Origin of the sequence: Sphingomonas sp. (assembly GCF_017745215.1) — a bacterium.
Lineage (GTDB): Bacteria > Pseudomonadota > Alphaproteobacteria > Sphingomonadales > Sphingomonadaceae > Sphingomonas.
In genome coordinates, this window is the sequence record NZ_JAGHZV010000024.1 from 1 (window position 1) to 40,934 (window position 40,934).

At 69.4% G+C, this 40,934-nt stretch carries 38 protein-coding genes and 1 pseudogene; 19 read left to right on the forward strand and 20 right to left on the reverse strand.

What is annotated here, in order from left to right; genetic code table 11:
• A pseudogene (locus J7495_RS18420) lies at nt 1-97 on the forward strand (IS5/IS1182 family transposase); the annotation flags it as partial.
• An 18-nt stretch (nt 98-115) separates the two neighbouring features.
• Here the strand turns inward: J7495_RS18420 and J7495_RS18425 are convergent.
• From J7495_RS18425 to J7495_RS18435, 3 genes are read right to left on the reverse strand one after another with little or no spacing between them, the layout of a single operon-like run.
• Nucleotides 116-997 (reverse strand): type II secretion system protein GspK, encoded by an 882-nt coding sequence (locus J7495_RS18425; protein ID WP_294058385.1) that lies wholly within the window; start codon nt 995-997, stop codon nt 116-118.
• Nucleotides 994-1,626: a type II secretion system protein GspJ gene (locus J7495_RS18430; RefSeq protein ID WP_294058386.1), complete on the reverse strand. Its 633-nt coding sequence runs from the start codon at nt 1,624-1,626 to the stop codon at nt 994-996. The genes J7495_RS18425 and J7495_RS18430 overlap by 4 nt, the downstream gene beginning before the upstream one ends.
• Nucleotides 1,623-2,660: a penicillin-binding protein activator gene (locus J7495_RS18435; protein WP_294058387.1), complete on the reverse strand. Its 1,038-nt coding sequence runs from the start codon at nt 2,658-2,660 to the stop codon at nt 1,623-1,625. Before J7495_RS18435 ends, J7495_RS18430 begins: the two co-directional genes overlap by 4 nt.
• A gap of 50 nt (nt 2,661-2,710) precedes the next feature.
• Between J7495_RS18435 and gspN the strand changes: the two genes are divergently transcribed.
• Together gspN and J7495_RS18445 are read left to right on the forward strand one after the other, a co-directional pair.
• The gene (gene gspN, locus J7495_RS18440; protein WP_294058388.1) at nt 2,711-3,376 is read left to right on the forward strand and encodes a type II secretion system protein N; all 666 of its coding nucleotides are present in this window, start codon (nt 2,711-2,713) and stop codon (nt 3,374-3,376) included.
• The gene (locus J7495_RS18445) at nt 3,376-3,627 is read left to right on the forward strand and encodes a hypothetical protein (RefSeq protein ID WP_294058390.1); all 252 of its coding nucleotides are present in this window, start codon (nt 3,376-3,378) and stop codon (nt 3,625-3,627) included. Before gspN ends, J7495_RS18445 begins: the two co-directional genes overlap by 1 nt.
• Before the next feature lie 5 nt (nt 3,628-3,632).
• Here the strand turns inward: J7495_RS18445 and J7495_RS18450 are convergent, their stop codons facing one another.
• The 4 genes from J7495_RS18450 to gspL all read right to left on the reverse strand — a co-directional run bounded on the left by J7495_RS18450 (nt 3,633) and on the right by gspL (nt 8,172).
• Nucleotides 3,633-4,859 (reverse strand): type II secretion system F family protein, encoded by a 1,227-nt coding sequence (locus tag J7495_RS18450; RefSeq protein WP_294058392.1) that lies wholly within the window; start codon nt 4,857-4,859, stop codon nt 3,633-3,635.
• Nucleotides 4,860-5,036: 177 nt separating this feature from the next.
• Nucleotides 5,037-6,530: a type II secretion system ATPase GspE gene (gspE, locus tag J7495_RS18455; protein WP_294058394.1), complete on the reverse strand. Its 1,494-nt coding sequence runs from the start codon at nt 6,528-6,530 to the stop codon at nt 5,037-5,039.
• A complete protein-coding gene (locus tag J7495_RS18460) occupies nt 6,527-7,036 on the reverse strand; it encodes a type II secretion system protein M (protein ID WP_294058395.1) in 510 nt (169 codons plus the stop codon). The genes gspE and J7495_RS18460 overlap by 4 nt, the downstream gene beginning before the upstream one ends.
• Complete coding sequence (gene gspL, locus J7495_RS18465; RefSeq protein ID WP_294058396.1) at nt 7,033-8,172, reverse strand: type II secretion system protein GspL; 1,140 nt, start codon at nt 8,170-8,172, stop codon at nt 7,033-7,035. The genes J7495_RS18460 and gspL overlap by 4 nt, the downstream gene beginning before the upstream one ends.
• 4 nt (nt 8,173-8,176) lie before the next feature.
• On the opposite strand from gspL, the gene gspG reads away from it, so the two are divergent.
• The 5 genes from gspG to gspD all read left to right on the forward strand — a co-directional run bounded on the left by gspG (nt 8,177) and on the right by gspD (nt 12,525).
• A complete protein-coding gene (gspG, locus tag J7495_RS18470) occupies nt 8,177-8,638 on the forward strand; it encodes a type II secretion system major pseudopilin GspG (protein ID WP_294058397.1) in 462 nt (153 codons plus the stop codon).
• Nucleotides 8,639-8,641: 3 nt separating this feature from the next.
• Nucleotides 8,642-9,145 (forward strand): prepilin-type N-terminal cleavage/methylation domain-containing protein, encoded by a 504-nt coding sequence (locus J7495_RS18475; RefSeq protein WP_294058398.1) that lies wholly within the window; start codon nt 8,642-8,644, stop codon nt 9,143-9,145.
• 134 nt (nt 9,146-9,279) lie between these two features.
• Nucleotides 9,280-9,639, forward strand: coding sequence for a type II secretion system minor pseudopilin GspI (gspI, locus tag J7495_RS18480; RefSeq protein ID WP_294058427.1), 360 nt, complete (start codon nt 9,280-9,282; stop codon nt 9,637-9,639).
• Nucleotides 9,636-10,430, forward strand: coding sequence for a type II secretion system protein N (locus tag J7495_RS18485; protein WP_294058399.1), 795 nt, complete (start codon nt 9,636-9,638; stop codon nt 10,428-10,430). The genes gspI and J7495_RS18485 overlap by 4 nt, the downstream gene beginning before the upstream one ends.
• Nucleotides 10,431-10,449: 19 nt before the next feature.
• Nucleotides 10,450-12,525 carry a type II secretion system secretin GspD gene (gspD, locus tag J7495_RS18490; protein ID WP_294058400.1) on the forward strand — a complete coding sequence of 692 codons (2,076 nt, stop codon included), beginning with the start codon at nt 10,450-10,452 and terminating at the stop codon, nt 12,523-12,525.
• Between the two features lie 130 nt (nt 12,526-12,655).
• Here the strand turns inward: gspD and J7495_RS18495 are convergent, their stop codons facing one another.
• Genes J7495_RS18495 through J7495_RS18505 form a run of 3 tightly spaced genes read right to left on the reverse strand, consistent with a single transcriptional unit; the run spans nt 12,656 to nt 14,108 of the window.
• A complete protein-coding gene (locus tag J7495_RS18495) occupies nt 12,656-13,078 on the reverse strand; it encodes a hypothetical protein (RefSeq protein ID WP_294058401.1) in 423 nt (140 codons plus the stop codon).
• Nucleotides 13,075-13,521 (reverse strand): hypothetical protein, encoded by a 447-nt coding sequence (locus tag J7495_RS18500; protein WP_294058402.1) that lies wholly within the window; start codon nt 13,519-13,521, stop codon nt 13,075-13,077. The genes J7495_RS18495 and J7495_RS18500 overlap by 4 nt, the downstream gene beginning before the upstream one ends.
• Nucleotides 13,518-14,108, reverse strand: coding sequence for a hypothetical protein (locus J7495_RS18505; protein ID WP_294058403.1), 591 nt, complete (start codon nt 14,106-14,108; stop codon nt 13,518-13,520). Before J7495_RS18505 ends, J7495_RS18500 begins: the two co-directional genes overlap by 4 nt.
• Nucleotides 14,109-14,281: 173 nt before the next feature.
• Between J7495_RS18505 and J7495_RS18510 the strand changes: the two genes are divergently transcribed.
• Nucleotides 14,282-16,768, forward strand: a complete 2,487-nt coding sequence (locus J7495_RS18510; protein WP_294058404.1) for an alkaline phosphatase PhoX — start codon at nt 14,282-14,284, stop codon at nt 16,766-16,768.
• Between the two features lie 223 nt (nt 16,769-16,991).
• On the opposite strand, the gene J7495_RS18515 is transcribed toward J7495_RS18510, so the two are convergent.
• Genes J7495_RS18515 through J7495_RS18525 form a run of 3 tightly spaced genes read right to left on the reverse strand, consistent with a single transcriptional unit; the run spans nt 16,992 to nt 20,097 of the window.
• Nucleotides 16,992-17,336, reverse strand: a complete 345-nt coding sequence (locus J7495_RS18515; RefSeq protein WP_294058405.1) for a hypothetical protein — start codon at nt 17,334-17,336, stop codon at nt 16,992-16,994.
• Nucleotides 17,337-17,386: 50 nt separating this feature from the next.
• Nucleotides 17,387-18,694, reverse strand: a complete 1,308-nt coding sequence (locus J7495_RS18520) for an amidohydrolase family protein (RefSeq protein WP_294058406.1) — start codon at nt 18,692-18,694, stop codon at nt 17,387-17,389.
• Nucleotides 18,694-20,097 (reverse strand): amidohydrolase, encoded by a 1,404-nt coding sequence (locus J7495_RS18525; RefSeq protein ID WP_294058428.1) that lies wholly within the window; start codon nt 20,095-20,097, stop codon nt 18,694-18,696. The genes J7495_RS18520 and J7495_RS18525 overlap by 1 nt, the downstream gene beginning before the upstream one ends.
• Before the next feature lie 272 nt (nt 20,098-20,369).
• Here J7495_RS18525 and J7495_RS18530 point away from each other — a divergent pair, with 272 nt between their 5' ends.
• The gene (locus J7495_RS18530) at nt 20,370-23,024 is read left to right on the forward strand and encodes a PAS domain S-box protein (RefSeq protein ID WP_294058407.1); all 2,655 of its coding nucleotides are present in this window, start codon (nt 20,370-20,372) and stop codon (nt 23,022-23,024) included.
• Nucleotides 23,021-23,638: a response regulator gene (locus J7495_RS18535; protein ID WP_294058408.1), complete on the forward strand. Its 618-nt coding sequence runs from the start codon at nt 23,021-23,023 to the stop codon at nt 23,636-23,638. The genes J7495_RS18530 and J7495_RS18535 overlap by 4 nt, the downstream gene beginning before the upstream one ends.
• Before the next feature lie 4 nt (nt 23,639-23,642).
• Here the strand turns inward: J7495_RS18535 and J7495_RS18540 are convergent, their stop codons facing one another.
• The gene (locus J7495_RS18540; RefSeq protein ID WP_294058409.1) at nt 23,643-24,011 is read right to left on the reverse strand and encodes a hypothetical protein; all 369 of its coding nucleotides are present in this window, start codon (nt 24,009-24,011) and stop codon (nt 23,643-23,645) included.
• A gap of 206 nt (nt 24,012-24,217) precedes the next feature.
• On the opposite strand from J7495_RS18540, the gene J7495_RS18545 reads away from it, so the two are divergent.
• From J7495_RS18545 to J7495_RS18560, 4 genes are all read left to right on the forward strand, one after another.
• Nucleotides 24,218-24,892, forward strand: a complete 675-nt coding sequence (locus J7495_RS18545) for a dTMP kinase (RefSeq protein ID WP_294058410.1) — start codon at nt 24,218-24,220, stop codon at nt 24,890-24,892.
• Nucleotides 24,893-24,997: 105 nt separating this feature from the next.
• Nucleotides 24,998-26,119: a fumarylacetoacetate hydrolase family protein gene (locus tag J7495_RS18550; protein ID WP_294058430.1), complete on the forward strand. Its 1,122-nt coding sequence runs from the start codon at nt 24,998-25,000 to the stop codon at nt 26,117-26,119.
• 13 nt (nt 26,120-26,132) lie between these two features.
• Nucleotides 26,133-26,930 carry an SDR family oxidoreductase gene (locus tag J7495_RS18555; RefSeq protein WP_294058411.1) on the forward strand — a complete coding sequence of 266 codons (798 nt, stop codon included), beginning with the start codon at nt 26,133-26,135 and terminating at the stop codon, nt 26,928-26,930.
• Nucleotides 26,931-26,940: 10 nt separating this feature from the next.
• On the forward strand, nt 26,941-27,822 hold the full coding sequence (locus J7495_RS18560) for an SMP-30/gluconolactonase/LRE family protein (protein WP_294058412.1): 882 nt from the start codon (nt 26,941-26,943) through the stop codon (nt 27,820-27,822).
• Between the two features lie 144 nt (nt 27,823-27,966).
• Here the strand turns inward: J7495_RS18560 and J7495_RS18565 are convergent, their stop codons facing one another.
• Nucleotides 27,967-29,631 (reverse strand): hypothetical protein, encoded by a 1,665-nt coding sequence (locus J7495_RS18565; protein ID WP_294058413.1) that lies wholly within the window; start codon nt 29,629-29,631, stop codon nt 27,967-27,969.
• A 233-nt stretch (nt 29,632-29,864) separates the two neighbouring features.
• On the opposite strand from J7495_RS18565, the gene J7495_RS18570 reads away from it, so the two are divergent.
• From J7495_RS18570 to J7495_RS18580, 3 genes are all read left to right on the forward strand, one after another.
• Nucleotides 29,865-30,329 carry a MarR family transcriptional regulator gene (locus J7495_RS18570; RefSeq protein WP_294058414.1) on the forward strand — a complete coding sequence of 155 codons (465 nt, stop codon included), beginning with the start codon at nt 29,865-29,867 and terminating at the stop codon, nt 30,327-30,329.
• 31 nt (nt 30,330-30,360) lie between these two features.
• A complete protein-coding gene (locus tag J7495_RS18575) occupies nt 30,361-31,536 on the forward strand; it encodes an NAD(P)/FAD-dependent oxidoreductase (protein WP_294058415.1) in 1,176 nt (391 codons plus the stop codon).
• 100 nt (nt 31,537-31,636) lie between these two features.
• On the forward strand, nt 31,637-32,071 hold the full coding sequence (locus tag J7495_RS18580; RefSeq protein WP_294058416.1) for a DUF3833 family protein: 435 nt from the start codon (nt 31,637-31,639) through the stop codon (nt 32,069-32,071).
• A gap of 177 nt (nt 32,072-32,248) precedes the next feature.
• Here J7495_RS18580 and J7495_RS18585 read toward each other — a convergent pair whose 3' ends face one another.
• From J7495_RS18585 to J7495_RS18605, 5 genes are all read right to left on the reverse strand, one after another.
• On the reverse strand, nt 32,249-32,653 hold the full coding sequence (locus J7495_RS18585; protein ID WP_294058418.1) for a MerR family DNA-binding protein: 405 nt from the start codon (nt 32,651-32,653) through the stop codon (nt 32,249-32,251).
• Nucleotides 32,654-32,863: 210 nt separating this feature from the next.
• Nucleotides 32,864-33,226, reverse strand: a complete 363-nt coding sequence (locus tag J7495_RS18590) for a hypothetical protein (protein WP_294058420.1) — start codon at nt 33,224-33,226, stop codon at nt 32,864-32,866.
• Between the two features lie 186 nt (nt 33,227-33,412).
• Nucleotides 33,413-35,188 carry an IlvD/Edd family dehydratase gene (locus J7495_RS18595; RefSeq protein ID WP_294058422.1) on the reverse strand — a complete coding sequence of 592 codons (1,776 nt, stop codon included), beginning with the start codon at nt 35,186-35,188 and terminating at the stop codon, nt 33,413-33,415.
• Between the two features lie 68 nt (nt 35,189-35,256).
• Nucleotides 35,257-36,681 carry a sugar porter family MFS transporter gene (locus J7495_RS18600; protein WP_294058423.1) on the reverse strand — a complete coding sequence of 475 codons (1,425 nt, stop codon included), beginning with the start codon at nt 36,679-36,681 and terminating at the stop codon, nt 35,257-35,259.
• Nucleotides 36,682-37,071: 390 nt separating this feature from the next.
• Nucleotides 37,072-38,193, reverse strand: coding sequence for a LacI family DNA-binding transcriptional regulator (locus J7495_RS18605; protein WP_294058424.1), 1,122 nt, complete (start codon nt 38,191-38,193; stop codon nt 37,072-37,074).
• Nucleotides 38,194-38,348: 155 nt separating this feature from the next.
• On the opposite strand from J7495_RS18605, the gene J7495_RS18610 reads away from it, so the two are divergent.
• Nucleotides 38,349-40,796, forward strand: a complete 2,448-nt coding sequence (locus J7495_RS18610; protein WP_294058426.1) for a glycoside hydrolase family 3 N-terminal domain-containing protein — start codon at nt 38,349-38,351, stop codon at nt 40,794-40,796.
• Nucleotides 40,797-40,934 lie beyond the last annotated feature (138 nt).

The window sequence follows — 40,934 nt, forward strand, 5'->3', positions numbered from 1 at the left end:
CAAGCAATGGCGACGCATCGCCACCAGATACGATAAACTCGCTGCCAACTTCCTCGGCTTCATCAAGCTCGCCAGCATCATGCTATGGCTCAAATGATTAAATCGTCACTACAGCCTAGCGCTTCTCCCCGAACGCCGGCGCCTCCGCCGGGATCGCGGCATTGCGCCAGCGCGCGACCGGCACCGCTTCGACGTCGCCCTTTTCGCTCTTGCGGCGGAGGATCAGCACCGCTTCCTGCTGCGACGTCCCCCCGATCGTGGCGCGGGCGCGGACCCAGTAGCTGTTCGAGCGGAACGACGTGCCCCAGGGCAGCGAGATGTTCGCGTCGAGCAGGTCCTTGGGCGACAGATGCCCCTGGCGCTTGCGCACCTCGACCAGCCGGTGCGCGACGTCGGCGTCGTTGAACAGGATCGCGAGCAGCGGCTCGCTCGCCGCGTTGAGGTTGACCGTGGTATCGGTCGGCAGCGCGGTCACCATCGCGTTGAAGCGCGCGAGCGCCTCGGCATCGAGCCCCGCGAGCGACACGGGGCGCAAGTCGCTGATCGGCCCCGCGAGCCGGACATAGGCCACCGCCTGCTGGATCTGCGCATCCTCGAGCCCCAGCGAGCGGGCGATCGCGGTGAACTGGAGCAGCGCCGAGACGTCGCCCGAGCGGACGTTGTTGATGTTGTAGCGCCCTTCGGCGTCCGAAATGGCGAGGTCGAAGGTGCCGCCGTCGATCGGCGCACCGGTCTCGGTGATCGCCCCCCAGCCCTCGGCGGGATAATCCTCCTGCGGCGCCTGCACCGCATCGCGGCGCAGCGCGACGATCGCGGAGAGCTCGCCGCCGCGCATCGCCGAGACCGCGCGCGTCGCCTCGCGGACGCGCAGGCCCCGGTCGAGCGACAGCTCCTCGCGGTTGATCATCAGCAGCACCAGCCCCGCCGCGATCGCGACGAACATCAGCACGTTGACGAGGATCATCCCCTCCTCGCCCGGCTTCGGCGCGCGGCTCATCGGATCGGCCCGATCGGTCCGGGGCCATTGCCCTCGCCCGGCGCAGGCGAAGCGGTGGGGGTCGGCTCGGGCGGCGGCACGGCCTGGACCGGCAGCTCGACGAGGCGGCGCAAGGTGCCGCCCGGCGAACCGGCGAGCGCCACCTGGACTTCGATCGCGCGCGGCCACAGCCCCGGCCGCCTGGCGTCGCGCGGCCAGCCGTTCGCCCATTCGCTTTGGTCGTAGAAGCGCCAGCGCGCCGCCTGCACGCCGGGCAGCAGCACCTGGCTGCGCGCGCCGATCAGCCGCACCAGCGCGCCGCCGACCACGGCATAGCGCACCTCGACCGGCGCCGAGCCCGCCGCGGGGCCGACACGGGTGAAGGCGATGTCGGTGCCGCCGCTCACGATCTTGCCGTTGGTCACCTGGTCGAGGTCGTTCTCGAGCACGAGCATCGCGCGCTGGAGCTGGCCGAGCCGGTCGAGCCGCACTTCGGTATGCTCGCGGACGTTGAGGATGCCCGAGACGAGCGCGAGCCCGGCGACCGCGATCAACCCGAACAGCGCGAGCGAGATCATCACTTCGATCAGCGTGAAGCCCGCTTCGTCGCCCCCATTGCCGGGCATCCGCCCGGGCGGCACCGAGGTCATGACCCGGAGCTCACCGCCACGGTCTCGTATCCGGTCTGGCGCGCCGCGACGATCGCGAAGTCGCGCGCGACGCTGCCGTCGGTGCGGAAGCGCACGGGGCCGGTGACGCAGTGGAAGCCCGCGCTGGCGAGCAGCCCCTCGCCGCTCAGCTGGTTGTCGGCGCGCAGCTTGTTGACGATGCCGGCGGCGTCATAGGCGAGCGCCGCGATCGCGCCCGGCGCGCCGCCGTTTCGCGCGGCATATTCGCTCGCGAAGGTGCCGAAGGCGTTCGGATCCGGGCTTGCAAGCCAGGCGCCGTCGAGCACGGCGAGTGCGTCGGGGCGATTGTCGAGCGCCTGGAGCGTGCCGAGCAGCTGGGTGCCCTCGGCCTTGAGCGTGCTCGCGGCGGCGAGCACCGCGGTGCTGCTGTCGGGTAGGAGCAATGCGTCGGGCGCGGCATCCTCGGCGGGAAGCGGTGCGCCGACCGCAAGCGTCTTGACGCGCAGTCCGATCTCGCTCTCGAGCCGGCCGGCGGCGAGCGCGGTGGCGGCCGACCAGGGAGAGCCGTCGTCGAGCACGATCACGCTGCGCACGCCGCGGCTCTGGGCGTAGCGCAGCACCGCGCTCGCCATCTGGCCGGCGGTGATGCCGAAGATCCAGGTGCCCGGCGCCTTGAGCACCGAATCGTTGCTGAAGGAAATGACCGGCACACGCCCCGCGACGGTGCTGGCGACCGCGGGCACTTCCTCGGAGAGCAAGGGCCCCAGGATCAGCGCCGGCCCCTTCTTGAGCGCGAGCGCGGCCGCCGCCGCCGCTCCGTTGGCGGTGCCGCCGGTGTCATAGCACTGGACGAACGCGCTGTTTTCGGCGAGCAGGGCGGCCTGCCGCATGCTCTCCCCCAGCCGCGCGCGGGGGCCGGCGAGCGGCACGAGCAGGGCGATCGGGCGTTTGTCCTGCTTCGCGCCACCAGCGAACGCAAGCGAAGGGAATGCTGCCGATGCGGCTGATGCCACGAAGCCCGACTGCACGAGCTTCAGAAGATCCCGCCGTTTCATTGCCGACTCCAGATGCGCGATCGCAGGCACGGCGGCGTCTTATCGCCTTCGTGGCACTCGGGATAGCGGCTTATGCCGTCGCGCTGGTCGCGACGATTCCGGCGAGCGTGGTGTTCCGCAACACGACGATGCGATCGGGCGTGGCGGGCACGGTGTGGAACGGCGAGGTCGGCATCGCGGGCGGATCGGCGCTGCGCTGGAACTGGGCGCCGCTGCGCTCGCTGCTCGGGCTGGGCTTCGCGGCGGACTGGAAGGCGGCGGGACCGGATACCGATCTCGGCGGCCAGGCGCTCGCGGGGTTCTCGACGACGCGCTTCGACCATGTCAGCGGCAGCGCACCGGCACGGCTGCTCGAGGCGATCCAGCCCACCCTGCCCTTCACCTGCGATCTGAACGGCCAGGTCGAGATGGAGAAAGTGGTGCTGCGCGGCTCGGGCAAGATGATGCAGGGCCGGATGGTGAGCGATCCGGGCAGCTGCCAGCCCAAGTCGGGCGGCGTTGCGACTGCGGTGCCCTCGCTGCTGCTCACCGCCGAGAAGACGGGCAACTCGACGCGTATCCGCGTGGCGCCGTCGGCGCAGCGGCTCAAGACGCTGATCGACGTGACGATGGCCGAGGACGGCGCGATGACGATCACGGTGACGCCCGAAGGCGCCTCGATGCTGCCGTTCCTGGGGGCACCGCCCGCGGGGGCGAAGGTTCAGGCGGCGCTTTGATGGCCGGGCGGAGCTTTCTCCTGGGGCTTGGCATCGCCGCGTCGGGGCTCGCGATAGCGCTTTCGGCGGAGCGCTCCGTTCGCCGGATCGAACGGCGAAAGGCGGAAGGCGACGACGCCTACTTCGAGGAACAACGCGCGCTCACCACCTATCCCTGGCTCGGCAACGCGAAGGTGATCCGGCGTTGGGGCTGGTTCATCGCCGTGGGCGGCGTGGCGCTGACGGTCGCAGCACTCTTCGTTCCCGACTGACGAGGCTACATCGCCACCAAATTGTTCAGATTGATGATCGGCAGCAGGATCGCGAGGACCATCGTGAGCACCAGCCCGCCCATCACCAGCAGCACCAGCGGCTCGACCAGCGCGACCAGCGCGGCGACGAGCGCGTCCAGCTCGCGCTGGAGCTCGTTGGCGGCGCGGTCGAGCGCGGGCGCGAGCTTGCCCGAGCTCTCGCCCGAAGCCACCAGCGCGACGAGCATCGACGGGAAGACCTCCGCCTCGGCCATTGCCGCGCGCAGGCTCACGCCCTCGCGGACGCGCTGCTCGACGTGGAGCGCGCGCTCGCGCACCCACACGTTGGGGGTCACTGCGGCGGCGGCGCGCAGCGCCTCGACCAGCGGCACGGCGCTCCCGACCAGCGTCGCGAGGCTGCTCGCGAAGCGCGCGGCGTTGTACTGACGGCTGAAGCGGCGGATCGGGCGGCGCTCGGTGAAGGCGCGGTGGAGGCGGAGCTGGTTCGCCGGCACGCGCCGCCAGCGCTCGAAGCCGAAGAACAGCACCCCGATCGCGAGCAGCAGGTAGAGGCCGAAATTCTGGAGGAACCAGCTCATCGCGATCAGCGCGCGGGTGAGGAACGGCAGGTCGGCGCCGCGCGAGACGAACACCTTCACGATGTCGGGCACGACATAGACCATCAGCAGCACCATCATGCCGAGCGACACCAGCGCGAGCAGTCCGGGATAGAGCAGGGCGAGCTGGAGCTTCTGGCCATTGGCCTGGCGCGTCTCGACATAGTCGGCGAGATGCTCGAGCACGTCGGGCAGCTTGCCCGAGGCTTCGCCGGCGGCGACCGAAGCGCGGTAGAATTCGGGGAAGGCCCTGGGATGCTGGCCGAGCGCCGCGGCGAAGCTGCGCCCGTCGAGGATCGCGCCGCGCACGTCGAGCAGCAGCGCGCTCACCGGCGCCTGCTCGGACTGAGTCGCGACGAGGCGGAGCGATTCCTCGATCGAAATGTCCGAGCCGACGAGCGTGGCGATCTGACGCGTGACGGTGGCGAGGTGGCGCGAGGAGATGCCCTGGCGCCTGAGGCTGGGCAGCGTGAGCCCCGCGAGCGAAACGCCGCCCTCGCGCGCCGCCTCGACCGAGAGCGGCAGCAGCGCCTGCTCGCGCAGCAACGCCCGCGCCGCGGCGGGCGACGACGCCTCGATCACGCCCTTGCGCTGGGTACCGGCGCGATCGGCGGCCTTGTAGGCGTAGGCGGGCATTAGCGTCCCCTGCCCTCGAATAATGCGTCATCCCGGCGAAAGCCGGGAGCCAGGGCAACAAGGGTCATCGCTCGCGGCCCTGGGTCCCGGCTTTCGCCGGGATGACGGTTGCGGGATGGCCAGACCGGCCCCACGATCGATGAAGCGCCCAAGGTCGGCGCGACAGGAGCGAGGGTTTCAAGCCTCATCCCGCACCACGCGCGCCACTTCGTCTACCGTGGTCAGCCCCGACTTCACCTTGGCCAGCCCGTCGTCGAGCAGGCTGGGCCCCGCCTTGCGCGCCGCGGCCTCGAGCTCGGCTTCCGAGGCACCGTCGTGGACCAGCTTCTGGAAGCCCTCGTCGACCGCGACGACTTCGTAGAGTCCCGCGCGCCCACGATAGCCTTCGCCGTTGCAGCTCGGGCAGCCCACGGCACGCCAGAGCTTCTTGCCCGGCTTGAGCGCGCCGCCGAGCAGCACCGAATCGGCTTCGTTCGCCGTGTCCTCGCGGCGGCACTCCGGGCAGAGCTTGCGCACCAGCCGCTGCGCGCAGAGCCCCACCACCATCGGCGCGAGGAGATAGCGCTCCACCCCCATGTCGATCAGCCGCGTCACCGAGCCCACCGCGCTGTTGGTATGCAGCGTCGAGAGCACGAAATGCCCCGTCATCGACGAGCGCACCGCCACCTGCGCGGTCTCCTGATCGCGGATCTCGCCGACCATGATGACATCGGGGTCCTGACGCAGGATCGCGCGCAGGCCGCGGGCGAAGGTCAGGTCGGTGCGCGGGTTGACCTGGGTCTGGCCGATGCCGGGCAGCTCATATTCGATCGGATCCTCGACGGTCATGATGTTGCGCTTGCGGTCGTTCAGCCGGTTGAGCGCGGCATAGAGCGTCGTCGTCTTGCCCGAGCCGGTGGGGCCGGTGACGAGCAGCATGCCGTGCGGGCGCTCGAGCAGCCGGGTGAACACCTCGCGGTCGCGCGCGCTCATGCCCAGCACTTCCATGTCGAGCCGCATCGAGCCCTTCTCGAGCAGGCGCATCACCACGCGCTCGCCGTGCTGGGTCGGGATGGTTGAGACGCGCGCGTCGACGATATGGCCGCCGATGCGCAAGGTCACGCGGCCGTCCTGCGGAATGCGCTTCTCGGCGATGTCGAGCTTGGCCATCACCTTGATGCGGCTGACGAGCAGCGGCGCGAGCTCGCGGCGCGGCTCGAGCACGTCGCGCAGCACCCCGTCGATGCGGAAGCGGACGACGAGGCGCTTCTCCTGCGTCTCGACATGGACGTCCGAGGCGCCTTCGCGGATGGCCTCGAGCAGCAGCGCGTTGATCAGGCGGATCACCGGCGAATCGTCGCGGCTGTCGAGCAGATCGTCGACCGAGGCGACGCTGTCGGCGAGCGCGGCGAGGTCCATGTCGCCAAGGTCGAGGTCGGCGGCGGCGCCGGCGCTGCCCGAATAGGCGGCGCTGAGCGCGGCGTCGAAGTCGGTGTCGCTCACCCGCACCAGCCGCGCGCCGGGAGCGACGCGCTGGACCTCCATCAGCGCATCGAGCGGCGCGTCGGTGCGGTGGACGCACTCGATCGCGCCGTCGGCGGCGCGCAGCAGCACCCCCTGGCGGCGCGCGAAGGCATAGGGCAGCGCGGGGAGCGCGCTTTCCTCAGGGTGGACGGCAGTGCTCTCGTTCACGATGCGAATTCCACGGTGGCGCTCACGCGGCCCGGCGCGGCGAGGCGCTGGATCGAGACGCGCTGGATGCGCAGGCTGCTCGTCCGGCCGAGGTCGGAAAGCCAGTTGATCACCGCATCGTAATTGGCTTCGGCGATCATCGCCTTGACCCCCGCGCCGACGGCCTCGACCTTGGGGATGAAGCCATAGGCCGCGGCCGAATCGCTGACGACCTGCTGCGGCGTCCCGGTGCGCGGCGTCGCGGGCTGCGCCGCAGCGGCGGGCTCGATCCTGCCGGCGGCACGCAGGCGGGCGCTGTAGGTCTCATAGGTGCGGATGTCGGCGAAGGCCTGCGCGCGCGCGGCTTGGAGGGGCATGATCACGCCATAGACGAGCACGACGCCGAAGATCAGCGCGGCCATGGCGGCGAACAGGATCTGCTCGCGGCGGCTGCGCCCGCGCCACCAGCCGTCGAACCCGGCGATCGCCGCCTCGACGCGCGAGGTGCTGAGGAAGCCGCCGCTCATGCCACGCTCGCGGTGATGCGCAGGCCGCCGGTCGGGCCCGGGTTGACGCTCGCCTTGAGCCGCGCGCCCTGCAATGCTGCAAGGATGCGCGGGGCGAGCGCGGGGTCGGCCGAATCGAGGTCCATGGTGATGCTGTTCGCCTGATAGTCGACGGTGCGCACGGTGAACGCATTGCCGAAGGGTCGGATCGCCGCGGCGACGCGCGAGACGAGCGGCACGAAGCTGCCGGGGGTGAGGTCGGCACCGCCGCCACCGCCGCTCGGCTGGATCGCGCCGACCACGCTGGCGGGATCGGCATCGGCGGGGCCGCCGAGGGTGGCGATGAGCTCCTTGGTCTCGCGGGCGCGATGGTCGGCGATCATCCCGAGCGCGACGGTGTCGGCGGCGGCGATCAGCACGTGCGCGGCCACGCCCGCCGCGACGATCCAGCCGAGCCGGCGCCAAACGTTGTTCACCGGTGCGGCGCGGCGCGCATAGCGGCCCTGGCGCAGGTCGAGGTCGTAGGAGGCGAGGATCAGGTGGAGCTGGTCCTGCTCGGTCCGGCTCGCGCTCGACTGGATGTCGGGCGAGAGCGGCTCGCCATAGCTGTGGACCGGCGGGCGGCCCGCGGCTTCCCAGGCGGGGCGGAGCAGCGATTCGGAGCAGGCGAAGCCGGTGCCGTCGCCGCTGCGGACCAGCGCGCGGCCGCGCGCGAGGTCGACGTTCCACCCGCCCTCGGCGGCGCACATCACGGTGAGCGCATCGGGCACCATCGCCGCGCGGCCCAGCCCTTCGGCCTCGGCTTCCTCGACCCAGCGCGCCATCACGTCGTGGCGGACGACGCCGACAAGATAGCGATCATCGCCCAGCGGCGCGCCCAAGGCGAGGTGGACCGCCTCGACCGGATCGGCGATTCGGTCCTCGACCGCATAGGGCAGCGCGGCGAGCCGCCTGGCGTGGCTCTTCAGCGGCAGCTCGACCGCGAGCAGCAACACCTGCTCGGTGGGGACCAGCAAGGTTGCGGGTCCCTCCGGGTCCGCTAAGATCACGCCGCTGCCTGAGAAGGACCAGACACCGCCGGCGCGCGAGTCCGATTCGCGACGCATGGTTGTCACATTGCTTTCATGGGGAGCACGCATGGGCTGCCGGATGCGCATAGTTATGAAACAATCCTGTGACAGTCACGCTCCGCGGACGCAAGGCCGGATCGGCCATGGGGAGGCGGGGCTGACGCTCATCGAGATGATGATCGTGCTGGTCATCATCGGTATCGTCTCCACGCTCATCGTGGTCAACGTCATCGGCAAGCCCGACGAGGCGCGGGTGACGACGACCAAGAGCAACCTCGCCACGCTCGCCACCGCGCTCAAGACGTATCGGCTCGACAACGGCTTCTACCCCTCGACCGAGCAGGGGCTGAAGGCGCTGGTCGAGCGCGCCCAGACCCAACCGGCGCCGCAGAGCTGGCCGCAGGGCGGCTATCTCTCCGAGAAGCCGGTCGACGCCTGGGGCCACGATTATGTCTACACGGCGGGGCCCGAGGGCTTCGAGCTCAAGTCGCTCGGCCGCGACGGCAAGCCCGGCGGCGAAGGCATCGACGCCGACCTGACGCAGAAGGGCTGAGGCTTGCGCGCGGCCGGCCTCTCGAATCGCGGCGTCCGCGCCGGCGAGGCCGGATTGACGCTGGTCGAGATGCTGGTCGTGCTCGCGATCATCGCCGTCGCGGCCGGGGCCACCGCGCTCGGGATCGGCGCGGTCACGCGCGCGCCCTCGGTCGAGAGCGAGGCGCGGCGGCTCGGCGAGCGGCTCCAGGCGGCAGGCGACGATGCGATGCTCGGCGACCGGATGGTCGCCTTCACCGTCGATCCGCACGGCTATGGCTTCGCGGCCTATCGCGACGGCGTGCCGGTGGCGCGCAAGGACGCGGGCTTCGCCTATCACCAGCTCCCCGGCGGCATGGTGATGACGATCGACCTCAAGCCGCCGATCGTGCTGGGGATCGACGGCAATGGCATGCTGCTCAACGCCACGGTCGAGAGCGGCAGCCAGCGCTGGCGCGTGACCTATGACGGGATGAACGCCGAGGTCGCGCCGATGAAGCCCGGCGAGAAGCTGCCGGGGCAGGTATGAACGCCCTTCCCTTCATCCGTCATCCCGCCCTCCTTCGTCATCCCGGCGAAAGCCGGGACCCAGGGCCACGAGCGATTCGGCTTGTTGCCCTGGGTCCCGGCTTTCGCCGGGATGACGGCACAATTGATGATGCCCTGGAAGGAAGCGACGCCGGCTTTTCCCTCGTCGAAGCGATGGTCGCGCTCGCGATCCTGGCGATCGCGGCGGTGGGGCTGACGCGCACGGTCGAATCGCACATCGATTCGACCCGCGGGCTCGAGCGCCGCGCCGCCGCCGCCTGGGTCGCCGAGAACCGCATCGCCGAGCTGCGCCTCGGGCTCGATTCGGGCGCCGGCCAGCAGGTCGAGATGATGGGCCAGGAGTGGCGCGTCGCAGTGAGCGAAGTTCGCACCGACGACCCCGAGATCCTGAAGGCGCGCGTCGAGGTCTATGGCGCCGGCGAAACGACGCCGCTTGCATCGATCGTCGGCTTCGTCGACGGAAAGCAGCGATGAACCGTCTCCCCAGCCTCACGCCGCGCCAGACGCGCACCGCGCTGGACCTGCTGACCGGCGCGGTGGTGATCTCGGTCGCCTTCGCGCTTGCCGGGCTGACCTGGCGGATCGCCGGCCATGCCGGCACCGGCGCGATCACCGTGCCTTCGGGCAAGAGCGCGCCGAGCGCCGACGCCGGCCCCGCGCTCGGCCTCTTCGGCCAGTCACAGACCAGCGAGGCGACCGCCCCGACCAGCTTGCCGCTCGAGCTCAAGGGCATCGTCGCCGCCAATCCGGCAAGCCTCTCGAGCGCGTTCATCGTGGTGAGCGGCGGCCCGGTCGCAAGCTTCACCGTCGGCCAGAACGTCGGCGGCGCGACGATCCAGGGCATCGCGCGCGACCGCGTCATCCTCAACAACGCCGGTCGGATCGAATATCTGACCTTCCCTGCTCCCACGCCGACATCCACGCCCGGCGCCGCGCCCGCTGCCGCTGGCCCCAACGCCCCGCCGCCCGCCGCGGCGCCCGTCGTCCCCTCGCCCGGCGCGCCGCCGACGCAAGGCACCGGCCCCGACCTCTCGAGCCTGCTCCAGCGCTTCAACGCCACCCAGGCCGACGGCGGCTATCGCATCGGCGCCAATGCGCCGGGCGGGCTCGCCGCGGGTGACGTGCTGCTCTCGATCAACGGCACGCCGCTCAGCGACCAGACCGCCGCGACCGCCGCCTACCAAGGCGCCCTGTCGAGCGGCAGCGCCACGATCCTGATCCTCCGCGGAGGCAAGCGCCTCACGCTCACCATCCCGATCCGCTAAAGGGCTACGCGTGCAACCGATGATTCGCTCCACTGTCGCCCTGCTCGCGCTCGCCGCAGCACTGACCGATTCGGCCGCGGCCTTCGCCCAGGCCGCGCCTGCCGAAGCGGGCCAGTCGGCCGACGTCGTGATCAACATGCGCGGGGTGGAGATCGCCGACGTCGCCGACCAGATCTCGCGGATCACCGGGCGTACGCTGATCCTCGACCCCGCGGTGAAGGGCCCGGTGACGGTCACCTCGTCGACGCCGCTCACGCCGGCGGGCGTGTGGGAGCTGTTCCAGTCGGTGCTGCGCGCCAACGGCTGGGCGGCGGTGCGCACCGGACGGACCTGGCGTGTGATCCCCGCCGCCAATGCAGTGCGCGAGGCCTCGGCCCCGGCGCGCGGCGTCGCGGGGCAGGAGCTGGTCACCCGGATGGTGCGGCTGTCGAACGTCCCCTCGGCCGATGTCGCGCGCGTCGTCCGCCCGCTGGTCGCGACCTTCGGCAGCGTCGAGCCGCTCACCAGCCCCAACGCCATCGTCATCACCGATTACGGCGACAACGTCCGCCGTATCGAGGCGATCGCGCGCCAGCTCGATGCCGGCAGCGGCACGAGCTATGCCACCGTGACGCTGCGCAACGGCAATGCCGCCGACGTCGCCCAGTCGCTCAGCACGGTGCTCGGCGAAGGCGTGCGCGTGGCGTTCGACGCGCGCAGCAACATGGTGATCGTGCGCGGCATGCCCTCCACCGTCAGCGAGGCGCGCCGCATCATCGCCGACATGGACAAGCCCGGCGGCGCCACGCCGATCACCCGGATGTTCCGCCTGAGCTATGCCGATGCCGAGACGGTGACCGACGTGCTGCGCGGCATCCTGGGCCAAGGTGATTCGGTGAAGAACCCGGTCGCTCGCTCGCTCGCCAGCCGCTTCCCAAGTAACAACAGCCGGCAGAATTCGCCGATCGCCTCGCTCGCCTCGAACAACGCGACCTACAACGCCGCCCAGGCCGTCACCAACGCGGGCACGCTGAGCGGCACCGCGCAGGGCGCAAGCGCGGCCAATCCCCTCGCGCAGGGCGGCACCGCGGCCGCGACCCCGCAGGGCTTCTCGACGCCCGACCTCACCATCCAGCCCGCGCCCGAACTCAACGCGATCGTGATCCGCGGCACGCCCGCAGCGATCGCTTCGATCGAGCCGCTGATCACCGATCTCGACGTGCGCCGCCCGCAGGTGATGATCGAAGCCGCGATCGCCGAGATCACCGGCGACGACGGCGAGCAGCTGGGCATCCAGTTCGGCACCGGCGGCGTCGCGCTGGGGCAGGTCAGCGGCGTCGGCACCTCGTTCAGCAACGGCCCCGGCCCGTCGCTCGGCACGATCCTGACCGCGCTCGGCGTGCCCGCGGGCAAGGTGCTGGGCGAAGGGCTCAACGCCAATGTCCGCGTGACCGACGATTTCTCGGTGCTCGTCCAGGCGCTCGGCATCTCGAGCAAGGCGAACCTGCTGTCGGTGCCGCAGGTGACCGTGCTCGACAATGAAGCGGCGCAGATCGTGGTGGGGCAGACGGTGCCGTTCGTCACCGGATCGATCCTCACCGACGCGACCAATGCGACGCCCTATACCACGATCGACCGGCAGGACGTGGGCATCACGCTGCGCATCATCCCGCGGATCAACGCGGGCGAGGTGGTGCGGCTCGAGGTCAGCCAGGAGGCCTCGTCGATCGCGACCGGGCTTACGGTGTCGGCGTCGGACCTGATCACCAACAAGCGCTCGATCGACACGACGGTGCTCGCCGACAACGGCCAGACGATCGTGCTCGGCGGGCTGGTCTCCGACGATTACATGGAGGCCAAGCGCCAGGTGCCGATCGTCGGCGACATCCCGATCGTCGGCGAGCTGTTCAAGAGCCGGCGGGAGTCTCGGAGCAAGCGCACGCTGTTCGTGTTCCTGAAGCCCACGATCCTGCGCGACACCGACGATGCCGAGGCGATCGCCAAGGCGAAATACGCGCGTCTCCGCGCCGACGAGATCGAGCTGGGCAAGACCCGCAGCCTGCTGCTCAAGCCCCCCGCGCCGCGGCTGACGGTGGAGATCGACGGGATTTATTGAGGGGCGTCTCCGTGCTCGCGTTCCTTTAACCGTCATCCCGGCGAAAGCCGGCACCCAGGGCCACGAGCGACGTCCTTCGCAACCCTGGGTGCCGGCTTTCGCCGGGATGACGGCTTTGAGAGAGCCGCCTTCACTCCACCGGCAGCGGCACCCGCGCCTTCTGGCTCCCGCGCGTGAAGAACGCGGCATCCAGCGCCAGGCTCTCCAGCCGCCACCCGTCGACGCTGTCGCCGACGTGGAGCGTGCGGCTGCTGCCGTCCGCCGCGCGGACCAGCGCGACGGCGTCCTGGTCGAGCCGGCCGACGATGCCGATCAGCGCAGGCGCATCGCCAGGCGCGTCGGGCTCGATCGAGGCATCGGGCGCGGCGGCGAACAGCGGCCGCTCGAACGCCGCGGCGAGCGGCGGCGCGGCAGTCGGTGCGAGCGGCGCGGCGCGCGTTTCGGTGGCGGGCGCAGGCGTCTCGGTGCCGCCGAGCGCCAGCAGCACGGCGGGCATCGCCAGCGTAACCAGCCCCGCCGCGCCGAGCGCGATCATCTCCCGGCGCGCGATCATCGCTTCGCCGCCACCGCATCGCCGGTGAGCCGCACGCTGCCGCCCTGCGCCGGCGTGATCTCCCAGCGGGTGAAGCGCAGCAACACCGCGTCGCGCTCCACCCCGTCGGCGAGCGCCACCACAGCCTTCTCGCTCCCCGACACCGCGAGGTGGACGCGGACCAGCCCGCCCTCACCGGCGCTCGCGCGGAGCTGCTCGATCAGCACCCCGGCGTCATGCGCCCGACGGCGGATACGCTCGGCAAGCAGGTCGGGATCGTCGCCCGCGCCCAGGCCCTGCGCCACCAGCGGGCCCGGCGGCCGCTGCGCCGCGGCGGCGGTTGCCTTGGCTTCGTCGGCGCGCGCCGCCGCGAGGCTGCCCAGCGCACTGCCGGTCGCGGGCGCGAGCAGCAGCACGAGCAGCAACCCGCCGCCGACGCCGACCGCGAGCGGCGGGACCTTCACGACGCGTTCTCGCGCAGCTGGACGACCATCGCGCCGTCGCCCTGGCGCTGGCCGGTGTCGCGCAGGCCCGCCAACACCGGCTCGCGGCGCAGCGCCGCCCGCAGCTTGTCGGGGTCGGGCGAGGAGATCTCGAGCAGCAGCTGGCCGTCGCCGCCCCGCCCGACGCGGCTGAGCGAGGCTTCGGGCGGCAGCGCACGCGCCAGCGCTTCGATCACCGCGCCCACGCCCGGGCGGCGCGTTGCTGCGGCAAGCTCGGCACGGTCCTGCTCGGCGAGGCGCGCGGCGGCGAGTGTCGGCGCGGCGCGCTGGTTGATGGCGTTCGCAGCATCACGCGCGCGGACGGCGAGCAGCGTCGCGCCGCCGATCGTCAGCACCGGCCCCAGCCCGATCAGCGCAGCGACCGCGCCGGCGACCAGCCAGTCGCGCCGGCTCGCGGGCGGGGCCAGCTCCGCTGGCGCGGCGGCGCGCTCGCGGAACCCCCGCACCGCTTCGCCCAGCCGCGCAGCGAGGCTCGCGCCCGGACCCTGAATCGCGGACTCGGGCGCCGGTTCGGCCTCCGTCATCGGCGTGTCGCTTTCGTCGCTCATCGCGCCCCGGGCTTAGGCCAAGCGCATCGCAACGCAAGACCGGCGGGCGTTTCACAAAAGAGTCGCGCAGATTTCATCCTCGCGCAACGTTCCGTCCATTCCCACGTCATCCAGCACCCACAAGGGCTCGAGGAACCGAGATCGCAGTGACTCGGCGAGAAGGGGCCCTTTTCATGACTGACTCCAACGCGATCGGCTTCGGCTATACCGACGGCGACGTCGATACCAACCGCAGCGACAACCTTTCGCTCAACGACATGGTTGCGAGCCGCCTCTCGCGCCGCGAGACGCTGCGCACCGGCGCCGGCGCGATCGCGATGGCGACGCTGGGCGGCGGCCTGCTCGCCGGCTGCGACGACAAGAAGACGATCGACGCGCTGCCCACCGTCTCGGCGAGTGCGAGCGGGAACAGCAGCTCGGGCCGCGTCGTGACGCTCACCGGCACCGCGACCGACGACAGCGCGGTCACCGGCATGGCCTGGACGCAGACCGCGGGCCCGGCGGTGACGCTGAGCGCGCCCGCCAGCAACGTCACCACCTTCATCGCGCCGAGCGTCGCTGCCGCGACGACGCTGACCTTCCAGTTCAGCGCGATCGACAACCTCAACCAGACCAACACCACCACCGTGTCGGTCTCGATCACGCCGGCCGAGCTCGGCTTCACGGCGGTCGCTAAGAACAAGCTCGATGTCGTCTCGGTGCCTGCCGGCTATACCGTGCAGGTGATCAACCGCACCGGCGATCCCATCCTCACGGGCGTGGCGGCGTACAAGAACGACGGCACCGACACCAATTTCGCCGGCCGCATCGGCGACCATGGCGACGCGCTCTACTGGTATGGCCTGAATGCCGCCGGCACGCGCGACGCGACCAGCTCGACGCGCGGGCTGATCGTGCAGAACCATGAGAACATCAACCAGCAGTATCTCCACGTCGCCGGCGCCACCACCGTCGGCGGCGCACGCCCCGAGGGCGAGGCGCTCAAGGAGATCGAATGCCATGGCGTGAGCGTCACCGAAGCCAGCGAAGGCGCGGGCCGGGCCTGGACGGTGAACGCCACCAGCAGCTTCAACCGCCGCATCACGCCGAGCACGACGATCGACTTCAGCGGTCCGGTCAAGGGCTCGGACCTGCTCAAGACCGCCTGGTCGTCGACCGGCAACAGCGCGCGCGGCACGATCAACAACTGCGCCAACGGCACCACGCCCTGGGGCACCGCGATCACCTGCGAAGAGAATTGGGCCGGCTATTTCCGCCGCGCCAGCGCCGACACCGCCGGCCGCACCGCCAAGGAGCTGACCGCACTCACCCGCTACGGCGTCACCAACGCGACGGGCAACTACGGCTGGTCGACCGTGGTCCCCGCCGACGGCACCAACACGTTGTTCCGCCGCTGGGACGCGCGCGTGACCGGCGCCACCGCGACCGATGATTTCCGCAACGAACCCAACAACTTCGGCTGGGTCGTCGAAATCGATCCCTATGACAAAACCAAAAATCCCCGCAAGCGAACCGCGCTGGGCCGCCTCGGCCATGAGGGCTGCTGGCCGGGCGCGTTCGTCGCCGGCCGCAAGCCCGCCTGGTACATGGGCGACGACGCGGTGAACGAATATCTCTACAAGTTCGTCTCGAACACCGCCTGGGTCGCCGCCGACGCCAGCGCCGCCGACCGCCTGTCGATCGGCGACAAGTATATGGACGCCGGCACGCTCTACGTCGCCAAGTTCAACGCCGACGGCACCGGCAGCTGGCTCCCGCTGGTGTTCGGCACCAACGGCGTCGACGCGGCCAACGCCATCTATGCCTTCGCCAACCAGGCCGATGTGCTGGTCAACGCGCGCCTCGCCGCCGACACGGTGGGCGCGACGCCGATGGACCGTCCGGAGTGGACCGCGGTCAACCCGGTCACCGGCGAAGTCTATCTGACGCTCACCAACAACGCCAACCGCGTCGTCGCCGCCGACACGCCGACCGCGAGCCAGCGCCGCACCGACGCGGCCAACCCGCGCGTCTACGTCGATCCGCCCAGCGCCTCGCGCGGCAACCGCAACGGCCATGTCATCCGCCTCCGCGAGACGGGCGACACCACCGAAGCGACGAGCTTCGCCTGGGACATCTACCTGTTCGGCGCCGGCGCGGACCTCGATGCGACCAACATCAACGTCTCGGGCCTCACCAACGACCAGGACTTCTCCAGCCCCGACGGCCTGTACTTCAGCCGCTCGAGCAACGCCGCGGGCCTCGTCAAGCCGGTGTTGTGGCTCCAGACCGACGACAGCGCCTTCACCGACGTCACCAACTGCATGATGCTCGCGGCGATGCCGGGCTCGGTCGGCGACGGCGGCGCACGGACGATCACCAACAGGACGGCGGGCGGCGTCGACTCGCCCCAGGCGACTCGCGTCGGCGCGGCGCCGACCGCGGCCAACCTCAAGCGGTTCCTGGTCGGCCCGGTCGAGTGCGAGATCACCGGCGTGGACACGACGCCGGACGGCCGCACGCTGTTCGTCGGCATCCAGCACCCGGGCGAGCTCGGCACTCCCGCGGCGCCGACCAGCCACTGGCCGGACAGCCAGGCGGGCGCGGCCGGCGCCGCGGTGCGCCCGCGCTCGGCGGTGGTGGTGATCACCAAGAACGACGGCGGTCTCGTCGCGCTGTAAGGCGCGGCGGACACCAAGGTCGTGGACAGCAGGCGCCGGGCGGGGAAACCCCGCCCGGCGTTTGTGTTTGAGCGTCTTATAAGACCCGGTTCGCCCTGCTCCCTCAACCGTCATCCCGGCGAAAGCCGGCACCCAGGGCCGCGAGCGATGTCCTCCGCAACCCTGGGTCCCGGCTTTCGCCGGGATGACGACTGATGGGTTGAGGGCCGATCAGGCTGCGGCGTTACGCTCCCGCGGGGCTCAGCACCTTGGCGCCGCCATCGAGTTCCAGGATCACGAAGTGGCTCGACCCATCGCGGCAATGCGCCAGCCATGCCGGCAGCCCCGCCTGGTCCTTCTGGCGCTCGGCGCTGGTCACGCCGTCGCACTTCATCCCCGCGTCCATGATCGCGCGGACCAGCACCACCTTGAGCTGCTGGTCGTTCATCTTGAGGACCTTCTGGATCGTCGGATCGGCGGCGACCTTCGCCGGGTCGACGCCCTGCGCCGCCGGCGCCTCGCCGCCCGAGCCGCCGCCGCACCCGCCGAGCATCAACAGCGCGGCGCCCGCCGCCAGCATCATCCGCATCGAACCTCTCCTCATCCGTCCTCAATCGCCGCGACCGGCCGCGGTTCCCCTCAGCGCTGATAGGCCTTGGGGAGCGCGCCTTCCTGCGGCGTCCAGTAGCGGTCGCGCAGCTTGGTGGCGCGGGTGGCGAGCGGCTGCTCGACCCCGTCGATGAACACCGAGACCGCCGCGGTGCCGAGCTCCAGCGGATCGCCGTCCCAGATCACCACGTCGCCGTGCCGCCCGGGCCGGAGCGAGCCGAACTCGCCCCCAAGCCCCAGCGCCTCGGCGGGCCTGGAGCTGATCGCCGCGAACGCCGCGTTCCAGTCGAGCCCGGTCGCGCCCGGCATCTTGGTCAGCGCGACGAGGTTGCCGGCGTATTGCTTCTCCCAGCGCGCCTGGCGCGGATCGTCCTGGTTGATCGTGCCGATGCCGACGAGCACGCCCGCCGCCTTCATCCGCCCGATGTTCGACTGGGTCGCAGCGAGCTGCTCGAACGAAGCGGGCAGGTCGTTGAGCGCGGTCGCGATCACCGGCACGCCCGCCGCGGCGATCTCCTTCGCCACCGTCCAGCCCTCGGTCGCGCCGACGAAGACGAGCTTGAGCGCTGGCATCTCCTTCTTGAGCGCGATCAGCACCAGCATGTCCGACGCGCGCTCGACATGGACGAGCAGCGGCATCCGCCCCTCGACCACCGGCACCAGCGCCGCGGCGTCGGCCCGCGTGAGCATCGAATCCTTGTCGCGGTCGAGGAAGCGGCCCGGGTTGCGGGCATATTCGCGGACCTGGAAGAAGATGTCCTTGATCGCCGCATAGGCAGCCGGCCGGCTGCCGCCCGCAAGCTGCGCGCCGTTCTCGCCATATTCCATGAACTGGAAGGCCTGCGCCTTGCTCACCCCGTCACGATCGGCGCCGAGGTCGATGATCGCGCCCTGGCCGGCGAAGATCGAGCCCGCGGTGTCGGGCGCGACGACGGCGCGGGTGATCCCCTCGGCGCGGTTGATCGCGACCGGGCTGTTGAGCGGGTTGACCGCCGGCGCGACGTCGATCGCGGCGTGGAAGGGCGACTGGCCCGCCGAGGCGTCGTTGGTCTGGTTGACGCCGTCGACCTCGACGATGCCGAGCCGGGTGAAGCCGGCGAAGATGCCGGGCGAGACCCATTTGCCGCCAGCGTCGACGGTGCGGATGCCCGAGGGCACCGCGACGCCCGCGCCCGCCGCGACGACCTTGCCGCCGCGGACGACCACGGTGCCGCCGTCGATCGGGGCGGAGCCGTCGCCGATCACGAGCTTCGCATTGGTGATCGCGACATCCTGTGCCGCGGCCGGAACGGCGACCGCGAGCGCGCCGAATGCGGCGCCGAGAAGGAGCTTCGTCATCACTTCACATCCCCCTCGCCGGGCTGGCCCAGCTCGAAATCGGAAACCGGGCGGAGCCGCGGGTTGGCGGCGTCGTAGAGCAGCGCGCCGTCGACCCACACCATCTGCGGGCGCGAATAGACGCTCAGCGGATCGCCGTTCCAGAGCACGACATCGGCCATCTTGCCGGGCTTGAGGCTGCCGGTGACCTTGTCGATCCCCAGCGCCTTGGCCGGGTTGATCGCCACCCATTTCCAGGCGGTCTCCTCGGGGATGTCATAGCCCGCGCGGATGCCCGAGCGGCGCGCCTTGGCGATCTCCTGGTTCAGCCGCTGGATGCCGTTCTCGTCGTCCGAGTGGATCATCGCGCAGGCGCCCTGCTTCTCGAGGATCGCGAGATTCTCGGGGACGGCGTCATAGGCTTCCATCTTGAAGCCGTACCAGTCGGCCCACACCGCGGCGCAGGTGTTGTTGGCCTTGAGCAGGTCGGCGATCTTGTACGCCTCGACCGCGTGGTGGAACGCCGAGACGTGGTAGCCGAACTCCTTGGCCATATCCATGACGATGGCCATCTCGTCGGCGCGGTAGCAGTGGTTCTGCACCAGGATCTCGCCGTCGAGCACGCCGCGCAGCGTGTCCATCGCGATGTCGCGGCTGGGGGGTTCGCCGCCCTTCTCCTCATATTTGGTCCAGCGCCGGTCATATTCGACCGCGCGCGCCCAGGTGGCGCGATCGACCGCGATGTTGCCCATGCGGGTGGAAGGCTCGCGGCCCTTGGAGCCGTAGACGCGCTTGGGGTTCTCGCCGCACGCCATCTTGAGGCCATAGGGCGCGCCGGGGAACTTCATCGCCTGCACGGTGCGGGCGTAGACGTTCTTGATCACCACCGAGCGGCCGCCGAACAGGTTCGCCGAGCCGGGGAGGATCTGGAGCGTGGTGACGCCGCCGTTGACCAGCGCGCGGCCGAAGCCGGGGTCCTGCGGCCAGACGCTGTGTTCGGCCCAGACGTCGGCAGTGACGGGCGAAGTCGCTTCGTTGCCGTCCGAATTGGCCTGGACGCCGGGCGAGGGATAGTCGCCCAGGTGGCTGTGGATGTCGATGATGCCGGGGGTGACATACTTGCCCGTGCCGTCGATCACCGTGGTGCCGGCCTCGGGCGCGAGGTCCCTGCCGACCGCAGCGATCTTGCCGTCCCTGAACAGCACCGATCCGCCGTCGATCCGCCCACCCTCGCCGTCGAAGATGGTGACGTTGGTGAGCAGCGTCGGCACGCCCGGATAGGGCTTGTAGGTCGAGGGGTAGGGATCGTGGCTATAGCCCTTGCCGATGCCCGGGCCCTTGGCGGCCGGTTCGGACGAGGCGGTCTGGGGCGGCGGGCTCCCCGTGGTGCAGCCTGCGAGCGCCACGGCCGCGGCGCCCAGCATCAGCATCGTTCGTCTCAAGCGCATCTCCCTGGAATCGCTCGCGCGCTTCCCCCGCGCGCCTGGATCCTTCCGTGATCGCTTCAACCCGCCGCTTTGGCAAGATGCGCCACCAGAACGGGGACGATTTGGTGCGAAATGCGCCGAACTGGCGAAACCGGCTTTCCCCTGCGATTCGCGCGATGCTATGCTGGGTTCTCTCCATAACGGAGAGGTTGGGTAACTTGCGTTTGCAGCTTGCGACGGAATCGGCCGGAACGAGCCGGACCCTGGCCGTGAAACGGCTCGCGACAGGCTTTGCCGCGGCTGCGGGAGCGTGCAGCCTGCTGCCCCTCGCCGGCTGGATCGCCGACGTACCGGTGCTCGCCGGGCTCGGCTATTCGGACCTGCCGATCTGGCCCTGGACCGCGATCGCCTATTTCATGCTCTCGCTGGGCTTCCTCGCGCTGATCGCGGGCGAGCCGCGCATCGCCAACTACCTCTGGATCGTCCCCGCGCTGATCGCCGCGATCGCGCTTGCCGAGCATCTCACGGGGCTCGATCCCGGCTTCGACCGACTGCTGTTCGGCGACGCAGTGAGCACGCGCATCGCAGCGCATCCCGGCCGGCCGGGCGTGGGCCCGAGCTCGACCGTCGTGCTTCTCCTCCTCTCCGGCTACGCCAGCCAGCGCGAGCGCTGGATGCGCCACGAGCTGGGCAGCCTGTTCGCGAGCGGTGCGCTGGCGCTCGGCGCCTCGGCAGTGATGCTCATCCTGCTGAGCTCGGCCGAGGACCGCGGCCCCCTCCCCTTCAACTCGCTGCCCGGCGCGATCTCGGCGATGCTGCTCGCTGCGTCGATCATCGCCTGGAACATCGAGTTCGGCTGGATGCGGCTGCTGTCGCGCGAACGCGAGTTCCGGCCCGAGCGCGTGCTGCTGCCGCTGCTTCTGCTGCTGCCGCTCTTCCCCACCCTGCTCGCAGCGCTGATCGTGCCCGCGAGCCAGCGGCTGCCGCTCGCCGGGCAGATCGCGATCGTGACCGGCAACATCCTGATCATCGGGCTGGTCGCCTATGGCGCGATGACGCGGCTCGCGCGCGGCCAGGCGGCGGCGAGCGAGCTCACCCAGGCGCTCGACAACGCCAATGTCGCGCTCACCACGCTCGACGGCGAGATCCTCCACTGGTCGCGCGGCTGCGAACGGCTCTACGGCTGGACCGCCAAGGAAGCGCTGGGGCGGCGCAAATATGAGCTGCTCGGCTCGCGCAGCAAGGGCCTCGCCGCGCCCGACCTCAAGCGGCACGAGCAGGAACTGGTCGAGACGCGCCACGACGGGCGCGAGATCACCGTGATCGAGCGCATCCAGCGGATCGAGGCGTCGGGACGCGACCCCGTGCTGGCGCTGAGCATGAGCGACATCTCGCAGACCGCCGCGGTGCTCGCCGCGCTCCAGGCGAGCGAGGACCGGCTCGCCGAGGCGGCGGCGATCCAGGAGCTCGGCGTGTTCGAATGGGACCCGCGCACCGAAGCGATGCACTGGTCGCCGGGCACCGAGCAGCGGCTGGGCTTCGCGCCGGGCGATCTCGGCACGGCGGCGGCGCTCGCCGAGCGGATGATGCCCGAGGATCGCGAGGAGATCAGCCAGACGATCACCAAGGCGATCGCCGAACAGTCGCACAAGTTCCGCTTCCGCTTCCGCTTCCGCGAGCCCAACGGCAACGTCCGCGCGGTCGAGGGCAGCTCGCGCGCCTTCTACGACGCCGAGGGCCACCTCGTCCGCTCCGTCGGCGCAATCTCGGACGTGACCGAGCGCGAGGAGCGCGAGGCAGCGCTCCGCCAGCGCGAGGCGCAGCTGCGCTCGGTGATCGAGACCGTGCCCGACGCGATCGTCGGCGTGAACGACGACGGCGTGATCCGCGAGTTCAGCCCCGCCGCCGAAGCGATGTGGGGCTACCACGCCGCCGACGTGCTCGGCACTCGGCTCGAGACGCTCACGCCCGAGGCCGAGCGGAAGCGCTATTGGAGCGCGATCTACCGCGCGATCAAGCAGCGCGACGAGCGCATCCTCGGCCGGCTGATGACCGGCATCGGCCTCGCCGCCGACGGGCGCGAGTTCCCGATCGAATATCGCGTCGGCCTCGCGCTGATTGACGGGGAGGCCTTCTACACCGTCTTCTTCCGCGACATTTCGCAAAGGGTCGCCGCCGAAGCCAAGCTCGGCCAGCTCAACACCGAGCTCGCGCACGTCGCCCGCCAGACCGCGATGAGCGAACTCGCCGCCGACATGGCGCACGAGCTCAACCAGCCGCTCTCCGCGATCGCCAACTTCCTCGCTTCCGCCCGGATCCTGATCGACCGCGACGGGGACCGCGGGCAGATCGCCGAGATGATCAAGATGAGCGTGGACCAGACCCAGCGTGCCGGCCAGATCATCCGTCGGCTGCGCGACTTCACCACGCGCGGCGAAGTCGAGATGCGTCCCGAACCGGTCTCGCAGACAGTGCGCGACGCCGCCGAGCTGGTGTTCGTCGGCACCGGCGGGCTCCACATCCGCGTGACCTATGCGCTCGATCCCGAAGTGAAGACGATGCTGGCCGATCGGATCCAGGTCCAGCAAGTCGTGGTGAACCTGCTGCGCAATGCCCGCGACATCCTCGAGACGGTTCCGCCCGATCAGCGCGAGATCATCATCGGTTCGCGCATGATCGAGGACGACATGGTGGAAATCTCGGTAACCGATTCAGGCCCCGGAATTCCGCAAGCGATCCTTGACGAGATTTTCAATCGCTTTACCTCAACGAAAGGATCAGGGGCAGGAATGGGGATCGGACTATCGATCAGCAAACGTATCATTGAAGCGCATGGGGGAATTTTGAGCGCAGGGAACCGTCCCGAAGGCGGGGCGGTGTTCAAGTTCACCTTGCCCACCGTGGGAGAGGACGGGGCTGAATGATCAAGACCATCTACATCGTTGACGACGACGACGCCGTCCGTGCGTCGCTGCACAGTCTCCTCTCGCTGCAGAACGACATGGTCGTGCGAAGCTTCCGCTCGGGCGACGCGTTCCTGCAGGACATCGAAGAGCTCGAGCCAGGCGTGGTCCTGCTCGACTTCCACATGCCCGGCTCGACCGGCCTGGACGTGCTCCAGCAATTGAAGGCCCGCGGCGGCTTCGCCCCGGTGATCCTCACCGGCCAGGGCAACGTCTCGCTCGCGGTGCGCGCGATGCAGGCGGGCGCGCTCGACTTCATCGAGAAGCCTTATGAGGCCGAGCTGCTGCTCCAGGTGGTGGGCAACGCCTTCGCCAAGCTCGAGCGCAACAACGAGGCGTCGGCGCGGGTCGAGGCGGCCAAGGCACGGATCGACCGGCTGAGCCCGCGCGAGACCGATGTGCTCAAGGGGCTTATCGAAGGCCGGTCGAACAAGGTGATCGCCTATGAACTCGACATCAGCCCGCGCACGGTGGAGATCTACCGCGCCAACCTGATGGACAAGCTCGACGTGCGCAGCCTGTCGGAAGCGCTGCGCATCGCCTTCGCCGCGGGGCTGTTCCCGGAAGGGAGCTAGCCGATCAGCAGCAGCCGCTGCCGTCGTCGCGCCAGCTGGGAAGCATCTGCGCGATGACGGCACGGGCTTCCGCGGCGCTCGCGTAGCAGAGGTGCCCTTCGACCTCGGGGAGCGGCTCGACGTCGAGCGCGAGGACGCAGTACCAGTGCGGCTCCCGCACGAGCGCGGCCAGCCAGCCGGGCTCGCCCGCCGCGAGCATCTGCGCGTCGATCACCAGCGCCGCCGGGCGCCGCACCGCGCCGCGCACCGCCCGCGCGTCCGGATCGGACACCGTGACGATGTCCGCACCCGCGAGCGTCAGCTGCGCGGTGAGCGCGCTGCGCAGGCCGGGGTTGGCCACCGCCAGGACTACAAGAACCGCCCGCTCGGGCATCGATCGCGCTTCCTCGAACAGATGCGAATTGATGCAGCCATCTAGGCGATCGCACCGAAATCGAGGATTCAGGTCTTGTACCTACAAGGGAGAATGCATTGGATTCATAGTCTTAGGTATATTCACTGAGAGGAGAGTGTGAAGCAGCCGGAACGACCCTCCGCTCGCAGGTGACAAGCCTCGCCGCGCCCCCTAGACACCGCGCCATGGCAGTGCTGGTCGCGATCGAAGGCGCCGACGGAGTCGGCAAGAACACCGCGGCGAACCGGCTCCGCGATCGGCTCGCCGCCGCCGAGCGTAGCGCGACGATCATCGGCTTCCCGCAATATGGCGAGACGGTCGCCGGAATCACGATCGGCCGCATCCTCGCCGGCGAGGTCCCGATCGCCGCGACGCCGCAGGCCGCCGCGGTGCTCTATGCGCTCGACCGGCTCGAGTGGCGCGGCGAGATCGCCAGGGCGGCCGAAGCGCACGACGTGGTGATCTTCGACCGCTACATCGCATCGAACATGGCCTATCAGGCCGCGCGCGCCGACCATGGGGAGGCGCGCGCACTGATGGACTGGATCCTCGCGCTCGAGACCGGCCAGTTCGCCCTCCCCACCCCGGCCCTTTCGATCTACCTCGACACGCCATGGGATATCGCCCGCGCGCTGATCCTGCAGAAGGCGCAGCGCAGCTACACCGATCGCAGCTATGACGAATATGAGGCCGACATCGCGCTCCAGGCGCGCGTCCGCGCCAATTACGAGGCGATCGTCGCAGCCGATCTGCTCGGTCCCTGGCGCGTGGTGCGGGCAAGCGATGAGGGCCGATTGCGCCCACCCGAAGACATTGCGGGCGAGATCCATGCGCATGTGGATGCATTGCTCCTGAATTAGGACCATCGGCGCGCTTGACAGTCGCGCGCGCGCCACTCAATGGTAGCGCTATCAAATCCCAGACACATTGGACGAGAGAGGGTCTTGGAAGCGTTCTCAACCGATATGCTGCCCAGCGACCATGGGCAGGCGACGCTGGTCGGGCGCGTGTTGCTCGCCGAGGGTCCCACTCCAGTCCTGATTCGCGACGATGTAGTGCACGATGTCTCGCGCGAGGCGGCGACCGTCGCCGACCTGCTCGAGCGTGACGATCTCGATTCGGTGGGCGGTCGCGCGCTGTGCGACGTCGGCGCGTTGAACGGCGACGGCCAGCCGAAGATCCTCGCGCCTGTCGACCTCCAGTGCGTCAAGGCGGCGGGCGTCACCTTCGCGCTCTCGGCGATCGAGCGCGTGATCGAGGAGCGCGCGCGCGGCGATTCGAACCGCGCGAACGAGATCCGCGGCGACCTCGAGGCCAAGGTCGGCTCGGGCATCCGCTCGGTCGTCCCCGGCAGCGACGAAGCGGCGGCGCTCAAGGCCGCGCTGATCGAAGCGAACATGTGGTCGCAATATCTCGAGGTCGCGATCGGGCCCGACGCCGAAGTCTTCACCAAGGGCCCGGTGCTCTCGGCAGTGGGCTGGGGCGCGCAGATCGGCGTGCGCTCGAACAGCGACTGGAACAACCCCGAGCCCGAGGTCGTCGTCGTCGTCGACCGCCACGGCAACATCCGCGGCGCGACGCTCGGCAACGACGTCAACCTGCGCGACATCGAGGGGCGCAGCGCGCTGCTGCTCGGCAAGGCCAAGGACAACAACGCGTCCACGGCGCTCGGCCCGTTCATCCGCGTGTTCGACGACCATTTCACGATGGACGACGTGCGCAACGCCACCGTCGACCTGGTGATCGAGGGGCGCGACAACTATCGCCTCGAAGGCACCAACAAGATGAGCGAGATCAGCCGCGATCCGACCGATCTCGTCCGCCAGACGATGAGCGAGCACCAATATCCGGACGGCTTCGTGCTGTTCCTCGGCACGCTCTTCGCCCCGATCCAGGACCGCGACGCGCCGGGCCGCGGCTTCACGCACAAGGAGGGCGACATCGTGCGCATCTCCACGCCCAAGCTGGGCACGCTCGTCAACCAGGTCACCACTTCGAAGGCCGCGCCGCCGTGGGAATTCGGCATCCGCGACCTCATGCTCAACCTCGCCCGGCGCGGTCTGCTCGCGCAGCCGGCACATGCCTGAAGGCGATACTCTCATGTCGGAAGCCGATCCCATGCACATGCCGCTCGCGCGCGACCAGCGCGCCGTCTACCCCAGCCTGCGCGGCAAGCGCGTGCTCATCACCGGTGGAGGCTCGGGCATCGGCGCGGGCTTCGTCGAGGGCTTCGTCCGCCAGCATTGCGACGTGACCTTCTTCGACATCGCCGAGGAGGATTCGACCGCGCTCGTCGAGAGCCTGTCGGGCGTGCAGCAGCCGCCGATCTTCCACCGCGTCGACATGACCGACATCAAGGCGGTGCAGGCGCGGATCAAGGACCTGATCGACGCCAACGGCCCGTTCGACATCCTCATCAACAACGCCGCCAACGACGATCGCCACACGATCGACGAAGTGACCGAGGAATACTGGGAAAACCGGTTCAACGTGAACCTGAAGCACCTGTTCTTCGCGGCGCAGGCGGTGATCCCGGGGATGAAGGCCAAGGGCGGCGGCGTGATCGTCAACCTCGGCTCGATCTCCTGGCACCTTGCGATCCCCGAACTCGCGCTCTACCAGACCGCCAAGGCCGCGATCGAGGGCCTCAACCGAAGCCTTGCGCGCGATCTGGGTCCCGACAACATCCGCTCGGTCTGCATCGTGCCCGGCAATGTGAAGACGCCGCGCCAGATGAAATGGTACACCCCCGAAGGGGAAGCCGAGATCGTCAACGCCCAGTGCCTCAAGGGGCGGCTGGTGCCCGAGGATATCGCCGCGCTCGCGGTGTTCCTCGCGTCGGACGACGCGCGTCTGATCACGGGCCACGAATATTTCATCGACGCGGGCTGGCGCTGACGTGACAGCCGTGCAGCGTTCCGAGCCGGTCAGCGTCTGGCCGCTCTCCGGGCCGCTGCTCGAAGGCCCGGTGTGGGTGCAGCGCGATGCGGCGCTGTGGTTCACCGACATCAAGCGCCACAAGATCTACCGCTACGATCCGGTCAGCGGCGACAAGCGCGAATGGCTCGCGCCCGACCAGATCGGCTTCGCGCTGCCGGCGGCAGGCGGCGGCTTCATCGCCGGGCTCAAGACCGGGCTGCACCGCTTCGACGAGACCAACGGCAGCTTCACGCCGCTCTGCGATCCCGAGCCCGAGTTGCCGAACAATCGGCTCAACGACGGCATCGTCGACGTGCACGGCCGGCTGTGGTTCGGCACGATGGACGACGGCGAGGCGAACGCCACCGGCCGCATCTATCGGCTCGGCGCGGACGGCAGCTGCGTCGCCGAGAGCGATTTCTGCTCGATCACCAACGGCCCGGCGCTGAGCCCCGACGGCCGCACGCTCTACCACACGGACACGCTCGGCGGCTTCATCTACGCCTGCGACGTCGGCGACGACGGCACGCTCTCGAACCGCCGCCTGTTCGCGACGATCCCCAATGCCGACGGCTTCCCCGACGGTCCCGCGGTCGATGCCGAGGGCTGCGTGTGGACGGGGCTATACAAGGGCTGGTCGGTGCGGCGCTATTCGCCGGCGGGCGAACTGCTCGAGACGGTGCGCCTGCCGGTCGACGCGATCACCAAGATCGCCTTCGGCGGGCCCGACCTCAAGACGGTCTATGTCAGCACCGCCAACAAGCATCTGAGCCCGGCCGAACTGGAGGCACAGCCGCTCGCGGGCAATCTCTTCACCTTCGACGTAGACGTCCCCGGCGTCGCGGGGGTCGAGATCAGCGTCGGCGTTTAAGCCGAGATCCAAATAACCGTCATCCCGGCGAAAGCCGGGACCCAGGGCCACAAGCGACGTCCTGCTTGGCCCTGGGTCCCGGCTTTCGCCGGGATGACGATTCAGGATGCCCCCCCGGGGCAAGCCCCAGGGTAGGATCCAGGCTCAGTTCTGCGACAGCATCGCCATCGCGGCACGCCGCTTGGGCGTCTGGTCCATCGGCTGGCCGCTGTACTCGCGCAGGCCCCAGGCACCCGACTTCGAGATGAAGCCGGTCGCGCTGTACAGCATCATCACGTCGCCGTAGCGCTGGCGCCACGTCGAGAGGTAGCTCGTGTAGATGTCGTACATCCGCGGATTGCGGTTCACGCTCGAGAGCAGGTCGACCAGCGTCGTCGAGATGACGTGCTGGCCCGCCTCATAGGCGAGATAGCGCTTGCCGTACTTCTTGGCGACGTCGGCATTCTCCTGCACGTCGGCCCAGCCGTCGTTCATCTGCTTGCCGAGCTGCGTCATCAGCATATCGACGCTGTCGGTGGCCTTGGCGCCGTCGAGCAGCTTCCGGCCGAAATAGGGCGCGGTCGCCAGCGCATCGACGTTGCTCGCCGTGTCCTTGAACGCGAGCACCTGCTCGGCGGTCCAGCTGTTGCCGTTCTGCGTCGAGACGACGCGGACGAGCTTGCCCGGGCGATCGGCGAACACCTGCGACCAGATCTTGAGCATCCACACCGACTTCTCGGCATAGCGGCGCATCTGGGCCTGGAAGGTGTTGGTCGAGAGCCCTTCGGCAAGACCCTCGGACGCCGCCTGGTCGGCCACCGGGAAGGCGCCGTTCCATACCTCGTTGCTCATCTCGACATAGACCGAGCGGTTTGCCGGCAGCGTGTCGTGCACGGTCTGCGCCATGCGGCGGACATAGTCCTCGTCGGCATTCCACGGCACGTTGAGCCACATATCGGCGTCGACCTGCTTGGCGAGCGCGACCATCGTCTCGATCGCGGCGCCGTTGACCGTGCCCTGGTCGGCGCTGCCGGGCAGCGTCCGCGCCGCCCAGGTCACCGAGTCCGGGTTGTTGTTGGCCTGGCCCCAGTCGAGGAATCGCAGCACGCCATAGCCGCGGATCGAGTCGATGAACTCCGAGGCGAACAGGTCGCTGGTCGACGCGCCCTTCTCGCGGCAGTCGACGTTGCGGACCGGGTCATTGGCGTCGGGCGTGCGGAGTTCGACCCAGACCTTGCCGTTGGCGCTCGGCGCGAGCACCGGCCAGTCGAACTCGGCGCTGTGGTCGCCCTTGACGATGTTGGCAGCCTTGCCCTTGACGTCGAGCTTGCCGCTGCCGATCCAGGTGCAGCGGATCTTGACGTTGCCGCCCGCAAGCGCCGCGGCAGGCTGGGTCAGCATGCGCGACGCGACCTGGCCGGCGTTCAGGAACCTGACGTTGCCGTAGCTGTCGAGCTGGCTCGCGTCGAGGAACGCCTCGTCATTGGTCTTGTCCTTCCAGCCGAGACCGATCAGCAGGTTGGCGAAGATGCGCTCGCCGCTCGAATAGGTCGGGCGGGCGACGTTGATGCCGAGCATCGAGCGTGGCTTGGCAGCCGCTGCCGTGGCATCCGCCGCCGCGGTGGGCGTCGGGGTCGGCGCCGGCGTCACCGTGTCGGCCGCAGCGACGACGACGTCGCCACTGGCGGTCTGGGTGCCCGAGCCGCCGCCACCGCCGCAACCGGCGAGGAGCAGGGCACCGAGCGCGGCGCTGGCGTGGAACAGCGGGCGGCTACTCGCGCCGAGACGGCGCACGAACGAGGGCTGCGAGGCCCGGATACGCATGGTCACAACAATTTCCCCTGAGCTACTGGAGTCCTTCCTCCGGAGCTTTCGAAGGGGGAGTTAATCTGGACTGCTTAATGACCGGTGCCCGCCGAGGTACGGGCGATGCCGCTCCGGTTCGCCCCCCGTTTCGTTACGAGTGCGAACGAAGCTGCGGATTCCCTCGCGTCGTTCCCCGAGTATCGAACGATATAGTCAATGTAATTGACTGTCCCGATATTATACGATATAAAATCTGCATGAATGACGAGCCTTTCTGGACGCGAATCGTCTTCCCCGCCCTGCTCCGCCCGGCGCGGACGACCTATGGCCAGGCGATGCGCGCCGCGCTCGCGCGAATCGGCTGCGACGATGTGCCGCGCAACGGCCTCTATGTGATCGGCGCGCTCAACCTCGAGGGCATGCCGCTCGCCCAGGTGATCCGCGACCTCGGCGTGTCGAAGCAGGCGGCGGGGCAGCTCGTCGATACGCTGGTGCTGCGCGGCTATCTCGAGCGCAGCGTCGATCCCGAAGACCGCCGCCGGCTCACCGTCACGCTCACCGAGCGCGGCAAGGCTGCCGCCGCCGCCCAGGCCGCCGCGCGCGAAGCGATCGACGCCGAGCTGATCGCGCGCGTCGGCGCGGAGAAGGTGATGCACGCGCGCGAAGTGCTCGGCGCGCTGCTGGTGATGGGGCACGAGCACGACCACGCCGACGAGGACTGACTTCGCCGCCACCAGCGGCTAAGCGCCCTCGATGAGCGGAGACCATGACGCGATCATCCTGGGCGCCGGCGCCGCGGGGCTCTTCTGCGCCGCGACGGCGGGGCAGCGCGGCCGGCGCGTGCTGCTGCTCGACCATGCCGACGCGCCGGGTAAGAAGATCCTGATCTCGGGCGGCGGACGCTGCAACTTCACCAACCTAGGCACCGCGCCCGACCGCTTCCTCTCCGCCAATCCCCATTTCGCCAAGTCCGCCCTGAGCCGCTTCGGCCCGCAGGACTTCCTCGCGCTGGTCGAGCGCCATGGCATCGCATGGCACGAGAAGACGCTCGGCCAGCTCTTCTGCGACGGCTCGGCGCGGCAGATCGTCGACCTGCTGCTCGACGAATGCACGACGGGACGGGTCGAGCTGGCGCTGGGGCGAAACATCACCGGGGTCGAGCACGCCGACGGACAGTTCCGCGTCGCCACCGGCGCGGGCGAGGCACGCGCGCCGGCGCTGGTGATCGCGACCGGCGGGCCCTCGATCCCCAAGCTCGGCGCAACCGGCTTCGCCTATGAGCTCGCGCGGCGCTTCGGCCTGAAGGTGGTCGAGCCGCGCCCCGCGCTGGTGCCGCTGACGCTCGGCGCCGACGAGACCCTGTTCCGCACACTCTCGGGCGTCTCGGCGCCGGTGGTCGCGCGCTGCGGCAAGGCGGCGTTCGCCGAAGCGGCGCTGTTCACGCACCGCGGGCTCTCGGGCCCGGCGATCCTCCAGGTTTCGAGCTATTGGCGCCACGGCGAAGCGATCGCGATCGACTTCCTGCCGCAGCAGCCGAGCGGCTGGCTGACCGAGGCGAAGCGCGAGCAGCCGCGCGCGACGATCCGCAGCCTGCTCGCGCGCGCGCTGCCCGACCGGCTCGCCGAGACGCTCGCCGATCGGCTGGGGTTGGCCGGCGAGCTCGCCAATCTGCGCGACGGCGTGCTCGCCGAAGCCGAGCGCAGGCTCGCCGGCTGGCGCTTCAGTCCCAACGGCACCGAAGGCTTCGCCAAGGCCGAAGTGACGATCGGTGGGATCAGCACCGCCGAGCTCTCTTCGCAGACGATGGCGGCGCGCCGCGTGCCGGGCCTCTACGCGATCGGCGAAGCGGTGGACGTCACCGGCTGGCTCGGCGGCTACAACTTCCAATGGGCATGGGCGAGCGCCTGGGCGGCGGCGCAAGCGCTCTGACGCCGCCACTGGACTGGGGTCGGTTTAGTCGTCAGGATGCGTCCGCTGTCCGGGAGAGAATGGTCTGTTCATCGTAGCTTGTCTGGCGTTTCTCCTGTCGATGCAGCAGACCGCCCCCAGCGCCGCCTTCGAGCAGTTCTTCGTCGGCGTGACCGAAGGGGCGGGCACCGTCGACGTCGCCATCCTCGGCAAGCACAACATGCGCGACCGCGGCCATGGCAGGCTCGATGCGAGCGGCGCGCTGGTGCTCGAGCAGACCGTCGAGGAACAGGGCAAGCCCGCGCGCAAGCGCAGCTGGCGGCTGGTCCGCTCGGGCGCGCGGATCACCGGCACGATCAGCGATGCCAGCGGGCCAGTGAGCGGCGACGTGTCGGGCCCCACGCTGCACCTTCGCTACCGGCTGGCCGAGGGTCCGTCGGTCGAGCAGTGGATCACGCTTCATCCCAGCGGGCGCAGCGCGACCAACCGGATGAGCTTCCGCCGCTTCGGCTTCAAGGTGGCGACGGTGGAATCAGTGATCCGCAAGGTCGAATGACCCGCCTTGCAATGTAGGAGTTCGGCTGCTTGGCTGCCGCGGCTGGATTTGTCCGGCCGCTCCTTGAACCCGCCGGCGACCAGATACTCGATTTTCGGCGACGGGGTGTGACTCTTGTGACTTTTCACTGCCCGATCCCACAGCGACTCGCAAACGCCTGCTCGATTTGGATACGCCCTACTCTTCGAACGCCGCGATGATCGGGCAAGGGCCCTTGCGCCCCGCCGCGCACTCGCCCGCGAGCCGCTTCAGCGCGTCACGCGCCGTCTCGAGCTCGGCGATGCGCGCGTCGAGCGCTCCGATCCGCTCGTTCGCCAGCGCCCGCACTCGCGCGCGATCCTCGCCGGCGTCGAGCGCGAGCAGCTCGCCGACCTGCTCGAGCGTGAAGCCTGCCGCCCGCGCCTGGCGGATGAAGCGCAGCCGCCGCACGTCGCGTTCGTCGTAACGGCGGATGCCGCCGCCCAGCCCGGTTCCACCGCTGCGCTCGGGCGTGCCCAGCAGCCCGCGGCGCTGGTAGTAGCGCACCGTCTCCACCCCCACGCCGCCCGCGCGCGCGAGCCCCGCGATCGTCGTCGATTTCATCCTTGACTCCGTACCATGGTACGGACCTCATATGGGCGGGGTCCGCTGTTGGACAAGCGATAAGGAGACCGACGATGACCCCCGAGACCCAGCAGGCCGCTCAGGCCACCCGCATCTGCACCTGCAAGCCCTGCACCTGCAAGAACTGCGGCTGCTGAAGCGCAAAGGGGGCCGCGCGGCGACGCGTGGCCCCTGCCCTTGCGGAATGGCTCAGCTGCCGCCGAGGTCGATCGGCTCGGTTCCGAGGACCGCGGGGACGCAATAGGTCTCCTGCCTCGCGGCGATGGCGACCGGGATCATCGCGACCCGCTCGACACCGCCGATTGCGGCACATTGCGGACCGGGCGCGACGTCATAGTGGATCACGCGGGTGGTATATCGCGGGCAGAGGTCCGAGCAGCGGTATTCACCGACCACGCGCGTGCCGTGGTGGATGCCGAAGTCGCGGACATAAGTGTCCGGCTTGCCCTTCTCATAGCGCGCGGCGAGCGCGACGATCTGGGCGTCGGTCACTGTGTCCTGCGGCCAGGGCGCGGCTTGTTGGGACAGCATCCAGGCGAGCAAGAGTGGCATCGGCGGCCTCCTTGGGAGAAGGTGCCGATCATTCCGCCCGAGCGCTGTATGGGCGGTGAACCGACCACTCAGCCGTCACCCCGGCGAAAGCCGGGGCCCAGAGTTACAGAGGACGTCGCTCGCTGCCCTGGGTCCCGGCTTTCGCCGGGATGACGGTTGAAACGCGCGGGAGCGATCCGCCCCCCCTCAATGGTTATGCCGGGGCACCTTCTCGCTCGTCCGGCGGTATTTGAGCGCGAATTCGAGTGCCCCGCCCTCGCCGAGCTGGCCCGACTTCTCGCGGTATAGCTCTTCCCACGGCGTGTTGCTCGCCGGGATCGGCGGCGCGGGCTCGCCCTTGCGGCGCGCGATCTCGTCTGGCTCGACCAGCGCGTCGCAGGTGCCGGCGTTGAGGTCGATCCGGATCGTATCGCCGGTGCGCAGCCACGAGAGCCCGCCGCCCACCGCGCTCTCGGGCGAGGCGTTGAGGATCGAGGGGCTGTCCGACGTGCCCGACTGGCGGCCGTCGCCGAGCGTCGGCAGGCTCATGATGCCCTGCTGGATCAGCGCGTCGGGCGGCTGCATGTTGACGACCTCGGCCGAGCCCGGCCAGCCGATCACCCCCGAGCCGCGGATCACCAGGATGCAGTTCGCGTCGATCGCGAGCGCGGGATCGTTGATCCGGTGGTGGTAGTCGTCCGAGCCGTCGAAGACGATCGCGCGGCCCTCGAACACGCCTTCGTGCCCCGGCCGCGAGAGGTAGCGCGCGCGAAAATCCTCGCCGATCACGCTGGTCTTCATGATCGCCATGTCGAACAGGTTGCCCTTGAGGACGAGGAACCCGGCCTTCTCCTTGAGCGGCTTGGCCCAGGGCAAGATCACCGCGGGATCCTTGATCCGCGCATCGGCTACATTCTGGGCGAGCGACTTGCCCGTCACCGTCTTCACGGACCCGTCGATCGCCCCCGCCTCGGCCATCACCTTGATCACCGCGGGGATGCCGCCGGCGCGGTGGAAGCGCTCGGAGAGATATTCGCCCGCGGGCTGCATGTTGACGATCAACGGCAGGTCGTAGCCGGTCATCCAGTCCTCGGCGGTGAGCTCGAAGCCGGCATGGCGCGCCATCGCGATCAAATGCGGCTGGGCGTTGGTCGAGCCGCCGATCGCGGTGAGCAGCTTGATCGCGTTGAGGAAGCTCTCGCGGCTCAGGATCTTGGACGGGCGCAGGTCCTCATAGGCCATGTCGACGATGCGCTTGCCGGTCTCATACGCCATCTGGCCGCGCTCGCGGTAGGGCGCCGGGATCATCGCGCAGCCCGGGAGCGACATGCCCAGACCCTCGGCGATCGAGTTCATCGTCGAGGCAGTGCCCATCGTGTTGCAATGGCCGGCCGACGGCGCGCTCTCCATCGCGCGCTTGAGGAACTCCTCCTCGTCGATCTCGCCCGCGGCCATCTTGCGGCGGCTGCGCCAGATGACCGTGCCGCTGCCGACCAGCTCGCCGTCGTGCCAGCCGTCGAGCATCGGCCCGCCCGAGAGCACGATCGCGGGGATGTCGACGGTCGAGGCGGCCATCAGCTGCGAGGGCGTGGTCTTGTCGCAGCCGGTGGTGAGCACGACTGCGTCGATCGGATAGCCGTTGAGGATTTCGACGAGGCCCAGATAGGCCAGGTTGCGGTCGAGCGCGGCGGTCGGCCGGCGGCAGTTCTCGAAGATCGGGTGAAGCGGGAACTCCATCGCCACGCCACCCGCCGCCAGGATGCCCTCGCGCACGCGCTTCACCGTCTCGAGGTGGATGCGATTGCACGGCGCGATGTCGCTGCCCGATTGCGCGATGCCGATGATCGGCTTGCCCGAGCGAAGCTCGTCGGGCGTGATGCCGTAGTTCATGAAGCGCTCGAGGTAGAGCGCGGCCATGTCGGCGCGGCCAGGCGCAGCGAACCATTCGCGCGAGCGGAAGGGGCGGGCGGGAGTACGGGTCATGGAGTCCCTCTAACGAAAGGGGCGCGGCCTCGCGGCCGCACCCCCTTTAGGCGTGTCGCGGTGGAAGGTCAGCCCTCCATCGCCTCGAGTTCCTTGCCCTTGGTCTCGGTGATGAAGCGCGAGACCAGGAACAGGCTGATCACCGCGCAGACGCCGTAGAAGGTGTAGCTGATGGCGAGCCCCAGCGACGCCGCCATCACCGGGAAGCTCTGCGCGATGCAATAGTTGGCGAACCACTGGAAGAAGCCGCACACGGCAAGCGCCGAGCCGCGGATCTGGTTCGGGAACATCTCGCCGAGCATCACCCACATCACCGGGCCCCAGGAGACGTTGAAGAACACCACATAGACGTTGGCCGCGATCACGGCGATCAGGCCGAGATCCTTCGACAGGATGATCTTGCTCGCGTCGGCCGGATCGATCGAGGCGTGGCTGAACGCATAGACCATCACGAACAGCGAGATCGCCATGCCGGCCGAGCCGATGATCAGCAGCGGCTTGCGGCCGATGCGGTCGATCACCGCGATCGTCACGAAGCAGGCCGCGATCGATACCGCGCCCGAGACGATGTTGATCATCAGCGAGTCCTGCTCGGTGAAGCCGGCCAGCTGCCACAGCGTCGAGCCATAGTAGAAGATCACGTTGATGCCGACGAGCTGCTGGAACACCGCGAGCATGATGCCCACCCAGACGATCGAGCGCATGCCGAGGAAGCCCTTGCCGCCCGCCGGGGTCAGCACGTCGGCGAGGCGCGGACGGTGGTCGGTCGAGAAGCTGGCGCGGATCTCGGCGAGCTTGAGCGCGCCGGCGGTGGTGCCGAACAGGTTGGTGAGCACCTGAAGCGCCTGCTCGTTGCGGCCCTTGGCGACGAGGTAGCGCGGGCTTTCGGGGATGAAGAACAGCGCGACGAGGAACACTGCCGCCGGCAGCGCCTGCGCCAGGTACATCCAGCGCCACGCTTCGATGTCCATCCAGATCTTGTTGGTCGAGACACCCGCCACCGACGTGACGTAGAAGTTGACCAGGAACGCCGCGGTGAGGCCGGTGATGATCATCACCTGCTGCACCGTCGTCATCCGGCCGCGGATGTTCGCGGGGGCGACTTCGGAGATATAGGCAGGCGACAACACCGAGGCCGCGCCGACTGCGACGCCGCCGCAGAAGCGCGCGATCACGAAGAGGATATGCTCGTGCGCAAAGCCCTGGACCAGCGCGCCGCCGAGGAACAGCACCGCGGCGAACCGCATCACGTTGCGGCGGCCCATGCTGTCCGCCAGCGTGCCGGCCGAGAAGGCGCCGACGACGCAGCCGATCAGCAGCGAGCCCACGGTGAAGCCGAGCCACCAGTCGTCGAGGTTGAAGGCTGCCTTGAGGCCGGGCTGCGTGCCGTTCACGGCACCGCTGTCATAGCCGAAGAGCAAGCCGCCGATCGTCGCCACCGCGACGATGGCAAAGACGAGGCCGGTGTTCGTCCTCTCTGCCGTATCATTCATTGTTGGAACCCCTCTCCCTACGGCCCGTGCCTGGAATGTGCCGGACTGTTAGCGGTAACGGTTAGGGCATCGCAACGGAAAAGCAAGCTTCGCCGCGGGGATGGCCCAGGCCGTTCCAAAGCGGGAGTATGCGCGATCGGAAGGCATGCGTCATCCCGGCGAAAGGTCGGGGGCGGCGCGAGGTGGGGATAGCCGAAACGGATGCGCTCTCCCCCAAGGTCGCCATCCCGGCGAGAGCCGGGACCCAGGGCCACAAGCGACGTCCTCCGCAACCCTGGGCCCCGGCTTTCGCCGGGATGACGGTTGAAGGGAGGCGGGGTCCGTTCGACGATATAGCGCGCCCAGATTCAGGGCGGCGAGCGACTGGCAGCGCCGCGCGGGGAAGCGATCTCAGCGCAACCCCTTGCCGTTCTCCCCCAGCGACGCGTGCGTCTGGCGGCCGCGCGGGCGGGGCTCGGCGGTGGCACGCGGGGGCGGGCCGGCGGATTCGCGGATCACCAGCTCGAAATCGAGCACTTCCTCGTCCGAGGCCGCGCTGCCGCCGCGCCGCGAGCGCAGCTGGGCGAGCAGCAGGTCGATCGCCGCCGAGGCCATCGCCGCGGTGGGCTGGCGGATCGTGGTGAGCTCGGGCCAGATGCTGGTGGCGAGCTGGGTGTCGTCGAAGCCGACGATCGACACGTCCTGCGGCACATGCAGCCCGCGGCGGTGCGCCACGCCCACTGCCGCCGCAGCCATGTCGTCGTTGCACGCGAAGATCGCGGTCGGCGGATTGGGGCGGTCGAGCAACCGCTCGGTAGCGATGATGCCCGACCGGAAGGTGAAATAGCCTTGCTCGACCGGCATGTCGCTCAGGTCGAGCCCCGCCTCCTCGAGCGCGGCGACGAAGCCGCGATAGCGCTCGAGGCTCGCGCTCTGGTTGGGGTTGCCGCGGATGAAGCCGATCCGGCGATGGCCGAGCCCGAGCAGGTAGCGCGTCATCGCTGCAGCCGCGCCGAAGTCGTCGATCCGCACGTTCATCGTGCCGCGCATCGGCTGGCCGATCGCGACGCACACCGCCGGGATGTCCGCCGCGGCCAGCTCGGCCTGCACCGGCGAGGCCTCTGCGAGCGGGCACGGCAGGATCACGCCCTGCACTTCGGTGCCCGCGAAGCGACGCGTCGCCTCGGCCTGCTCGTCGGCGCGCTCGCTCTCGCAGACTTCGAGCACGAGATGCGCACCCGCTCGCCGCGCCGCCGCCAGCGAGCCGACGAGGAACTGCGAGAGATAGGCGTCTGACGGGTTCGAATAGAGCAGCCCGATCTGAGTCGCGTCGCCCGCCGCCAGGCTGCGCGCCGCGCTGTTGGGCGAATAGTTGAGCTTCTCGATCGCCTCCATGACCGCGGTGCGCGTGCTCGCGCGCACGTTCGCGCCGCCGTTGACGACGCGCGATACCGTCATTGCGGATACCCCGGCCGCCCGTGCGACGTCCTGCACGGTGACCGTACCCCTACTTCTGCGACTTGGTTTGCTCATCCCGCCTCTTTGGCTTCGAATAAGTTGACCACGCGAACAAAGCAATTGTTCCGTACCGCGCATTCGGTTGACCGTCGCAAGTCGGCACAATTATAGCTGATAGCGCTACCATAGTTTCGAAGACGGCGCACGCCGCGCCGCAGCAGGAGGGGAACATGACCGTGAACGGCCATTTCGTGCCGGGCGCCCTCGCCCGTCGCTCGCGCATCGCCTGGCTTGCCGCCGCTGCCGCACTCGCGATCGCGCCCGCGATTACTGCAGTGCACGCGCAATCGACGACCGAATCGGCGAAGCCCGCCAAACCCGAGAAGCCGCTCTACAAGGACGCTTCGCAACCCGTCGAAGCCCGCGTCGAGGACCTGCTCAAGCGGATGACGCTCGAGGAGAAGGTCGCCCAGCTCGAATCGATCTGGCAGAACAAGGGACAGATCCAGACGCCCGACGGCCAGTTCGATCCCGCCAAGGCGTCGCAGAACTTCCCCGACGGGCTCGGCATGATCTCGCGCCCCTCGGATCGCCAAGGTGTTGCGCCGGCCACGGGCGCAGCGGGCGCCACGGCCAATGTCGGCAACCGCCACGCGCTCGAGGCGGCGACCTACGTCAACGCCGCGCAGAAATGGGCGGTGGAGAAGACGCGGCTCGGCATCCCGATGTTCATGCACGAGGAAGCGCTGCACGGCCTCGTCGTGCCCGACGCGACGAGCTTCCCCCAGTCGATCGCGCTCGCCTCGACCTGGGACCCCGAGCTGTTGACCGGCATCTTCTCGGTCGCCGCGCGCGAGGCTCGCGCGAGGGGGGCGAACCTGGTGCTCGCGCCGGTGGTCGACGTCGCGCGCGACCCGCGCTGGGGGCGGATCGAGGAGACCTATGGCGAGGACCCGTACCTCGTCGGCACGATGGGCCTGGCGGCGATCAAGGGCTTCCAGGGCACCACGCTGCCGCTCGCGTCCGACAAGGTGTTCGTCACGCTCAAGCACCTCACCGGCCACGGCCAGCCCGAGAGCGGCACCAACATCGGCCCCGCGCCGCTCGGCGAGCGCACGCTCCGCGACTTCTTCTTCCCGCCCTTCGAGCGCGCGGTCACCGAACTGCCGGTGCGGTCGGTGATGCCGTCGTACAACGAGATCGACGGCATCCCTAGTCACGCCAACGGCTGGATGCTCACTGACGTCCTCAAGGGCGAATGGGGCTTCAAGGGCGCCGTCGTCAGCGACTATTTCGCGATCCGCGAGCTGGTGACGCGGCACAAGATGGCCGCCGACCTCAAGGACGCCGCCGCGCGCGCGATCAACGCGGGCGTCGACGTCGAGACGCCCGATGGCGAGGCGTACAAATTCCTCCCCGAGCTGGTGCGCGAGGGCCGCGTCTCGATGGAGCGGATCGACGATGCGGTGCGCCGCGTGCTGACAATGAAGTTCCAGGCCGGGCTGTTCGAACATCCCTATGTCGATGCGAAGGGCGCCCAGAAGAAGATCGCGACTCCCGATGCGATCGCGCTCGCGCGCCAGGCCGCGCGCGAATCGGTGGTGCTGCTCAAGAACGCCAACGGGCTGCTGCCGCTCGACGCCTCGGGCATCAAGCGGATGGCGGTGATCGGCACCCACGCCAAGGACACGCCGATCGGCGGCTATTCGGACGAGCCCGGCCGCGTCGTCAGCCTGCTCACCGCGATGCAGGCCGAGGGCAAGGGCAAGTTCGAAGTCGATTACGCCGAAGGCATCCGGCTGACCGAAGGCCATGTCTGGGCGCAGGACGCCGTCACGCCGACGTCGCCCGAAGTCAACGACAAGCTCCGCGCCGAGGCGATCGAGACTGCGAAGAAGGCGGACGTGATCGTGATGGTGCTCGGCGGCAACGAGGCGCTGAGCCGCGAGGCCTGGGCGGACAATCACCTGGGCGATTCGGAGACGCTGGACCTGCCGGGACCCCAGGACGAGCTCGCGAAGGCGATGATCGCGCTCGGCAAGCCGGTGGTGGTAATCCTGCTCAACGGGCGGCCTTATGCGGTCAACTATCTGGCGAAGGAGTCGCCGGCGCTGATCGAGGGCTGGTACCTCGGCGAGCAGACCGGCCCGGCGCTCGCCGACGTGCTGTTCGGGCGGTACAACCCCGGCGGCAAGCTGCCGGTGACGATCGCGCGCGACGTGGGCCAGCTCCCGATGTTCTACAACAGGAAGCCGAGCGCGCGGCGCGGCTATCTGTTCGGGGATACCAGCCCGCTCTATCCGTTCGGCTTCGGGCTCAGCTACACGAGCTTCGACGTCGCCGCGCCGGTGCTCGCCGCGCCGGCGATCGGCACGGGCGACAGCGTCGACGTGACGGTCGACGTGACCAACACGGGCAAGGTCGCCGGCGACGAAGTCGTCCAGCTCTACGTCCGCGATGATGCGGCAAGCGTGACCCGGCCGGTGATCGAGCTGAAGCGCTTCCAGCGCGTGACGCTCCAGCCGGGCGAGAAGAAGACGGTGACCTTCCAGCTCACCCCGCGCGACTTGTCGGTGTGGAATTTGCAAATGAAGCGCGTGGTGGAGCCGGGGACGTTCACCATCTCCTCGGGGCCGGATTCGGCGACGCTGAAGAGCGTGACGCTTACGGTGAAGTAGCCCCATCAGTCGTCATCCCGGCGAAAGCCGGGACCCAGGGCCAAGAGCGATGACCTTCGCGACCCTGGGTCCCGGCTTTCGCCGGGATGACGACTGATGGGGCTACTTCACCGTAAGCGTCACGCTCTTCAGCGTCGC

Coding starts and splice junctions, on each gene's coding strand:
- J7495_RS18425 (WP_294058385.1), bottom strand. CDS start 997: ATGAGCCGCGCGCCGAAGCCGGGCGAGGAGGGGATGATCCTCGTCAAC.
- J7495_RS18430 (WP_294058386.1), bottom strand. CDS start 1,626: ATGACCTCGGTGCCGCCCGGGCGGATGCCCGGCAATGGGGGCGACGAA.
- J7495_RS18435 (WP_294058387.1), bottom strand. CDS start 2,660: ATGAAACGGCGGGATCTTCTGAAGCTCGTGCAGTCGGGCTTCGTGGCA.
- J7495_RS18445 (WP_294058390.1), top strand. CDS start 3,376: ATGGCCGGGCGGAGCTTTCTCCTGGGGCTTGGCATCGCCGCGTCGGGG.
- J7495_RS18450 (WP_294058392.1), bottom strand. CDS start 4,859: ATGCCCGCCTACGCCTACAAGGCCGCCGATCGCGCCGGTACCCAGCGC.
- J7495_RS18460 (WP_294058395.1), bottom strand. CDS start 7,036: ATGAGCGGCGGCTTCCTCAGCACCTCGCGCGTCGAGGCGGCGATCGCC.
- gspL (WP_294058396.1), bottom strand. CDS start 8,172: ATGCGCATCCGGCAGCCCATGCGTGCTCCCCATGAAAGCAATGTGACA.
- gspG (WP_294058397.1), top strand. CDS start 8,177: ATGAAACAATCCTGTGACAGTCACGCTCCGCGGACGCAAGGCCGGATC.
- J7495_RS18485 (WP_294058399.1), top strand. CDS start 9,636: ATGAACCGTCTCCCCAGCCTCACGCCGCGCCAGACGCGCACCGCGCTG.
- gspD (WP_294058400.1), top strand. CDS start 10,450: ATGATTCGCTCCACTGTCGCCCTGCTCGCGCTCGCCGCAGCACTGACC.
- J7495_RS18495 (WP_294058401.1), bottom strand. CDS start 13,078: ATGATCGCGCGCCGGGAGATGATCGCGCTCGGCGCGGCGGGGCTGGTT.
- J7495_RS18505 (WP_294058403.1), bottom strand. CDS start 14,108: ATGAGCGACGAAAGCGACACGCCGATGACGGAGGCCGAACCGGCGCCC.
- J7495_RS18510 (WP_294058404.1), top strand. CDS start 14,282: ATGACTGACTCCAACGCGATCGGCTTCGGCTATACCGACGGCGACGTC.
- J7495_RS18515 (WP_294058405.1), bottom strand. CDS start 17,336: ATGCGGATGATGCTGGCGGCGGGCGCCGCGCTGTTGATGCTCGGCGGG.
- J7495_RS18520 (WP_294058406.1), bottom strand. CDS start 18,694: ATGACGAAGCTCCTTCTCGGCGCCGCATTCGGCGCGCTCGCGGTCGCC.
- J7495_RS18525 (WP_294058428.1), bottom strand. CDS start 20,097: ATGCTGGGCGCCGCGGCCGTGGCGCTCGCAGGCTGCACCACGGGGAGC.
- J7495_RS18535 (WP_294058408.1), top strand. CDS start 23,021: ATGATCAAGACCATCTACATCGTTGACGACGACGACGCCGTCCGTGCG.
- J7495_RS18540 (WP_294058409.1), bottom strand. CDS start 24,011: ATGCCCGAGCGGGCGGTTCTTGTAGTCCTGGCGGTGGCCAACCCCGGC.
- J7495_RS18545 (WP_294058410.1), top strand. CDS start 24,218: ATGGCAGTGCTGGTCGCGATCGAAGGCGCCGACGGAGTCGGCAAGAAC.
- J7495_RS18550 (WP_294058430.1), top strand. CDS start 24,998: ATGCTGCCCAGCGACCATGGGCAGGCGACGCTGGTCGGGCGCGTGTTG.
- J7495_RS18555 (WP_294058411.1), top strand. CDS start 26,133: ATGTCGGAAGCCGATCCCATGCACATGCCGCTCGCGCGCGACCAGCGC.
- J7495_RS18570 (WP_294058414.1), top strand. CDS start 29,865: ATGAATGACGAGCCTTTCTGGACGCGAATCGTCTTCCCCGCCCTGCTC.
- J7495_RS18575 (WP_294058415.1), top strand. CDS start 30,361: ATGAGCGGAGACCATGACGCGATCATCCTGGGCGCCGGCGCCGCGGGG.
- J7495_RS18580 (WP_294058416.1), top strand. CDS start 31,637: ATGCAGCAGACCGCCCCCAGCGCCGCCTTCGAGCAGTTCTTCGTCGGC.
- J7495_RS18585 (WP_294058418.1), bottom strand. CDS start 32,653: ATGAAATCGACGACGATCGCGGGGCTCGCGCGCGCGGGCGGCGTGGGG.
- J7495_RS18590 (WP_294058420.1), bottom strand. CDS start 33,226: ATGCCACTCTTGCTCGCCTGGATGCTGTCCCAACAAGCCGCGCCCTGG.
- J7495_RS18595 (WP_294058422.1), bottom strand. CDS start 35,188: ATGACCCGTACTCCCGCCCGCCCCTTCCGCTCGCGCGAATGGTTCGCT.
- J7495_RS18600 (WP_294058423.1), bottom strand. CDS start 36,681: ATGAATGATACGGCAGAGAGGACGAACACCGGCCTCGTCTTTGCCATC.
- J7495_RS18605 (WP_294058424.1), bottom strand. CDS start 38,193: ATGAGCAAACCAAGTCGCAGAAGTAGGGGTACGGTCACCGTGCAGGAC.
- J7495_RS18610 (WP_294058426.1), top strand. CDS start 38,349: ATGACCGTGAACGGCCATTTCGTGCCGGGCGCCCTCGCCCGTCGCTCG.